54 protein-coding genes, 2 tRNA genes and 8 pseudogenes (1 of these 64 only partly in view) are annotated in these 54,159 nt (G+C 71.2%); 36 read left to right on the top strand and 28 right to left on the bottom strand.

What is annotated here, in order from left to right:
• From AB0N16_RS18870 to AB0N16_RS18850, 5 genes are all read left to right on the top strand, one after another.
• On the top strand, positions 1–669 hold the 3' portion of the coding sequence (locus tag AB0N16_RS18870; RefSeq protein ID WP_365798011.1) for a LysR family transcriptional regulator. It extends 234 nt beyond the left edge of the window; the window shows 669 of its 903 coding nt (coding positions 235–903); its start codon lies off the left edge, out of view; the stop codon is at positions 667–669.
• Positions 670–715: 46 nt separating this feature from the next.
• Positions 716–1,354: an XRE family transcriptional regulator gene (locus AB0N16_RS18865; protein WP_365798009.1), complete on the top strand. Its 639-nt coding sequence runs from the start codon at positions 716–718 to the stop codon at positions 1,352–1,354.
• A complete protein-coding gene (locus AB0N16_RS18860; RefSeq protein ID WP_365798007.1) occupies positions 1,351–1,887 on the top strand; it encodes a GNAT family N-acetyltransferase in 537 nt (178 codons plus the stop codon). Before AB0N16_RS18865 ends, AB0N16_RS18860 begins: the two co-directional genes overlap by 4 nt.
• Positions 1,888–1,917: 30 nt before the next feature.
• Positions 1,918–2,277, top strand: a complete 360-nt coding sequence (locus tag AB0N16_RS18855) for an MmcQ/YjbR family DNA-binding protein (RefSeq protein ID WP_365798005.1) — start codon at positions 1,918–1,920, stop codon at positions 2,275–2,277.
• A 141-nt stretch (positions 2,278–2,418) separates the two neighbouring features.
• Positions 2,419–2,492, top strand: a tRNA-Pro gene (locus tag AB0N16_RS18850).
• A gap of 254 nt (positions 2,493–2,746) precedes the next feature.
• Here AB0N16_RS18850 and AB0N16_RS18845 read toward each other — a convergent pair.
• On the bottom strand, positions 2,747–3,334 hold the full coding sequence (locus AB0N16_RS18845; protein ID WP_365798003.1) for a muconolactone Delta-isomerase family protein: 588 nt from the start codon (positions 3,332–3,334) through the stop codon (positions 2,747–2,749).
• Between the two features lie 154 nt (positions 3,335–3,488).
• Here AB0N16_RS18845 and AB0N16_RS18840 point away from each other — a divergent pair, with 154 nt between their 5' ends.
• From AB0N16_RS18840 to AB0N16_RS18830, 3 genes are all read left to right on the top strand, one after another.
• Positions 3,489–4,397: a TIGR01777 family oxidoreductase gene (locus AB0N16_RS18840; protein ID WP_365798001.1), complete on the top strand. Its 909-nt coding sequence runs from the start codon at positions 3,489–3,491 to the stop codon at positions 4,395–4,397.
• A gap of 65 nt (positions 4,398–4,462) precedes the next feature.
• Positions 4,463–5,563, top strand: a complete 1,101-nt coding sequence (locus AB0N16_RS18835; RefSeq protein ID WP_365797999.1) for a GAF domain-containing protein — start codon at positions 4,463–4,465, stop codon at positions 5,561–5,563.
• The gene (locus tag AB0N16_RS18830) at positions 5,564–6,613 is read left to right on the top strand and encodes an ATP-binding SpoIIE family protein phosphatase (protein WP_365797997.1); all 1,050 of its coding nucleotides are present in this window, start codon (positions 5,564–5,566) and stop codon (positions 6,611–6,613) included.
• A 127-nt stretch (positions 6,614–6,740) separates the two neighbouring features.
• Here AB0N16_RS18830 and AB0N16_RS18825 read toward each other — a convergent pair whose 3' ends face one another.
• Genes AB0N16_RS18825 through AB0N16_RS18815 form a run of 3 tightly spaced genes read right to left on the bottom strand, consistent with a single transcriptional unit; the run spans position 6,741 to position 9,856 of the window.
• Positions 6,741–7,268, bottom strand: a complete 528-nt coding sequence (locus AB0N16_RS18825; protein ID WP_365798550.1) for an NUDIX hydrolase family protein — start codon at positions 7,266–7,268, stop codon at positions 6,741–6,743.
• A 42-nt stretch (positions 7,269–7,310) separates the two neighbouring features.
• The gene (locus AB0N16_RS18820) at positions 7,311–8,453 is read right to left on the bottom strand and encodes an amidohydrolase family protein (RefSeq protein ID WP_365797995.1); all 1,143 of its coding nucleotides are present in this window, start codon (positions 8,451–8,453) and stop codon (positions 7,311–7,313) included.
• Positions 8,453–9,856 (bottom strand): glutamine synthetase family protein, encoded by a 1,404-nt coding sequence (locus AB0N16_RS18815; RefSeq protein ID WP_365797994.1) that lies wholly within the window; start codon positions 9,854–9,856, stop codon positions 8,453–8,455. Before AB0N16_RS18815 ends, AB0N16_RS18820 begins: the two co-directional genes overlap by 1 nt.
• Positions 9,857–10,248: 392 nt before the next feature.
• Here AB0N16_RS18815 and AB0N16_RS18810 point away from each other — a divergent pair, with 392 nt between their 5' ends.
• Positions 10,249–11,103 (top strand): Cof-type HAD-IIB family hydrolase, encoded by an 855-nt coding sequence (locus AB0N16_RS18810; protein WP_365797992.1) that lies wholly within the window; start codon positions 10,249–10,251, stop codon positions 11,101–11,103.
• Between the two features lie 305 nt (positions 11,104–11,408).
• Here the strand turns inward: AB0N16_RS18810 and AB0N16_RS18805 are convergent, their stop codons facing one another.
• Entirely contained in the window at positions 11,409–12,296 is an 888-nt protein-coding gene (locus tag AB0N16_RS18805) for an SDR family NAD(P)-dependent oxidoreductase (RefSeq protein WP_365797990.1), read from the bottom strand.
• A gap of 71 nt (positions 12,297–12,367) precedes the next feature.
• Between AB0N16_RS18805 and AB0N16_RS18800 the strand changes: the two genes are divergently transcribed.
• Positions 12,368–13,300 (top strand): LysR family transcriptional regulator, encoded by a 933-nt coding sequence (locus AB0N16_RS18800; RefSeq protein ID WP_365797988.1) that lies wholly within the window; start codon positions 12,368–12,370, stop codon positions 13,298–13,300.
• 13 nt (positions 13,301–13,313) lie between these two features.
• Here AB0N16_RS18800 and AB0N16_RS18795 read toward each other — a convergent pair whose 3' ends face one another.
• Positions 13,314–13,784, bottom strand: coding sequence for a DNA starvation/stationary phase protection protein (locus AB0N16_RS18795; protein WP_365797986.1), 471 nt, complete (start codon positions 13,782–13,784; stop codon positions 13,314–13,316).
• Positions 13,785–13,962: 178 nt separating this feature from the next.
• Between AB0N16_RS18795 and AB0N16_RS18790 the strand changes: the two genes are divergently transcribed.
• The 5 genes from AB0N16_RS18790 to AB0N16_RS18770 all read left to right on the top strand — a co-directional run bounded on the left by AB0N16_RS18790 (position 13,963) and on the right by AB0N16_RS18770 (position 16,330).
• Entirely contained in the window at positions 13,963–14,736 is a 774-nt protein-coding gene (locus AB0N16_RS18790; RefSeq protein ID WP_365797984.1) for a sulfite exporter TauE/SafE family protein, read from the top strand.
• 104 nt (positions 14,737–14,840) lie between these two features.
• Positions 14,841–15,005 carry a 50S ribosomal protein L33 gene (gene rpmG, locus AB0N16_RS18785; RefSeq protein ID WP_365797982.1) on the top strand — a complete coding sequence of 55 codons (165 nt, stop codon included), beginning with the start codon at positions 14,841–14,843 and terminating at the stop codon, positions 15,003–15,005.
• A 70-nt stretch (positions 15,006–15,075) separates the two neighbouring features.
• Positions 15,076–15,336 (top strand): type B 50S ribosomal protein L31, encoded by a 261-nt coding sequence (locus tag AB0N16_RS18780; protein WP_365797980.1) that lies wholly within the window; start codon positions 15,076–15,078, stop codon positions 15,334–15,336.
• Between the two features lie 35 nt (positions 15,337–15,371).
• On the top strand, positions 15,372–15,494 hold the full coding sequence (gene ykgO / locus AB0N16_RS18775; protein ID WP_046728129.1) for a type B 50S ribosomal protein L36: 123 nt from the start codon (positions 15,372–15,374) through the stop codon (positions 15,492–15,494).
• A gap of 89 nt (positions 15,495–15,583) precedes the next feature.
• Positions 15,584–16,330: a cobalt-precorrin-6A reductase gene (locus tag AB0N16_RS18770; RefSeq protein ID WP_365797978.1), complete on the top strand. Its 747-nt coding sequence runs from the start codon at positions 15,584–15,586 to the stop codon at positions 16,328–16,330.
• A gap of 154 nt (positions 16,331–16,484) precedes the next feature.
• Here the strand turns inward: AB0N16_RS18770 and cobF are convergent, their stop codons facing one another.
• Both cobF and AB0N16_RS18760 read right to left on the bottom strand, forming a co-directional pair.
• Positions 16,485–17,255 (bottom strand): precorrin-6A synthase (deacetylating), encoded by a 771-nt coding sequence (gene cobF, locus AB0N16_RS18765; protein WP_365797976.1) that lies wholly within the window; start codon positions 17,253–17,255, stop codon positions 16,485–16,487.
• 44 nt (positions 17,256–17,299) lie between these two features.
• Positions 17,300–17,809 carry a DUF309 domain-containing protein gene (locus AB0N16_RS18760; RefSeq protein WP_365798548.1) on the bottom strand — a complete coding sequence of 170 codons (510 nt, stop codon included), beginning with the start codon at positions 17,807–17,809 and terminating at the stop codon, positions 17,300–17,302.
• Positions 17,810–17,972: 163 nt separating this feature from the next.
• Between AB0N16_RS18760 and AB0N16_RS18755 the strand changes: the two genes are divergently transcribed.
• A tRNA-Pro gene (locus AB0N16_RS18755) sits at positions 17,973–18,046 on the top strand.
• A 99-nt stretch (positions 18,047–18,145) separates the two neighbouring features.
• On the opposite strand, the pseudogene AB0N16_RS18750 reads toward AB0N16_RS18755, so the two are convergent.
• Both AB0N16_RS18750 and AB0N16_RS18745 read right to left on the bottom strand, forming a co-directional pair.
• A pseudogene (locus tag AB0N16_RS18750) lies at positions 18,146–18,622 on the bottom strand (tyrosine-type recombinase/integrase); the annotation flags it as partial.
• A gap of 79 nt (positions 18,623–18,701) precedes the next feature.
• On the bottom strand, positions 18,702–19,382 hold the full coding sequence (locus AB0N16_RS18745) for an alpha/beta hydrolase (protein WP_365797974.1): 681 nt from the start codon (positions 19,380–19,382) through the stop codon (positions 18,702–18,704).
• A gap of 44 nt (positions 19,383–19,426) precedes the next feature.
• On the opposite strand from AB0N16_RS18745, the pseudogene AB0N16_RS18740 reads away from it, so the two are divergent.
• Positions 19,427–20,104, top strand: a pseudogene (locus AB0N16_RS18740) (M28 family peptidase); the annotation flags it as partial.
• 18 nt (positions 20,105–20,122) lie between these two features.
• Here AB0N16_RS18740 and AB0N16_RS18735 read toward each other — a convergent pair.
• Positions 20,123–20,593: an SsgA family sporulation/cell division regulator gene (locus tag AB0N16_RS18735; RefSeq protein ID WP_365797972.1), complete on the bottom strand. Its 471-nt coding sequence runs from the start codon at positions 20,591–20,593 to the stop codon at positions 20,123–20,125.
• Between the two features lie 331 nt (positions 20,594–20,924).
• Between AB0N16_RS18735 and AB0N16_RS18730 the strand changes: the two genes are divergently transcribed.
• On the top strand, positions 20,925–21,725 hold the full coding sequence (locus AB0N16_RS18730; RefSeq protein WP_365797970.1) for an alpha/beta fold hydrolase: 801 nt from the start codon (positions 20,925–20,927) through the stop codon (positions 21,723–21,725).
• An 18-nt stretch (positions 21,726–21,743) separates the two neighbouring features.
• On the opposite strand, the gene AB0N16_RS18725 is transcribed toward AB0N16_RS18730, so the two are convergent.
• On the bottom strand, positions 21,744–24,485 hold the full coding sequence (locus AB0N16_RS18725) for a LuxR family transcriptional regulator (protein ID WP_365797968.1): 2,742 nt from the start codon (positions 24,483–24,485) through the stop codon (positions 21,744–21,746).
• Between the two features lie 439 nt (positions 24,486–24,924).
• Between AB0N16_RS18725 and AB0N16_RS18720 the strand changes: the two are divergent.
• The 4 genes and pseudogenes from AB0N16_RS18720 (at position 24,925) to AB0N16_RS18705 (ending at position 26,709) form a co-directional block, all read left to right on the top strand.
• A pseudogene (locus tag AB0N16_RS18720) lies at positions 24,925–25,841 on the top strand (zinc-binding alcohol dehydrogenase).
• A gap of 168 nt (positions 25,842–26,009) precedes the next feature.
• Positions 26,010–26,198, top strand: a pseudogene (locus AB0N16_RS18715) (WhiB family transcriptional regulator); the annotation flags it as partial.
• Complete coding sequence (locus AB0N16_RS18710) at positions 26,194–26,442, top strand: hypothetical protein (RefSeq protein WP_365797967.1); 249 nt, start codon at positions 26,194–26,196, stop codon at positions 26,440–26,442. The pseudogene AB0N16_RS18715 and the gene AB0N16_RS18710, both read left to right, overlap by 5 nt.
• Before the next feature lie 108 nt (positions 26,443–26,550).
• A complete protein-coding gene (locus AB0N16_RS18705; protein ID WP_365797965.1) occupies positions 26,551–26,709 on the top strand; it encodes a hypothetical protein in 159 nt (52 codons plus the stop codon).
• 100 nt (positions 26,710–26,809) lie between these two features.
• Here AB0N16_RS18705 and AB0N16_RS18700 read toward each other — a convergent pair whose 3' ends face one another.
• On the bottom strand, positions 26,810–27,298 hold the full coding sequence (locus AB0N16_RS18700) for a TetR/AcrR family transcriptional regulator (protein WP_365798546.1): 489 nt from the start codon (positions 27,296–27,298) through the stop codon (positions 26,810–26,812).
• Positions 27,299–27,498: 200 nt separating this feature from the next.
• On the opposite strand from AB0N16_RS18700, the gene AB0N16_RS18695 reads away from it, so the two are divergent.
• Positions 27,499–29,031, top strand: a complete 1,533-nt coding sequence (locus AB0N16_RS18695; protein WP_365797963.1) for an MDR family MFS transporter — start codon at positions 27,499–27,501, stop codon at positions 29,029–29,031.
• 70 nt (positions 29,032–29,101) lie between these two features.
• Here the strand turns inward: AB0N16_RS18695 and AB0N16_RS18690 are convergent, their stop codons facing one another.
• The 3 genes from AB0N16_RS18690 to AB0N16_RS18680 form a co-directional block, all read right to left on the bottom strand.
• Complete coding sequence (locus AB0N16_RS18690; RefSeq protein ID WP_365797961.1) at positions 29,102–29,575, bottom strand: SRPBCC family protein; 474 nt, start codon at positions 29,573–29,575, stop codon at positions 29,102–29,104.
• Between the two features lie 184 nt (positions 29,576–29,759).
• Positions 29,760–32,558: an AAA family ATPase gene (locus AB0N16_RS18685; protein ID WP_365797959.1), complete on the bottom strand. Its 2,799-nt coding sequence runs from the start codon at positions 32,556–32,558 to the stop codon at positions 29,760–29,762.
• A gap of 207 nt (positions 32,559–32,765) precedes the next feature.
• A complete protein-coding gene (locus tag AB0N16_RS18680; RefSeq protein WP_365798544.1) occupies positions 32,766–33,530 on the bottom strand; it encodes a CHASE3 domain-containing protein in 765 nt (254 codons plus the stop codon).
• 179 nt (positions 33,531–33,709) lie between these two features.
• Between AB0N16_RS18680 and AB0N16_RS18675 the strand changes: the two genes are divergently transcribed.
• A complete protein-coding gene (locus AB0N16_RS18675; RefSeq protein ID WP_365797957.1) occupies positions 33,710–34,009 on the top strand; it encodes a hypothetical protein in 300 nt (99 codons plus the stop codon).
• Between the two features lie 318 nt (positions 34,010–34,327).
• The gene (locus AB0N16_RS18670; protein WP_365797955.1) at positions 34,328–34,756 is read left to right on the top strand and encodes an organic hydroperoxide resistance protein; all 429 of its coding nucleotides are present in this window, start codon (positions 34,328–34,330) and stop codon (positions 34,754–34,756) included.
• A 245-nt stretch (positions 34,757–35,001) separates the two neighbouring features.
• Here the strand turns inward: AB0N16_RS18670 and AB0N16_RS18665 are convergent, their stop codons facing one another.
• Complete coding sequence (locus tag AB0N16_RS18665) at positions 35,002–35,283, bottom strand: hypothetical protein (RefSeq protein ID WP_365797953.1); 282 nt, start codon at positions 35,281–35,283, stop codon at positions 35,002–35,004.
• On the opposite strand from AB0N16_RS18665, the gene AB0N16_RS18660 reads away from it, so the two are divergent.
• The 3 genes from AB0N16_RS18660 to AB0N16_RS18650 all read left to right on the top strand — a co-directional run bounded on the left by AB0N16_RS18660 (position 35,282) and on the right by AB0N16_RS18650 (position 37,836).
• The gene (locus tag AB0N16_RS18660) at positions 35,282–35,728 is read left to right on the top strand and encodes a VOC family protein (protein ID WP_365797951.1); all 447 of its coding nucleotides are present in this window, start codon (positions 35,282–35,284) and stop codon (positions 35,726–35,728) included. The genes AB0N16_RS18665 and AB0N16_RS18660 overlap by 2 nt on opposite strands.
• Before the next feature lie 72 nt (positions 35,729–35,800).
• A complete protein-coding gene (locus AB0N16_RS18655; protein WP_365797949.1) occupies positions 35,801–37,243 on the top strand; it encodes an NAD(P)/FAD-dependent oxidoreductase in 1,443 nt (480 codons plus the stop codon).
• Positions 37,240–37,836 carry a GPP34 family phosphoprotein gene (locus tag AB0N16_RS18650; RefSeq protein ID WP_365797948.1) on the top strand — a complete coding sequence of 199 codons (597 nt, stop codon included), beginning with the start codon at positions 37,240–37,242 and terminating at the stop codon, positions 37,834–37,836. Before AB0N16_RS18655 ends, AB0N16_RS18650 begins: the two co-directional genes overlap by 4 nt.
• Before the next feature lie 38 nt (positions 37,837–37,874).
• Here AB0N16_RS18650 and AB0N16_RS18645 read toward each other — a convergent pair whose 3' ends face one another.
• From AB0N16_RS18645 to AB0N16_RS18635, 3 genes and pseudogenes are all read right to left on the bottom strand, one after another.
• Positions 37,875–38,450: a hypothetical protein gene (locus AB0N16_RS18645; protein ID WP_365797946.1), complete on the bottom strand. Its 576-nt coding sequence runs from the start codon at positions 38,448–38,450 to the stop codon at positions 37,875–37,877.
• Positions 38,451–38,700: 250 nt separating this feature from the next.
• A complete protein-coding gene (locus tag AB0N16_RS18640) occupies positions 38,701–39,270 on the bottom strand; it encodes a hypothetical protein (RefSeq protein ID WP_365797944.1) in 570 nt (189 codons plus the stop codon).
• Positions 39,271–39,465: 195 nt separating this feature from the next.
• Positions 39,466–40,041 (bottom strand): annotated as a pseudogene (locus AB0N16_RS18635) (MBL fold metallo-hydrolase); the annotation flags it as partial.
• Between the two features lie 176 nt (positions 40,042–40,217).
• Between AB0N16_RS18635 and AB0N16_RS18630 the strand changes: the two are divergent.
• Positions 40,218–40,430 (top strand): hypothetical protein, encoded by a 213-nt coding sequence (locus AB0N16_RS18630; RefSeq protein ID WP_365797942.1) that lies wholly within the window; start codon positions 40,218–40,220, stop codon positions 40,428–40,430.
• A 25-nt stretch (positions 40,431–40,455) separates the two neighbouring features.
• Here AB0N16_RS18630 and AB0N16_RS18625 read toward each other — a convergent pair whose 3' ends face one another.
• The 3 genes from AB0N16_RS18625 to abc-f all read right to left on the bottom strand — a co-directional run bounded on the left by AB0N16_RS18625 (position 40,456) and on the right by abc-f (position 44,415).
• Positions 40,456–41,019, bottom strand: a complete 564-nt coding sequence (locus AB0N16_RS18625; protein ID WP_365797939.1) for a CGNR zinc finger domain-containing protein — start codon at positions 41,017–41,019, stop codon at positions 40,456–40,458.
• Positions 41,020–41,097: 78 nt separating this feature from the next.
• Positions 41,098–42,699, bottom strand: a complete 1,602-nt coding sequence (locus AB0N16_RS18620; protein WP_365797937.1) for an ABC-F family ATP-binding cassette domain-containing protein — start codon at positions 42,697–42,699, stop codon at positions 41,098–41,100.
• 81 nt (positions 42,700–42,780) lie between these two features.
• The gene (gene abc-f / locus AB0N16_RS18615; RefSeq protein ID WP_365797935.1) at positions 42,781–44,415 is read right to left on the bottom strand and encodes a ribosomal protection-like ABC-F family protein; all 1,635 of its coding nucleotides are present in this window, start codon (positions 44,413–44,415) and stop codon (positions 42,781–42,783) included.
• A gap of 335 nt (positions 44,416–44,750) precedes the next feature.
• Between abc-f and AB0N16_RS18610 the strand changes: the two genes are divergently transcribed.
• From AB0N16_RS18610 to AB0N16_RS18590, 5 genes are all read left to right on the top strand, one after another.
• Positions 44,751–45,467: a molybdopterin-dependent oxidoreductase gene (locus tag AB0N16_RS18610; RefSeq protein WP_365797933.1), complete on the top strand. Its 717-nt coding sequence runs from the start codon at positions 44,751–44,753 to the stop codon at positions 45,465–45,467.
• A complete protein-coding gene (locus AB0N16_RS18605; protein ID WP_365797931.1) occupies positions 45,421–46,071 on the top strand; it encodes a cytochrome b/b6 domain-containing protein in 651 nt (216 codons plus the stop codon). Before AB0N16_RS18610 ends, AB0N16_RS18605 begins: the two co-directional genes overlap by 47 nt.
• A gap of 96 nt (positions 46,072–46,167) precedes the next feature.
• Positions 46,168–47,748 (top strand): tannase/feruloyl esterase family alpha/beta hydrolase, encoded by a 1,581-nt coding sequence (locus tag AB0N16_RS18600; protein ID WP_365797929.1) that lies wholly within the window; start codon positions 46,168–46,170, stop codon positions 47,746–47,748.
• Positions 47,749–47,792: 44 nt separating this feature from the next.
• The gene (locus tag AB0N16_RS18595) at positions 47,793–48,374 is read left to right on the top strand and encodes a DUF308 domain-containing protein (protein WP_365797927.1); all 582 of its coding nucleotides are present in this window, start codon (positions 47,793–47,795) and stop codon (positions 48,372–48,374) included.
• Between the two features lie 94 nt (positions 48,375–48,468).
• The gene (locus AB0N16_RS18590) at positions 48,469–48,918 is read left to right on the top strand and encodes a nuclear transport factor 2 family protein (RefSeq protein ID WP_365797925.1); all 450 of its coding nucleotides are present in this window, start codon (positions 48,469–48,471) and stop codon (positions 48,916–48,918) included.
• Here the strand turns inward: AB0N16_RS18590 and AB0N16_RS18585 are convergent.
• The 4 genes and pseudogenes from AB0N16_RS18585 to AB0N16_RS18570 all read right to left on the bottom strand — a co-directional run.
• The gene (locus AB0N16_RS18585; protein ID WP_365797923.1) at positions 48,903–50,135 is read right to left on the bottom strand and encodes a cytochrome P450; all 1,233 of its coding nucleotides are present in this window, start codon (positions 50,133–50,135) and stop codon (positions 48,903–48,905) included. The two genes, AB0N16_RS18590 and AB0N16_RS18585, sit on opposite strands and share 16 nt — an antisense overlap.
• 143 nt (positions 50,136–50,278) lie before the next feature.
• The gene (locus tag AB0N16_RS18580; protein WP_365797921.1) at positions 50,279–51,133 is read right to left on the bottom strand and encodes a Bax inhibitor-1/YccA family protein; all 855 of its coding nucleotides are present in this window, start codon (positions 51,131–51,133) and stop codon (positions 50,279–50,281) included.
• Positions 51,134–51,276: 143 nt separating this feature from the next.
• Positions 51,277–51,624: pseudogene (locus tag AB0N16_RS18575) on the bottom strand (SsgA family sporulation/cell division regulator); the annotation flags it as partial.
• Between the two features lie 108 nt (positions 51,625–51,732).
• A pseudogene (locus AB0N16_RS18570) lies at positions 51,733–52,183 on the bottom strand (hypothetical protein); the annotation flags it as partial.
• Positions 52,184–52,328: 145 nt separating this feature from the next.
• On the opposite strand from AB0N16_RS18570, the gene AB0N16_RS18565 reads away from it, so the two are divergent.
• Positions 52,329–53,249 carry an alpha/beta hydrolase gene (locus AB0N16_RS18565; RefSeq protein WP_365797919.1) on the top strand — a complete coding sequence of 307 codons (921 nt, stop codon included), beginning with the start codon at positions 52,329–52,331 and terminating at the stop codon, positions 53,247–53,249.
• An 11-nt stretch (positions 53,250–53,260) separates the two neighbouring features.
• On the opposite strand, the gene AB0N16_RS18560 is transcribed toward AB0N16_RS18565, so the two are convergent.
• The gene (locus tag AB0N16_RS18560; protein WP_365797917.1) at positions 53,261–53,689 is read right to left on the bottom strand and encodes a hypothetical protein; all 429 of its coding nucleotides are present in this window, start codon (positions 53,687–53,689) and stop codon (positions 53,261–53,263) included.
• Positions 53,690–53,859: 170 nt separating this feature from the next.
• Here AB0N16_RS18560 and AB0N16_RS18555 point away from each other — a divergent pair.
• Positions 53,860–54,004: pseudogene (locus AB0N16_RS18555) on the top strand (CGNR zinc finger domain-containing protein); the annotation flags it as partial.
• Positions 54,005–54,159 lie beyond the last annotated feature (155 nt).

The raw sequence follows: 54,159 nt of genomic DNA, 5'->3' as shown, positions 1-54,159 counted from the left end.
GCCGAGGCCGAACTGGCCGCGTACGGCTCGGGCGAGGCCGGCACGGTCACCGTCGCCGCCTTCGCCACCGGCATCGCGCAAGTGGTCGCCCCGGCAGTGGCCCGCCTCGCCCGCACCGCCCCCGGCATACGCATCCGCGTCCAGGACGCCGAGGGCGACGCCAGCCTGCCGATGGTCCTGGACCGGCAGGTCGATGTCGCGGTCGCCGTCGAGTACCGAGGGGCGCCGTCCGCCGACGACCCCCGGCTCACCCATGTCTCCCTGTACGCCGAGCCCTTCGACGCGGTCGTCCCGCTCCACCACCGCCTGGCCGGGGCCGGTGAGGTGCCCCTCGCCGAGCTGGCCAAGGACCCGTGGATCGGTCCGTACCCCGGCAACCCCTGTCACGACGTGGTCGTCCTCTCCTGCGAGAGCGCCGGTTTCCAGCCCCGCCTCGAACACTCCTCCGACGACTTCCGGGCCGTGGTGGCCCTGGCCTCGGCCGACGCGGGCGTGGCCCTCGTCCCCCGCTCGGCGCTGCGCGGCATGGACCTGACCGGCGTCGTCGTACGTCCGGTCGACGGCGTCGCCCCGACCCGCCGCGTCTTCGCGGCCGTACGGCGCGGAGCCGAGGGCCATCCGCTGATCCGCCCGGTGCTGGAGGCGCTGGGCGAGGCGGCACGGCCGTGAGCCTTCCTTAACACCGGTGTTTCATATCAGGGATATCGTCCCGGATATGAAACACGATGAGCCGGAGACCGAGCGAGACGACACGGTCGCCCCCGATCCGGTCCCCGACCTCGCCCCCGCTGCCGACTCCGTCGATGCCCGCCTCGGCCGCCGCCTCGCCGAACTGCGGACCGAACACGGCTGGTCCCTGGGCGAGTTGGCGGAGCGCAGCGGAGTGAGCAAGTCGACCCTGTCCCGGGCCGAACGGGCCGAGACCAGCGCCACGGCCGCCCTCCTCAACCGGCTCTGCAACGTCTACGGGCGAACCATGTCCCAGCTGCTCAGCGAGGTCGAGGTCGAAGCCGCGCCCGCGCCGGTGCTGCGCGCGGCCGAACAGCAGGTCTGGGAGGACCGTGCCGCCGGTTTCGTACGGCGGTCCGTGTCGCCGCCGCACGGAGGCCTGCGCGGCGAACTCGTCGAGGGCCGGCTGACGGCGGGCGCGGACATCGCCTACGACCGTCCGCCCGTGCCCGGGCTGGAGCAGCACCTCTGGGTGCTCGACGGGAGGCTCGCGGTGACCGTGCAGGAGGTCGAGCATCTCCTGGACACCGGGGACTGTCTGCGGCTGCGGGTGTGGGGGCCGACGCGGTTCCGGTGCGCCGGGCCGGGGGAGGCGCGGTACGTCCTGGCGGTGGTGCGGCCATGATGGCACTGCGCCTCGGTGCGGATCAACTGACCCAGCGGGTGGGGGAGTTGGCCGAGCTGCTGACCGACACAGTGAACGGCGGGGCGTCCATCGGCTTCCTCGCGCCCTTCGAGCGGGAGCGGGCCGTCGCCTGGTGGCAGGGGCGGCTGGACGCCGTGGCCGGCGGTCGGCTCGCGGTCTGGGCGGCGCTGGACGGCCGTGACCGGGTCGTCGGCACGGTCAGCCTGGCCTTCCCCTTCCCCGACAAGCCGAACAGCCGGCACCGTGCCGAACTGGTGAAGCTGATGGTCCACCGCGAGGCCCGCGGCCAGGGCATCGGGAGGCGGCTGCTGACCGTAGCCGAGGAGGCGGCGACCGCCGCCGGCATCACCCTGCTCCACCTCGACACCGAGACGGACAGTCCCGCCGAGCACCTCTACCGCTCGGCCGGCTGGACCCGCGCCGGAGTCATCCCGGACTATGCGGCCGACCCCGGCGGGGTGCTGCGGCCGACGACCCTCTACTACAAGCACATCGGTACTCTGACCAGCTGACTGTCAGTGGCAGGCGTTACGGTTCCAGGCATGCCGGAAGCCGAAGACGTACGCCGTGTCGCGCTGTCCCTGCCGGACACCAGCGAGAAGATCGCCTGGAGCATGCCCACGTTCCGGGTCGCCGGGAAGATGTTCGCCACGCTGCCCGAGAACGAGACCTCGATCGCCGTGCGCTGCCCCAAGGAGGAGCGCGACGAGCTGGTGCTCGCCGAGCCGGACAAGTTCTGGATCGCCGATCACGAGGCCCAGTTCGCCTGGGTCCGGGTGCGGCTCGCCGCCCTGGAGGACGAGTCCGAGCTGCGCGACATCCTCGCCGACTCCTGGAGACAGGCGGCCCCGCCCCGACTCCTGGACTCCTATCCGGAGATGGGGCTGCCGGGCCCGGACTGACCCGCCGGCCGGCCCGTACCGCCGCGGCCCCCAGGACGAGCCGTCACCCCGCCCGGACAAAAGCCGTGCGCGACCACCGGTCCGAGTGCGGTATTGTTTCCCTGCGCGTTTCGACCAGGGAAATCCCAGGTCAGACGGCACCGGGACGTGGCGCAGCTTGGTAGCGCACTTGACTGGGGGTCAAGGGGTCGCAGGTTCAAATCCTGTCGTCCCGACTGGAGACAGTCGCAGGTCAGGGCCGGTTTCGGAAACATCCGAAACCGGCCTTTGGTCATTCTTGGGGATGAGTTGGGGACGGTTGGGGACCGGCGTCCGACGCCTACTGCCTGACCGCAGACCAGGTCACCACCCTGCGCCGGATCTACGCCGGCCCCGCCGACGAACACGGCCAGCTCCTCCACCCGGGCTACCAGCTGCGCGGCTCGAGCTGAACTGGGCCCGCCGCGAGAGCGTCGGAGACGGGAGCCGCTCATGTCACCTGTGCCGGGTCGCTGGGGTGGCGGGTCAGCGGCACCGTGTCGACCGGGCGCCAGCCGGCCATCGGGAGGGACCGCAGGATCTCGCGCAGCCGGCCGGCCCCGGGCGCCTGCCACAGGCCGATGGCACGGCCCCCGCCCGACAGCGTCCACAGGCGGATCAGATAACCCTCGGCGGCCATATCGCGTACGCGCTTCGACTCCGCCGGGCTCTCGGGCCGCGTTCCGGACGGCACGTCCACGGCGAACGTGACCAGGTACTCCTCGCTGTCCGCCGCGACCGGGACCCCGCCCGGGCCGGGATCGGCGGGGTGCCGGGCGAGCTCGGTGGGCACGTCGGTCCGCCAGACGCGCAACGGCATCGCGGCGAGCGTGCGCTCCAGCGCGTCCGGGCCCGCGTCGTCGAACAGGCCGATCGAGCGCCATTCGCCCGGCTCCAGTGGCGGACGCCACAGCCGCAGCAGGCGCCCCCGCGCGGCGAGTTCGCGGCTGTGCGCTGCCTCCCGCGCCCGGACCTCGGCCACCTCCCGCTCCGTCGTACCGTCCGGCACCCGGGTGGTCATCGTGACCAGGTACTCCATCTCAACCCTCCTCGGGGGTCGGCCTCAACCCTCCTCGGGGGTCGGCCCTTCCAGGATCGGCCCGGCCGGTTCCCCGCGCCCCTCCGCCGTCCGGCCGGAGTACTGTGGTGAGCGAGAGTTTGAACTCTCAAACATTCGCTCATCGGAGAACGTCATGCGCGTCGCGATCACCGGATCCACCGGACTCATCGGTTCCGCCCTCACCCGCTCCCTCCTCGCCGACGGCCACCGCGTACTGCGTCTGACCCGCGCCCGGACCGTGCCGCAGCCGGCCGACGGCAGCGAATCCGCCTCCTGGGAGCCCGGTGCCCGGCTGGACCCGGCTGTCCTGGACGGCGTCGACGCCGTGGTGCACCTGGCCGGAGCCGGGATCGGCGACCGGCGCTGGACCGAGACGTACAAGCAGGAGATCCGGCTCAGCCGCCTCCAGGGGACGCGCACCGTCGCCGAGGCCTGCGCCGAGGCCGCCGAGCCGCCCCGGGTGCTGGTCTCGGCCTCGGCCACCGGCTACTACGGCGACACCGGCGACCGCGTGGTCACGGAGGCCGACCCGGCCGGGAGCGACTTCCTGGCCTCCGTCTGTGTGGGCTGGGAGGCCGCCGCCGCGCCGGCCGAGCGGGCCGGTGTCCGGGTCGTCCACCCGCGTACCGGCCTCGTGGTCTCCGCCGACGGCGGCGCCTGGGGCAAGCTCTTCCCGCTCTTCCGGTTCGGTCTCGGCGGCAGGCTCGGTTCCGGCGACCAGTTCTGGCCCTTCATCTCCCTGCCCGACCACATCGCCGCGCTCCGCCACGCGATCGACCACGAGGACATCGCGGGACCGCTCAACTTCACGGCCCCCGAACCGCTGACGAACCGTGAGATCACCCGCGCGATGGGCCGGATCCTGCACCGGCCCACCCTCGCCGCGGTCCCCGCCTTCGCCCTGAGGGCCGTCCTCGGCGAGTTCTCCGTGGGGGTCACCGGCAGCTGCCGTGCCGTGCCCGCGGCCCTGCTGAAGACGGGCTTCGCCTTCCGGCAGCCCGGCATCGACGACGCCCTTCGCACGGCCCTGCGGAAGGGGTAGGCGACCTGCACGGTCCCGCTCGGCTCCCCGGTGGTCGCCGCGATCTCCCGGGTTAACCTGTCGTTATGTGCCCGAGCCGTCCGGAGGGGGCCGCATCCGAGCCGTCCCTCGCCGCGGGGGCGCGGGCGAGGACGCTCACGCTGGCTCTCCGGCAGGCGGCGGCGAGTGTCGGGGGAGTGGGAGCCCTGCTGCACCGGTGGGACCGGCGCACCGGAAGGCTGACCCTGCAAGCGGTGGACGGCGTCGCCGCCGAGGCCGTGCGGGACTGGGCGGAGCTGCGGGAGGAACAGGACGTGCCGCCGGCGTGTGCCCTGCGGCGCGGTGTCATGGTCGAGGCGGCCGGGGACGACCTCGGGACGGGCGCCTCCGGCATCGTGTCGCTGCCGCTCGTCGGTGCCGAGGGACCGATCGGCGCGCTCTCGGTGCTCACCGGGGGCGGCGACGGCGAGCCCGACGACATACAGCTGTCCTTTCTGCGCGCGGTGGCGGCGTGGACCGCCGAGCGCCTGCAGTCCGCCCCGGGACGACCGCCGCACCACGCTCCCGGTCCCGAGCACGTGCGGACGGCCAAGGCGGCCCGCCTGACCGCGGCCCTCGCCGAGGCCGTGACCGTCCAGGACGTCGTACAAGCCGTGGCGGACCACGTCCTGTCGCCGTTCGGCGCCGACGGGCTGGTCGTCTCCATGTTCGAGAACGGCCGGCTGACCAGGGTAGGCGAGGTCGGATACCCGCTGGAGTACCTGAAGCGGTTCGAGGGCCCGCTCACCGCCGGCATGCCCGTCACCGATGTGCTGCGGACCCACAAGCCGCTGTTCCTGGAGTCGCCCGCCGAGATCTACGAGCGCTATCCGGCCGTCAAGGACAGGATCCTGATGGGCACCTCGCCGAAGATGGCCTGGGCGTTCCTGCCCCTGGTCGCCTCCGGGCGCGCCATCGGCATCGCGGTCCTGTCCTACAACCGGCCGTGCTCCTTCGGCGAGGAGACGCGCACCCTGCTGACCACGCTCAGCGCCCTGGTCGGCCAGGGGCTGGAACGGGCCCGGCTGTACGACGTGGAGCACGCCCGCGCCCAGGAACTGCAGAACATCCTGCTGCCCCGAGCGCTGCCGCGGCTGCCCGCCGCCGTCGCGGCGGCGCGCTATCTGCCGGCGGGCCGGGGCGAGTAGGTGGGCGGCGACTGGTTCGACGTGATCCCGCTCTCCGCCGACCGGGTCGCCATGGTGATCGGCGACGTGATGGGCCACGGCATCGCCGAGGCGGCCACCATGGGCCGGCTGCGCACCGCCGTACGCACCCTCGCCGACCTCGACATGGCCCCCGACGAACTGCTGAGCCACCTCAACGACCTGGTCAGCGACCTGGGCGAGGATTTCTACGCCACCTGCCTGTACGCCGTCTACGACCCGGCCGGCCGCCGGTGCAGTTACTCCCTCGCCGGGCACCCGCCGCCGGTCTTCGTGTATCCCGACGGCACCGTGCACAGCCCCGTCACCAGTCCCGATCCGCCGCTCGGCGCCGCCACCCCGCCGTTCGCGGCGCACGGGCTGCCGCTGCCGGACGGGAGTCTGGTCGTCCTGTGCACCGACGGGCTGATCGAGTCGGCCGCGCAGGACGTCGAACAGGGGCTGGCCCGGCTGCTGCGCGTCCTGTCCGGCGCCGGCGCCGGACCCGCCCGCTTCACCGGCACCGACCAGGAGAAGGACGTCCAGGGCCTGGAGGAGCTGTGCGACACGGTCGTCTCGGAGCTGCTGCCCGACCGGGGGCGGACCACCGACGACGCGGCCCTGCTGATCGCCCACACGCGCGCCATGCCCGCCGCCGACATCGCCTCCTTCGGCCTGCCCGACGATCCCCGGGCCGCGGGCCAGGCCCGTCAGCTCGCTCGCGACCAGCTCACCCGGTGGGGCCTGGACGAGCTGACGACGACCACCGAACTCCTGGTGAGCGAGCTGGTCGGCAACGTCGTCCGGCACGCCAAGGGCCCCATGCGGCTACGGCTGCTCCGCAGCCGCATCCTGACCTGCGAGGTCTACGACGGCAGCCTCAGCACCCCGCGCGTCCGGCACGCCACCTACACCGACGAGGGCGGCCGCGGTCTCCAGCTGGTCGCCGCCCTGTCCCGCCGCTGGGGCGCCCGCTACCTCAGCGACTCCAAGTGCATCTGGGCCGAGCAGGACATCCCGAACGTCGCCGGCCGGGTCGGCGTCGCCTCCTGAGCGGGCCGAGATTCCATTACTGACATGTTGGAGGCGAGAGGTATTAGTTGACCTGTCAATGCGGAGTGACCGTGCCTGGCATGGGCCTTCACCACGCACTCCTCGGTCTCCGCGACCCCGGCCGTCCTCAACCCACGCACCCCACGTGCGCCAGGGCCTGCTTCAGGAGCACGCCGTGGCCGCCGGGCATCTCGCTCTGCACGGCCTCGGACATGGCGTCCCGCGGGCTGAACCACACCAGGTCCAGGGCGTCCTGGCGGGGCCGGCAGTCACCGGTCACCGGCACGACGTAGGCCAGCGACACCGCGTGCTGTCGCGGGTCGTGGTACGGCGTGACGCCCAGCGTCGGGAAGTACTCGGCCACCGTGAACGGCTGCAGGGAGGCCGGCACCCGGGGCAGTGCGACCGGGCCGAGATCCTTCTCCAGATGGCGCAACAGGGCGTCGCGGACCCGCTCGTGGTGCAGGACACGGCCGGAGACGAGGGTCCGGCTGACCGTTCCGTCCGGGCCGATGCGGAGCAGCAGTCCGATGCTGGTGACTTCGCCGCTGTCGTCCACACGTACGGGCACGGCCTCCACGTACAGGATCGGCATACGGGCGCGAGCCATCTCCAGCTCGTCGGAGGACAGCCAACCGGGCGTGGTATCGGTCATGTCAGACATTGCTTGATCATACTTTCCGGGTGGGGCACGCGCTCAGTCGCGGCCGGGGTCCGATGCGGGAAGTCCGTAGAGGCGACGGGCGTTGTCGCGTCCTGTCCAGGCGGCGATCCTCACTGCGTCGGCGGGGCTCAGTTCGTCGGCGTCCACCCGCTCCTGGAGCAGCCCGGCCAGCCCCTGCCGGAAGGACAGGGCGCCGAGATGGTGGAACTCGGACACACCATAAGCGTCCGAGCTGTACAGCAGTTTGCGGAACGGAGTGATCTCCATCGCCTCCGCCAGCACCGAACCCGCCCGGGCCGGGCCCACATAGTGCAGGGCGAGCCCGACGTCGAGGTGCACATGCTCGAACACCGTGGCCAGATAGGCGGCTTTGCGCTGGTACGGCCAGCAGTGCAGCAGCAGTACCGGGACGGTGCCGGCGGTCAGCCGCAGCCAGTCGGTGAGCAGGGCCGGGTCCGCCAGGTGCAGCCGCAGGTCCGAGTCCCCGAAACCGGCGTGGAGTTGGAGCGGCAGCCCGAGGGCGACTGCGGTCCACAGCAGATGGCGCATCAGCACCGGGTCCGTGAGCTTGCCGCCCCGCGCGAACCACAGCGCGGCCGCCCGGGTCACCTCGGAGTACGTCGGCCGCGCCGGATCCAGGTCGAAGCCGGTGCGATAGGCGGCGACCGACTTGACCGCGATCACCCCCGGCCGCCGAACCGCCTCCTCGGCCGCCGCCCGGAAGGCGGCCGCGTACTCGCCGGCGTCGATGCCCCGCGTGGCCACCTCCTCGGCGATGCTCTCCAGCCGGACCACCTCGTAGGCGGCCGCGCCGGCCGCGTCCGCGAGGTCGGCGGGCGAGGTGACCGGGTGCGGGGCGTAGCCGGTGTCCACGCAGAACGTCTCCGCGTGCGCGGCGGTGAGGAAACGGCGGTTGACCTCCTGCCAGCCCAGTTCGGCGCGGCGCGCCAGGTACTCGGCTGCCGGCGCGTGCCGGTCCAGGTCGAGCACGGGTGCGCAGTGCCGTCGTACGGCCACGCCGACCGGGCTGTCGAACGGTGACACGCCCGGCCAGGCCGCGCCCTCCGTCAGCAGTGACTCGAAGTCGGCCGGGTCGAGGTCGACGGTGACCGCGCCGTGGCAGTGGTGGTCGACGAGGGGGAGCGTGTCGAGGGCTTCCCGGACCGGTCCGGCCATCAGTACTTCCAGCGGTAGGCCGCCGCCACCCCGGTGTCGTCGAGCCCGGCGGCGGCCGCCGTCTCGCCTTCGCGTACGGCGACCACCGCGTCCGCGAGGACCGGACCGAGGGCCGTGCACACCACCTTGTCCTCGCGGAACGCGTCCACGGCCTGCGCCAGCGAGGTGGGCAGCCGTCGTACGCCCCGGGCCACCGCCTCATCCGGGATCAGCCGGGCCGGGTCGTCGACGACCTCCTCGGGGAGGGGCGCGCCCGAGGCGAGCCCGTCGAGTCCCGCGGCGATGACACAGCCGAGCGCGAGATACGGGTTGGCGGCCAGGTCGACCGGCTTGATCTCCAGGTTGGCGTCCTGGCTCTGGTGGCCGGTCGTGCCGGTGATGACCCGGACGCCGGTCTCCCGGGTCTCCCGGCCCCAGGCCGTGTACGCCCCCGCCCACTGGGAGGGCTTGAGCCGCAGATAGCTGGCCGGGCTCGGCGCGGTCACCGCCGTCAGCGCGGGCAGATGGGTCAGCAGCCCCGCCACGAAGGACTCGGCCTCGCCGGTCATGCCGTACCGGCCGTCGCCGCCGGCGTGCAGATTGACCCCGTGGCGCCAGACGGAGAGATGGAGGTGGCCGCCGTTGCCGACGCCCCGCTCGGTGACGGCCGGGGAGAAGGAGGCGCGCAGGCCGTGCCGCTGCGAGACCGCGCGGATGGTCTGCCGTACCAGCACGCTCTGGTCGGCCGCCGCCACCGGATCCAGGGCGTCGGTGGAGAGCTCGAACTGGCCGGGGGCGTACTCGGGGTGGAACTGGGCGACCGGCACCTGCTGCGCGTCCAGGGCCGCGAGCAGGTCGGCGGCGTAGTCGCTCAGCTCGATCTGCCGGGCGGCGCCGTACGCCGGTCCCTGGGTCGCCGGGGCGAACTCGTCGGCCGGGGCGGCGGCCCGGCCCAGCGCCCACTCGATCTCCACGCCCGCCTTGAAGGTGAGGCCGAGCCGGTCCTCGGCGTCGGCGACGGTCCGGCGCAGGAAGGTGCGGCTGCACCCCGGGTGCCGGTCGCCCTCCTGGGTGATCCGGTCGACGGGGGCCCAGGCCCAGCCGGGCTGCGCGGCCAGCACCACCAGCCGGTCCAGATCCGGGTAGAGGCGCAGATCGCCGTCGGGTGAGCCGAGGACGTCAGTGCGGACGATCGTGTCGTTCGCCAGGAAGGTGTCGAACACCGGGGACATGCCGACGCCCCACGCCACCGCCTGCTGGAGCCGCTGCCAGGGGACCGTCTTCACCCGGCAGATGCCGGCGGTGTCCACGTAGGCCAGCACGATCGCCCGCACACCCTGCGCGGACAGCTCATGGGCGAGGGCATGCGCCCGGGCGAGATCACCGGGGCGCCCGCCGGGCACGGGGTCGACAAGGGGTGGCATACGACGTCCTCCTCGACGGGCTCGGATGCACACGTCCCGGTCAGGGTTTCACGGCGACCGCGCCGAACTGCGGCACCGGCGCCGGGAAGTCGGCCCCGGCGCGCCACTGCGAGCAGGGCACCGGGCCCGGTGCCGACAGATCGAGTCCGTCGAGGACGCCGGCGATCCCGGCGCGGCTCCGGGCGGCGATCGGCGGGGTGGCATGGTCGTTCCGGAACCGTATCGCCGCGAATGTTGCCCTGGCCGCCCGCCTCGGCTCCGCGTCGGCCGTCGGCCGACATCGTGCCGCCCGGTGATCGCGCTGTCGCAGGAACCTCCATGGCCGTTTCCGGTCCCGTCGGCCCTATGGGGGACACTGGTGTACGAATGCCGTCCCCCACCGGAAGCAGGACATGCCCGCCTCGCCCGCCTCCCTCCTCGCCACGCCCGGCCTCCCCGCCGGTCCCGCCGACATCCGCCTCGTCGTCACCGACATGGACGGCACCCTCCTCGACGACGAGAAGCGCATCCCCGAGGGACTGTGGCCGATGCTGGCCGAACTGCGCCGCCGCGGTGTGCTGTTCAGCCCGGCGAGCGGCCGCCAGTACGCCACCCTGGCCCGGCAGTTCGCGGACGTCGCCGACGGCATGGTGTTCATCGCGGAGAACGGCACCTATGTGGTGCGCGACGGCGTCGAGCTCAGCTCGGACGTCCTGGACCCGGCCGTCGCCGGCGGTCTCGCCCGGACCGTACGGCGGCTGGTCGCCGACGGCGTCGACGTGGGTGCCGTGGTCTGCGGCAAGCGGTCCGCGTACGTGGAGCGCTCGGACGAGGCGTTCCTCGCCGAGGTCCGCCGCTACTACGTCGAACACCGGGTCGTCGACGACCTCACCGCCGTCGACGACGACGTGATCAAGGTCGCGCTCTTCGACTTCGGCCCGGCCGAGCGCACCACCGCCCCGGCGCTGGCCGGCTTCGCCGCGACCCACCAGGTCGTGGTCTCCGGCGAGCACTGGGTCGACGTGATGAACCGCACCGCGAACAAGGGCACCGCCCTGCGCGGCCTCCAGCGCGAACTGGGCATCACCCCCGCCCAGACCATGGTCTTCGGCGACTACCTCAACGACCTGGAGATGCTCGACGCCGCCGACTGGTCCTTCGCCATGGCCAACGCCCACCCGGACGTCATCCGCCGGGCCCGCCACCTCGCCCCGTCCAACAACGACAACGGCGTGTTGCGCACCGTCGCCCGGATCCTGGGCCTCTGAGCCGGCTCGGGAACGGGCTCCGGCTCGGGACCGGGCTCCGGCTCAGGTACGGGCGCTCCTTCCGCTGGGGAGTGACTGCGGGTCAGCCGGCGAGGGGTTCCTCCGACAGGTCCCACAGGCGGCGGCCGTTGTCCGGGTCGACGGCGTAGCGGGCGACGCCGGCGAGCCTGCCGGTACGACGGCCGGTACTTCGACGATCTCGCTCTCGTCGCAGTCGTCGAAGTACCGGCCGCCGACGCCTGCGTGCTGCCGGACGGTGCTGGCTCGACGGTCACGGTGCTGGCTCGACGGTCACGGTTCGACGCTCATGGCCTGACCAGGCGGTCCTGCTCCACCGGGGGCGTGCCGTCGTGCCAGGGCAGGGGCTTGCCGAAGCGGACCAGCTCGCCGTAGAGGGCGGGGTCGACGTGGTCGGCGAAGACCAGGTCGAGGACGGCGCGGGCGGCGTCGGCGGGGGACTGGGCCTGGCTGTAGTCGCTGAACCAGGGGCGGGAGGTGGCGGTGTCGACCATGCCGGGGCAGACCGAGGCGATCAGGGTGCCGGAGGCCAGGTCCTGTTCCCGGCGCTCGGCGGCGAGGGCGCGGACGGCGGCGACCTGGGCCACCTTCGAGGGCACGTTCAGCCAGACCGGCCAGCCCGCCTCGGCGGCGGTGTGCTGGTGGACGGCGCTGCGCCAGGACTCCACGGCGTACTCGACCTGGTCGAGGGTGGCGCCGTCGAACAGGTGGTGCAGCCGGGGGTCGAGATGGCCGAGCGTGCCGAGCGAGCTGGCGACCACCAGCAGCCGGCCGCCCGGGCGCAGGACGGGCCCGAAGGAGCGCAGGATCGCGTGGGTGGCGGTGTTGGAGACGTCGATGAACTCGTCGGCCCGCTCGGACTGCGACTCGTCGGGCAGTACCCGGGCGACCGCGTTGGACACGACGACGTCCACCCCGCCGTAGCGGGCGCGGAGTTCCTCGGCGAGGCGGACGACGGCGTCGGTGTCGGTGACGTCCAGGACCCGGCCCTCGACCCGGGCGCGGGTGCCGGGCGACCGGACGACCTCGACGGCGGCGTCCGTCACCCGCCGCTGGTCGCGACCGGTGAGCAGGACCAGGTCGTCCGTCGTCAGCCGGGCGGCCAGGCCTTCGACGAGGGCGCGGCCGAGTCCTTGGTTGGCGCCGGTCACCAGGGCGATACGGGGAGTCTTCATGCCCACCACGCTAGGAACGTCATGTCCATGAGTCCAACGAAAGTACGGCACAGGTGGTATGCGTAAACGTCATGGACTTCAACGACGTGTCGCTGACCGCGCTGCGGGTCTTCCGCGCCGTGGCCGACCAGGGCACCTTCACCGCGGCCGCCGCCACGCTGGGCTACACCCAGTCTGCGGTGTCCCGGCAGATCGCCGCGATCGAGCGGGCGGCGGGCGCCGAGCTGCTGGAACGGCGGCGCGACGGGGTGCGGCTCACCGCGGCCGGCCGCATCGTCATGCGGCGCGCGACCGTCGTCCTCGACGAGATCGAGGCGACGGCGCGGGAGCTTTCCGGCCTGCCCGAAGGGGCCGGGACGGTCCGGCTGGGCTGGTTCCCCACGGCGGGCGCCGTGCTGGTACCCCGGGCCCTGACCACGCTCCGCCGGACCGACCCCGCACTGCAGGTCACCGGCCGTGAGGGCACCACCCCGGCCCTGGTCCGTGCGCTGCGGGCCGGCAGCCTGGACCTCGCGCTGATCGCGTCGGCGCCGCCGTTCCGGGCGCCGGACGCGGAGTCACCGCCGCTGGCGCTCCAGACCCTCACCGAGCGCGCCCTGTGCCTCGCGCTGCCGTCCGCCCACCCCCTGGCCCGCAGCGGCTTCGTCGATGTGGCCGACCTGCGCGGACAGCGCTGGATCGCCGGCCCCGCGGCCGGCGAGGACCGGTTGATGGGGGTGTGGCCCGGGCTGGACGAGCGCCCCGAGATCGTCCACACCGCCCGGGACTGGCTCGCCAAGCTCCAACTCGTCGCTGCGGGCTGCGGGTTGACCACCGTACCGGCCGCCCTCGCCGCCGCCGCTCCGCCGGGGGTCCGGATCCTGCCCGTGCGCGGCGGACCTCAGGAACAGCGGCGCCAGCTGCTGGCCCGGCTGCCCCAGCCGCCGACGGAGGCGGTCACCCGCGTGGCGGCGGCCCTGCGGGCGGCGGCGCTCGAAACGGACGTACCGGAGGGATCCGAGTGAGCCTCCCCGGAACTCAGCTGTTCTCGGCCGCGAACATCCAGCGCTGCTTCTCCAGGTCGGCGGTGAGGGAGATCAGCAGGTCCTGGGTGACCGGGTCGGGCTCGTCGGTCGCGGCGATCCGCTCGCGCAGCCGTCCGATCGCCGCCTCCAGCGTCCGTACCATCAGGTCGACGACCTCGTCGTCCCGCAGCCAGCCGTCCTTGGCGCCGGGCAGCGAGAAGGCCGCGGCGATCGTCTCCGGGCGGCCGTCCGGAGACACGCCCAGCGCGGCGGCACGTTCCGCGACGGTGTCCGAGTAGGAGCGTGCGGCGGCGACCACCTCGTCGAGCTGCAGATGGATCGAACGGAACCGGGGCCCCACGATGTTCCAGTGCGCCTGCTTCCCGATCAGCGACAGCCCGAGCAGATCCACCAGGGTGTCCTGCAGAGCGGTCCCGGTGACCCGGAGCGCCTCGTCGGACAGCGTGCTCTTCACCACGGTCATGCGTGTGTTTCCCTTCTGTGCTGCGGTCGTCGATCGGGTGCCCGTGCCGAGCGGGTGCAAACGGGCGGACGTGCCCGCCGGACCGGGCCGCACCTCCCAGGAGGACGCCGTGCGCAGGGCCGATCGGCGAGACGGTACTTACCGGATCGGCTTGTCCGGACATAGCATCGGTCCCCGCATGAACACCATGACCCTCTGGCACATATCCGGCTGGGAGTTCGCCGCCCTGGCCCTCGCCGCGCTGCTCGTCGGCTTCTCCAAGACCGCCGTCAGCGGAGCCAACACCGTCAGCCTCGCCGTCTTCGCCGCGATCCTCCCGGCCCGCGCCTCCACCGGCGTCCTGCTCCCGATCCTGATCGCGGGCGACGTACTGGCCGTCGCCACCTACCGCAGGCACGCCCACTGGCCCACGCTGTGGCGGCTGTTCCCCGCGGTCGCGGCCGGTGTGGTGATCGGCACGCTGTTCCTGGTGTGGGCCGACGACCAGGTCGTACGGACCTCGATCGGCGCGATCCTGCTGCTGATGGCCGGTGTCACCCTGTGGCGCCGCCGCAAGGCCGGCGGCCCGGACGACCCGGACGCGGTCACCACCCGGGCGGGCCGGGTGAAGGCCCGTTCCTACGGGGTCCTCGGCGGCTTCACCACGATGGTCGCCAACGCGGGCGGCCCGGTGATGTCGCTCTACCTGCTGTCGGCCGGCTTCCGCAAGCTCGGCTTCCTGGGCACCTCGGCGTTCTTCTTCCTGATCGTGAACCTCTCCAAGGTCCCCTTCAGCGCCGGCCTGGGTCTGATCGACGGCGACTCACTGCTGCTCGACGCCGCGCTCGTGGTGTTCGTCGTGCCCGGCGCGCTCCTCGGCAAGTGGGCGGTGGAGCGGATCAACCAGCGGCTGTTCGAGCAGCTGGTCATCGCGGCGACGGTCGTCGGCGGTCTCCAGCTGCTCCTGCGCTAGCGGCTCCGGCAGCCCGGGAATGCGACCGGGGGAGGCGTTGTTACAGCCATCGTGATTGACATGCTCGGATCATTGATCTCGGGTGTGGGTGAAGGGAGAGGCTCATGGCACGCAGCACCTCGCGTCCCGTCGTCAGGCTGAAGTCGACGGCCGGGACCGGTGTCACCTATGTGACCCGCAAGAACCGCCGGAACGACCCCGACCGGCTGGTCCTGCGCAAGTACGACCCGGTGGCCGGCGCGCACGTGGATTTCCGCGAAGAGCGCTGAACCGCCCAGAACGACCGGGCCCGAACCCTCCGGAACCACCACCGGACCGAGGCCCCAGGAAGGAAACCCCATGAAGCCCCGCATCCATCCCGACTCCCGGCTCGTCGTCTTCCGCGACCGTGCCGCGGACGTAGCGTTCCTGACCCGCTCCACCGCCGACTCGTCCCGGACGGTCGAGTGGGAGGACGGCACCACGTACCCGGTGATCGACGTCGAGGTCTCGTCCGCGTCGCACCCCTTCTACACCGGCAGGTCGCGGGTCCTGGACAGTGCCGGCCGGGTGGAGCGTTTCGAACGCCGCTACGGCCGCACCGCCGCCGCCCGCAGCTGATCCGGCCCCGCGGCCGACCCGAGGAGAACAGAACGATGAAGGTACGCAAGTCCCTGCGCTCACTGAAGGCCAAGCCCGGCGCCCAGGTGGTCCGCCGACGCGGCGTGGTCTACGTGATCAACAAGAAGGACCCCCGCTTCAAGGCCCGCCAGGGCTGACGGGAGTCGCTTCCCACGACGGCCGCCCGGCTCCGCCGGGCGGCCGTCCCGCGTCCCGGGCCCGCTCAAGGGCGCCGTACGCTCGCCCCATGTCCCCGCACGTCCTGATCCTCGGCGGCACCACCGAGGCCCGCGAACTGGCCGCCGTGCTCGCCGCGCACCCCGGTGTCCGCGTCACGACCTCCTTGGCCGGGCGCGTCACCCGGCCGGGCGCGCTGGCAGGCGAGGTACGCGTCGGAGGCTTCGGCGGGGCGGAAGGCCTCGCCGACTGGCTGCGCGCACACCGCGTGGACGCCCTCGTGGACGCCACCCACCCCTTCGCGGAGACGATCACCGCGAACGCGGTCCTGGCCGCGGCACGGACCGGCGTCCCGGCCCTGGTGTTGCGCCGTCCGGGCTGGCGCCCCGGCGCCGGGGACCGCTGGCACCCGGTCGCGTCGCTGCCCGCCGCGGCGGACCTGCTGCCGCGCTTCGGCCCCAGGGTTCTCCTGACGACCGGACGTCTGGGCCTGTCCGCCTTCGCCCACCTGGCCGACCGGCACTTCGTCGTCCGCTCGGTGGATCCCCCCGCGCCCCCGCTGCCCCCGCACACCGAAGTGCTGCTGGCCCGCGGGCCGTTCACGGTGGCCGACGAGACCGCGCTGCTGCGCGAGAACCTGATCGACGTCCTGGTCACCAAGGACAGCGGGGGAGCGGCGACGGCCGCCAAGCTCACGGCGGCACGCGAACTGGGCGTGCCGGTGGTCGTCGTACGGCGGCCACCGCTGCCGGCGGGGGCGACGGCGGTGCCTGATGTGGCGGCCGTACTGGAACGACTGGCGCTCGGCCCGGCGTGACGGCCGGGGCCTGGGTCCGGCCGGGGCGTGACGGCCGGGGCCAGAGTCCGGCCGGGGGCGGGAACACACCGAGCCCGACCGGGGCCTTCGGGGCCCGCGGCCAGGCCGACAGCAGGTTGCCCGACCATGGCCGCCGAGGCCCACGCCCACTTGCTCACAACCCCGGGTGACGGCGCAGCAGATACGTGTCCATGATCCACCCCTTGCGCTGCCGGGCCTCGGCCCGCAGCCGCTCGATACGCGGACCGGCCTCGGCGAGCGGACCGGAGACCAGGATCTCGTCGGGGGTGCCGAGGTAGGCGCCCCAGTAGATGTCGATGTCCTGGTCCGCGTACTGACGGAAGGCCTGGTGGGCGTCCAGCATCACGACCACGTCGTCGACGCCGTCCGGGAGCCCCTCGGCGAGCCGCCGTCCGGTGGTGATCTGCACCGGCCGGGCCACCCGGTTCAGTCCTGTGCGATGGCGGGCCACCAGCGCCGAGACACTGCTGATCCCGGGCACCACGTCGTACTCGAAGGTCACCGCGCCGCGGGCCAGTACCTCTTCCAGGATCGCGAGCGTGCTGTCGTACAACGAGGGATCGCCCCACACCAGGAAGGCACCGGTCTGCTCCGCCCCGAGCTCCTCGCGGATCAGCCGCTCGTAGATGTCCGCGCGGGCGCTGCGCCAGTCCCCGACGGCCGGCGAGTACGCCCCGCCGCTCGCGGCCCGGTCGCGGTCCGGGTCCCGCGCCTCCACCAACCGGTAGCCGCCGTCGGGTATGTGCGTGTCGAGCATGTCCCGGCGCAGCTGGGTCAGATCGCTCTTGACCTCGCCCTTGTCGAGGAGGAAGAACACGTCCGTGCTCTGCAGCGCCCGGACGCCCTGGAGGGTGAGCTGGTCGGGGTCGCCCGCACCGATACCGATGACATGAATCTTTCGCACGCCCCCGAGTCTGCCGCATGCCACTGACAGCGGGTCCCCCGGTGCTACCGGGTGCCACGCAACCGCGGCGCCTCGGCCCCGGCCTCGACGCTCCCGGCACCGCTGTCCACCCGCCCGGCCAGCTCCCGCGCCCACTCGGCGAGTCCGTCGAGCTCCATGCCGTACGGCCGCCGGACCCCGCTGCCGGCCGCCCACTCCTCGATCGCGCCCGCGCCGCGCCGCAGCAGCCGCGTTCCGCCGGTCAGGTTCCCCCGGGCCGCGTGCGTGAGCCCCACGGCCAGCTGGGCCAGCCCCCGCCACAGCGTCTGTTCCTCCTCGGGCCCGGATTTCCAGGCGTCCTCGAACACCTCGTGCGCGTGGAAGGGCTTCCCGGCGTCCAGCAGCGCCTGCGCCTCGACGACGGTCTCCTGCGGAGTCCGTACGACGCCCTCGGCCTGCCGCTCCACGCCCGGCGCGCCGTACGGCAGCGGCCGCCCCAGCCCGTCCCGCGGCCGCGCGCTGCGCGCCCGCCCCTCGGCGTCCCGGTCCCGTGCCCCTGCCCCGGCGTTTCCCATACGGCCCATACGACCGATTGTCCCTCCCCTCCGCTCGCCCTCCCCTCCCCCTCCCCTCCCCTCGCCCTCCCCTCGTCCTCCCCTCGCCCTCTTTCGGGCCGCACGGGGACGTGGGGTAAAGTGCTGTTCGCGTGATCACGCGGGTCACCGCGAGTGAGCGCACCGGGACGTGGCGCAGCTTGGTAGCGCACTTGACTGGGGGTCAAGGGGTCGCAGGTTCAAATCCTGTCGTCCCGACTGGAGACAGTCGCAGGTCAGGGCCGGTTTCGGAGGCATCCGAAACCGGCCCTTGATCATTCTTGGGGACCAGTTGGGGACCGGCGCCCTTGACCCAGGTCAGCGGGTCACGACGATCGGGCTCGGCAGCGAGCGCGGTGCGCGCAGCACGCTGAGGTGCGCGGAGAGGGCCGCTCCAGCGGCCGTGATCTTGTGTACGTCCTAGTGCAGGTAGCGCTGGGTGGTGGTCAGGGAGCCGTGGCCGGCGATCCGGCGGAGGACGTGTACCTGGACTCCGGCGTCGGCGAACCAGGTCAGTCCGGTGTGCCGGAGGTCGTGGCGGCGCAGGTGCTCGTAGCCGAGCTTGGTGACCACGTCGTCCCAGTGTGTGGCGTCGCGCAGGACGTCGGTGGAGATGCGTCCGCCGCGCGGGCCGGTGAACAGGCGGGCATCGGGATTCGGGCCGGCGGACAGGACGCGCTGGGCGACGAGGGGACGGATCTTTTCGACGATGGGCACCTTGCGGGCCCGCTTGCCCTTGGTGCCGTTGTCGGTCAGCCCGCCGGGTGCGGGTGTGGTCTGGCGCCGCACGGTCCAGAAACGACGGACCGTCTCCCGTCCCAGGTTCACGGGCGTCGCCCTGAGCAGGCGGACGCCCGTGAACCTCCGTTGTGCCCTACCGCCCGGTCCGCAGGACGAAGTCACGGACCGCGTCCGCGAACAGCTCGGGCTCCTCGATGTGCCCCATGTGCCCGCTGTTCTCCAGCACGAGCAACTGCGAGTCGGGGATCAGCTCGTCCAGTTCGTACGCCCAGCGCGGCCCGCAGATCACGTCGTGCCGGCCGACGACGACCAGAGCCGGCGGCTCCAGCCCCTTCAGCGCGGCCCGGTCGTCGATGACCTCCGGTACGAGGTCCTCGTCCAGGCCCGAGATGTACGTGGCCCGGACCGCGTCCCGGAAGGGCGCCAACTGCTCCTCGTTGCCCCAGTAGTCGGCGAAGTAGCAGGGCAGCACACCGCGCGCGACCGCCACGGTCTGCTCGTCGCTGGAGATGTCGGCCATGGCACCGAACGCGGTCAGCAGTCCCGGCAGCCCGGGGTGGCCCGCGTGCTGGGCGACGTACGCCTCCACCATGCGGCTCGCCTCCGCGCCGTGTTCGGGCCCGGTGACGGGGGCGCCTTCGTACAGCACGACGCCCGACACCTGCTCGGGGCGGTGCAGTGCGTGATAGGCGGCCACGAACGCGCCGTGCGAGTGCCCGAGCAGATGCACCCGGGGCACCCCGAGCCGGTTGATCAGTACCTGAAGGAAGCGGCTGTACCGCTCGCGGGTGTATCCGTGCGGATGCGAGGGCATGAGGCCGTAGGCGCCGGAGGAGGCGTTGACGTCCGGGCGCCGACGACAACGCCCTCGGCGTGGCGGTCCTGCTGGAGACGGCCCGCCTGCTGGCCGAGGCGCCGGTGTCCGCGCGCGTCGTCCTGGCCGTGTTCGACATGGAGGAACCCGGACTGATCGGGGCCCGGCAGGCAGCCCGCGAACTGGGCCGGGACGGCGGGGTACGGGGAATGATCTGCCTGGAGTCCGTCGGCTACTTCGCGGACACCCCTGGTACCCAGAAACTGCCCGTCGGTTTCGAGCGCGTTTTCCCCGAAGCGTCCGCCGCGGTGCGGGCGGGCGGCCACCGAGGTGACTTCACCCTCGTGGTCCACCGCCGTTCCGCGACCGCGGCGGCCAGGACATGGCAGCGGGCCGCCGCGGTGGCCTCCCCGTCGCTCCCCGCCCTGCTGCTGCGGGACCCACGACCCGATGGCCTGCTCGGACTGCTCATCGGGTTGGCCGTCCCCCCCGGCCAACCATCTGGGGCGCAGCGACCATGCCCCGTTCTGGAACCGTGGGGTTCCCGCGCTGATGCTCACGGACACCGCGAACTTCCGCAATCCGCACTACACCGGTCGACGGATGTGCCGAGGACCCCCGACTACGACCGTCTGACCACGGTCACCGCGGTCACCGCCGCCACCGCCCTGACCGCCATGTCGTGGCCCGAGCCGGAGAGCACGGCACGCTCCCGGCGCTGAACCCGGGGCTGGACGCGGTCAGTCGCAGTGGGCCTGCGGCTCCTGGAGCAGATCCGCGGTCGCGGCATCCCAGTCGGTCTCGTCGAGCTCGGCCTCGGCGGGCACCACCTCGTAGGTGTCAGCCAGCCACTCCGCCAGCGGCGGGACGGGTAGCTCGAACAGAGCAGCGGTGTCCCGGGACGTCAGCTGCAGCCGTGCGGTGGCGCGGTCGGCGGGGTAGGACGGCCAGAGCTGGACGTCACCGAAACCGCTCACCGAGTAGAGCCCTTGGTGGAGAAGATCGCGGCTGATCCGCCACAGGACGCAGGGGCCGCCCTCGATGGCCAGCTCCACGGACACGACCCAGGGCGCGTCCGGGTCGAACCGGAATTCGGCGCGTACGGTCTGCCGGGTGGTGAGGTCCAGCACTCGCTCGATGTCCAGGACCAGCTCGGAGCGACCGTGCGATACCGCTTGGCAGGTCTGTCGATCTGATTGGTTGCCGATCATGACGAGTTGGTCCCTCTCTGTGGCGGAAGCTGGTCTCGTCCACTGTTGCCGCCACGAGAGCGACGTACATAAGTAACTTGACCGGCGAACTTCACCGACGTGGGCACCGAGCACAGTGCCGGGCAGCCCTCGGGCGCTGCTCCAGACGGACCCGTGTCCGCTTGCGGCGGCCTGGAAAGGGTGCCCGGCACGGGCTGTTCGGCGCGGTCAGCCACCACGGACCATGAACATTAAGTCATTCGACTGTCGCCCTTGACCTGCCCCTGAACGATGCTGAAACAGTCGCCCGCGTGCCGGTGCCGGGTGGTCGTCGTGCTCGGAGGAAGCAGCCGTGAACCGTACCCCCGTCGTCTTCATCCATGGTGCGTGGCTTCACGCGCTGTCATGGGAGTCGTGGGCGGAGCGTTTCGCCAGCCGGGGCTTTCTCGCTTTCACGCCGGGCTGGCCTGGGGAGCCGTTCACCGTGGGGGAGATGCGGAAGTCCGCCGACCGGCTCACCGATGTCGGCCTGGACCTGCTGACGGACCACTACGCCAAAATCGTAGACTCGTTTGATATTGCGCCGGTGCTCATCGGCCACTCGGTGGGCGGGCTGATCGTCCAGCACCTCATCGGCGCCAACATCGGTCAGGCCGGGGTGGCCATCGCCCCCGCTCCGGTCAACGACATCGCGCTGCCCGCCCCGCCGGCCGGGCTGTGGCACCCCGGCCAGACCGACGGCACTGATCCACTGGTCTCCCTGTCCTCGGATCAGTTCCATCGCCTCTTCGCGAACACGGTCACCGCTGAGGAGTCCGCCCGGCTGTACGAACGCTATGCCGTGCCGACGCCCCGCCGGCTGCTCGCCGACCTCGGCTGTGCCGACTCGGCGCGCAGCCCGCGCGCGGTGGCGGACGTCGGCAACGCGGGCCGCGGCCCGCTCCTGCTGATCTCGGGACAGGAGGATCTGCTGGTGCCCGACGCCGCCACGCGCGCGGCGTACAAGCAGTACGGCGACTCCCTGGCCGTGACCGACCTCAAGCAGTTCGCGGACCGCGCGCACTCACTGACCATCGACAACGGATGGAGGTTCGTCGCGGACTACGTGCTCGGCTGGCTCGAGGAACTCGGCCTGCGGGCCCACCCCTTGTAGGAACCCAGAAGGTCGCACTCACACGTTCTGGTCGTCGGGAATCCTGGCCAGTGCGTCGCGCAGGGCGGCGCGGGAGGTGATGCCGAGTTTGGGGAAGACCCGGTACAGGTGTGAGCTGACGGTGCGCGGAGAGAGGTGCATGCGTTCGCCGATCTCCTTGTTGGTCAGGCCGCTCGCGGCGAGGTCGGCGATCCGGCGTTCCTGCCAAGTCAGCTCGGCCAGTTGCGTGGTCGCGCGGGTGACGAGGCCGGAGACGCGGAGTTCGGCGTGGGCGCGTTCGGCCCAGGTGGCCGCGCCGAGGCGTTGGAAGGTCTGGGCGGCGAGGGTGAGTGAATGCCGGGCGGTTTTGGGTCCGTGGGTGTGGCGTTGGCGGATGCCGTGGGCGAGGTGGATGCGGGCGAGTTCGTAGGGGAAGTGGTGGGCGTGGGGGTGGGTTTGGGCTTGGTGGTAGTAGTGGTCGGCTTGGGTGGGGTCGGGGGTGGTCATCGCGAGGGCGCCGTAGGTGGTGAGGGCGAGGCGGGGGCTGATGTGGGCCAGGCCTGCGTGGTGTGCGGCTTGGGCGTGTTGGTGGGCTTGTTGGGTGCGTCCGGTGTGGAGGGCTGCTTCGACGAGGTCGAGGAGGGTGCGGGGGGCTTGGTGGGCGTAGGGGTGGAAGGTGCCGGGGGGTGTGATGCCGATGGCGTGGAGGTAGGCGGCTTCGTAGTCGCCTTCGGCGAGGGCGGCGGTGGTGCCGATGGTGTCGGTGATCTGGGTGAGGAAGCCGATGCCGCGGGGTCGGGCCCAGGCGTCGACGGTGGCCTGGAGTTTTCGGGCGTGCTCGACCTGGCCCCGCAACGCCGCCAACAACCCCAAGTAGGCATGCGTGTGGTGGACGAACAGCGCGTGCTTGTGTGTCGTCGTCAGCTCCAGGCATCGCTGCCCGGTCCGCTCTGCCTCGTCCCACTCACCCACCGCGATCTGGTCCAGCATGATCAGATGCAGCATGGTCATGGCGTCTGCCATGGCGCCCGTCTCGATCTCGCGGTCCACCATGCGCTGAAGATGCGGCCGGTACTGGCTGAGCGTGTCCACGTGATAGGCGGCGACAGCCAGCCGCGTGACATCCCACGGCTCCAGGTCCGCAAGGCGGGCGAACTCACGCTCCAGCCGTTCGTGCACCCCAGCCCCGCGCAGGACCACGTCACCCCAAGCGTCCTGGTAGATACGCGAGTGCGTGGGCACCGCGTCACCCAGGCTGTCCAGCAACTCGTGGACCCGCAGCCACCACGCCTCGTCACTGCCGTACTGACTGATGGCCAGCAGCAGGTCGATCAGCCGTGTGAGCACCTCGTCCGGCTCCTGGATCCCACGGTCGCGCAGACTCTCGATCGCCGTGAAGACCTGGTGCTGCGAGGACCGGATGTCCCCGTCCTCGAAGAAGGCGACATAGCCCGATGTGACCACGGAGTCCGGGGAGCCGCCGGTGTCAGCGCCGGCACCTGCGCGGACCAGCTGCCGTGCCTGGTCCAACCGGCCCGAGTGCCCGGCGACGTAGGCCGCGCTGCCCAGTCTGCGGGACCGCTCCTGGGGGGTTTCGCTCAGTTCGGCGGCGCGGGTCAGCCAGGCCACGGCGGCGACCGCGCCACCGCGCCGGGTGGCGGACTCGGCGGCCGCTTCCAGGGCCGCGGCGACCCCCTCGTCCGGGTCGACGGTCGATGCCGCCAGGTGCGTGGCCCGGCGTTCGATGTCGTCACGATGCACGTCCGCGAGTACGGCATGCGCCGCACGCCGCTCGTTCGGAGTCGCCGTCTGCACCACCGACGACCGCACCAGCGGATGCCGGAAGACGAAGTCACCGCTCAGCGGGTCGACCTCGAGCAGCCCGTATTCCGTGGCCTCGTCGGCGTCGACCATCCGGTACCGGCCACCCCTGGCCTGACCGGCCGCCGTACCGGCCCCGACACCGTCCAGGGCACCGCGCAGCAGTTCCGCGCGGACGGCGTCGCTCAGAGCCTTGATCCGGGCGCCGTAGACCTGTTGCAGGCGTTGCGGCAGGGGGATGCCGGTGTAGCCGAAGGGCTCCTCCTGCGTATGCCCCGTTCGGCTGCCGCGCACGTAAGGAGGCAGTTCCAGCAGGGCCAGCGGATTGCCCTGAGCCTCGGCCAGGACCAGGTGGCGCACGCGGGGGGCGAGCCCGGGGTGGTGTAGGTCCAGCATCTGCTCGGAGGCCTTCTCCGACAGCGTGGTCACCGCCAGTTCCGGCAGCGCGGCGGTGTCGAAGCCCGAGGGCACGCCTGCCCGCAGGACGACGACGAGCTTCACCGAGCTGCCGGTGAGCCGGCGCCCCACGAAACCGATCACCTCGGTGCTGGAGTCGTCCAGCCACTGCCCGTCGTCCAGAACCAGCAGCAGCGGATGCTGGGAGGCGGCCAGGGAGAGCAGATCGAGGACGGCGATGCCGAGGGTCATGACCGACGGGGGAGTGCCTTCGCTCCTGCCGAAGACGACGTCGAAGGCCTTGCGGTGGACCTCGTCCAGCCGGTCGATGTAGGCCAGCAGCGGATACAGGAACTGGTGCAGACCGGCGAACGGAAGCTCCGACTCCGCCTCCACTCCGGCCGCCCGGATCACCCGGTACTGCTCGGCCGCCGCGAGCTGCGACACATGTCCCAGCAGCGCGCTCTTGCCCACACCCGAGTCACCCCGCAGCACGAGCGCCCTGCCTCCGGGTGCCGTCACGAACGCGGAGAGCACCTCCTGCTCGCTGTCGCGTCCGATCATGGTCCCGACCACTGACTCCACCGTCCCCCACTCCCTTCCCCGATGAACCAGTCCGGCCCGAACACTCTCGCATCCAGGCGCATGGATCACGCCAAATCATTTGTGAGGGTACGTTGTTGTCCCTCCCTGCCGTGGTGACAGGTGTCCCCGCGGTCGGCCGCCCGGACTCGAGGGTGGTGCGTGCCCGCAACCGATCTCGGACGGCTGCGCAGGGGACAGCGCGCCTGGTGGACGGTCCGGCACTCCTCGGTGTGATCCCCGACGGCGAGCGGTCGTACCCGTGATACGTCCGACCGTCCGCCTCTTCACACCTCCCGCAGAAGATTAGAACGCACGGAAGAATCCGTCAGCCGCTGTGGCCGAAAAAGTTGTTGTTGTACGGCTGGCCCCCATGCGTAGAGGTGCTGTCTGTAGGGCTGGCTGGCCCTACGACCGGTGGATTCCGCACCGCACCAGGCACCTCACCGGAAGCGGGTGTGTACCTTCTGCCACGAGACATGTCTGTCGCGGAACCGGGACGCTGGTGTTCCGCGGCCGGGTGCCCCGCAGCCAGTGGGAGGTGATGCGGGCGCCGTTCCAGGACGGGGACTTCCCCGGCCCGGTGAAGTACGGCTACCTCAATGTCGGAGAGGTCGAGGGAGGCCCCGCGGCTCTTGTCGGGCGCACGGTGTTCTGTCTCTTCCCGCATCAGACGCGGTACGTCGTGCCGGCCGCCGGCGTCACCGTCGTACCGGACGCGGTGCCCGCCGAGCGCGCCGTCCTCGCCGGCACCGTCGAGACCGCGGTGAACGCCCTGTGGGATGCCGCGCCCTGGTCGGGGACCGGATCGCGGTGGTCGGCGGCGGCATGGTCGGCAGCTCGGTGGCGGCCCTGCCGGCCAGGTTCCCCGGTGTACGGGTGCAGTTGGTGGACGCCGACCCGGGCGGCCCAAGACCGCGAAGGCGCTCGGCGTCGACTTCGCCGCGCCGTCCCAGGCGCTGGGGGAGTGCGATCTCGTCATCCATGCCAGCGCCACCGAACAGGGCCTCGCCCGCTCCCTGGGAACTGCTCCGGGCCGAGGGCACCGTGGTCGACCTGAGCTGGTACGGCGACCGGCGCATCGCCCTTCCGCTCGGCGAGGGCTTCCACTCCCGCCGCCTCACCCTGCGCAGCAGCCAGGTCGGGACCGTCTCCCCGGCCCGCGCCGACCGCACCTACGCCGACCGGCCCGCCCTCGCCCTCGAACTGCTCGCCGACCCGGCGTTGGACGCCCTGATCACCGGCGAGAGCCGGTTCGAGGAGCTTCCCGAGGTGCTGCCCGGCCTGGCCTCGGGTGACATTCCTTCGTTGTGCCACCGCATCCGGTACGCGGACTGAACCGGCTCAACCCGCTGAACCGGCCGTAAGCAGCTCCCGATCTCCTGCCCGGCTCCCGCCCGAAGCGACGACTAAGACACATGTGAGGTAGGCTCACACGTATCTACCTGTGCGTGTGTACGGACGCACAGGCGGGCCCGAGAGGCGTCCGCTGGGGAGCGAGGTGACATGAACTGGGTCGACCGAGCGTTGTGCCGGACGCAGCCGGACCGGATGTTCGTCGTGGGAACCGCCCAGAAAGAGGCCAAGACCCTCTGCCTGGACTGCCCCGTGCGGCTCGACTGCCTCGCCCATGCCCTCGACCACCGTGAGGAGTACGGGGTTTGGGGCGCGATGGCCGAGCGGGAGCGTCGTGCAGGCCGACCGCGATCCCGCGGCCCTGCGCATGGCTCTGCGCGTCAACCCCGAGCTGACCGACACGAAGACCGACCCGGACCGGATGCCGGAGGCGGGCACTCTCACCCAGTACATCGACTACGCGTGTGCCGCCGCCGAGGCGGGCGTGCGCGAACTCTTCGTGGACGTCGGGCAGATACCCGCCACGCTCGCCGAACGCGTCGACCTGGCGGGCCGTTTCCTCGAAGGAGTACGGCAGGGCTGAGCAGGTGCGGAATGTGGCGGCCGTTTCTTTGGTTTCTCGGGGCACCCACTCTTCGCCCCGCGATCTTTTCGCCCCCGCGATCTCTTCGCGCCCCCGATGGGAGAAACCTTGAAGCGCTCCACCGCCGCGAACGAACAGCCCCGACTCCGCCGCGTCCAACTGCCCGGTACCGTGCCGTCGCCCTCCATGGCGGCTCCGCGCCCACGGGACGCGGAGGAGAAGCTGGAGGCCGCCGAGACGGACACGGCTCGGCAGGTCGTGGAATGAGATGGGCGGCGGCGGTGTCCCTGTGAACAGCGTCGCCGCCCGCGCTGAAGGCCCTCGGCAGACACCTGAAGGAAGGTGTCTGCCGAGGGCCTTCGGTGTGTCAGGAGGTCCCAAGACCGTTCAGCAGGGTGTCGACGACCACGTCCGCGGCCTGGCCCGGGCTCAGTTCGGGCAGTTGCCGGGCCACCAGGTGCATCAGCTGCGGCAGCAGCGCGCTCGCCCAGCCCTGAGGCAGGCCGGGGCGCAGCACGCCCTCGTCCGTGGCGCGCTGGAGGAAGGCGTCGACCTCGTGGATGGAGGCGTCGCGGCGTGCGTGGACGCTGTCGTCGGCGAGCATGCGGGTGAGGTCGACGGGCCAGGTCCGGTTGACGGTGATGATGTTCTCGACGTAGCGGTGCAGGGCGACGGCGACGGGGGCTTCGCGCAGGCGGGCGTCCTCGATGGCGTGCTCGATGGCTGTGAGGCGGGCTTCGTAGATGGCGGCGAGGAGGTCGTCGCGGTTGGCGAAGCGCCGGTAGACGGTCCGCCGGTCGACACCGGCCTCGGCGGCGATGCTCGCGATGCTGGCGCCGGGGTCGGCGGCGAGCATACGTGCCCCGGTGGTCAGGACGGCTTCCAGATTGCGTGCTGCGTCGGCTCTCACCGGCCCGAGTCTAGTGCCGGAATGTGATGCCTGAGACATCTAACGCCTCTCGGGAGTAGAACCCTGCCCAGTAAGTGCTACATTCGAGTGACAGATCGCAGAGGTTTCGTCATTCTGGTGTTCCACTTCTGGGAAAGGCATCTTCCATGTCGAAGGCAACCGAGTCCTCATCACCCAAGGCAGGCGGGGTCGCCGCCGCGATGAGCTCGCTGGTCCTGGCCGTCCTGCTCGCGGCCCTGGACCAGACGATCGTCTCCACCGCCCTGCCCCGGATAGCGGAGGACCTGAACGGGTTCGACGACATCGCGTGGGTCAGCGCCGCATACCTGCTCGCCTCGACCGCGGTCACCCCGCTGTGGGGCAAGCTCGGCGACATGTTCGGCCGCAAGCGGCTCTACCTGGCCTCCACCTCGATCTTCCTGATCGCCTCGGTCGCCTGCGGCCTGGCCCAGAACCTGCCCGAGCTCATCGGCGCCCGCGTCCTCCAGGGCGTCGGAGGCGGCGGCATGATCGTGCTGACCTTCGCTCTCGTCGGCGACATCGTCGCCCCGAGCGAACGCGGCCGCTACCAGGGCATGTTCGGCTCGGTCTACGGCGTCGCCAGCATCGTCGGCCCCCTGCTCGGCGGCGTCTTCACCGACCAGCTCTCCTGGCGGTGGGCCTTCCTGGTCAACCTGCCCGTCGGCATCGTCGCCCTGACCATCGCCGCCCGCGCCCTGCCCGCGGCCACCCGGAGCACCAAGGCCCGCATCGACTACCTCGGCGCGGCCCTGCTGGCCGCCATCGCCACCGGCCTGGTCCTGGTCACCTCCTTCGGTGAGCGCTGGGGCTGGGGCTCACCGGCCATCGTGGGCCTGATCGTCGCCACCGTGGCGCTGGCCATGCTCCTGGTGCCCGTCGAGCGCCGCGCCACCGCCCCCGTCCTGCCGCCGGCCATGCTCGGCTCCCGGACCGTGGTGTTCTCCTCGCTGATCGGCTTCTTCGCCAACGCCGCCATGTTCGCCGTACTGGTCTACCTGCCGACCTACCTGCAGATCGTCCACGGCGTATCCGCCACCCTGTCCGGCGTCTTCATGCTGCCGCTGGTCGCCGGACTGGTCATCAGCCAGTCCCTGGCCGGACGCTGGGCCGCACGCGTCGAGCTGCTGCGGAAGATCCTGCTGGGCGGCCTGGTCGCCAACCTCGCCGGACTGCTTCTGCTCGGCACCATCGGCGCCGCCACCAGCACCCTCGTGCTGAGCGTCTACTTCCTGATCACCGGCGTCGGCATCGGCATGGTGCCGATGGTCGTCCTGACCACCGTCCAGAACAGCGTGCCCGCCGCCGATCTCGGCTCCGCCAGCGCCGTGGTCACCTTCGCCCGCTCCATCGGCGCGGCCTTCGGAGTCGCCGTCTTCGGCACCCTCCTCAACACCGGTTTCGCCGTCCGCACCCACGCCCTGCCCACCGCCAGCGGCTTCGACGCCGCCCGCCCCGACACCATCGGGCAGCTGCCCGGCGCCCTGCGCGACACCGCCCTGGACGCCTTCGCCCACGCCACCGCCACCGGCTACCTCTGGATCGCCCCCACCGTCGCGGTCGGCATCCTGCTCGCCCTCTTCCTCAAGCCGGCCCGCAAGGGCGGCGAGGCCGCTTCCACTCCCACCGCCGTCGCCGAGGAAACTGTCACCACCGCCTGACCGCGACACCCCTCGCCCTTCGACCGGTCGACGCCCCCACCGGGTGCCGGCCGGCGGCGTAAGCGGATTCCTACGGGGTGCCCTCCGAGAGCCGCTTGAGCTGGGCGAGCCAAAGGGAGTTCAACCGCTTCACCCACACCGGGGACGACACCTGGAGCGACTTGGCGCCGGGGCCGCGGACCACGTTCTCCGTCACCACCCGGGTGCCGCCCTCGACCGCGATGAGCAGCCACGCCTGGTACAGCTGCACCCCGGCGCCGATGCCCGACCAGCCGAGCCGGTGATGCGGCACATGCTCGCCCACGAAGATCTCGAACCGGTGCTGGTGGAACCACACCTCGAAGGTCCTGGCGAGCGGCCCGGCCCGCACCTCGGTGATGCCCGGCACCCACTCCGGCCACCGCGCCACGTCGCTGAGCAACCCGAAGGCCCTGGCGGGCGGGGCGTGCACGACGGCCTGCGCCTGGCAGAAACCGTGCGCCTGATCGGGGGAGAAGCCCGAGGGCCAATGGATGTCCGGATGGCTCTCCGACGCGCCGGGCATCCTGTTCCCCTTTCGTGGTGCAGGTGGCCTCAGGAACGGCCACCGGTCGAGGGCGGACCGGAAGGACGCCCTCCCGCCCCACTCTGGTCGCTCGACGCGGGCCCGACATAGGTCAAATGACTTGGGGAAACGCCAAACGGCCTGGGGACACATCAAAGAGCCTTGGGGGACCGCGAGGTCCGTTTCACTGGCCGCCGTCGTGCGCGTCGAGCTGCGACAGCGCGTCCCGCAGCGCGGCCCGCGAGGCGATGCCCAGCTTCGGATAGATCTGGTACAGGTGCGTGCCGATGGTCCGGTGGGACAGGAACAGCCGCTCGGCGATCTGCTTGTTCGTCAGTCCGGTCGCCGCGAGCCTTGCGATCTGCAGCTCCTGCGCGGTCAGCGCCACCGGTCCCGGCCGGGCCGCGGCGGGCGTGGACTGGCCACTGGCCCGCAGCTCCGCCACCGTACGCGTCACCCAGGGCTTGGCACCCAGCCGCTGGAAGGCCTCCAACGCCTGGGCCAGTTGCTCCCGGGAATCCGCCGTGGCCCGCAGCCGCCGCAGGCGTTCGCCGTAGAAGAGCCGCACCCGTGCCACGTCGAAGGGCCAGCGTTCCGGATCGGGCAGCGACAGCGCCTGCTCGAAGAGCGCCAGTCCCGGCCGACCGGGCGTGGTCAGCGCCTCGCAGGCCAGCACCAGCATCTCCAGCCGTAGCGACAGCGCGGCCATCGATGACGCGCGCATCGCCGCCGCGTGCGCCGCGGCCTCCTGCTCCCGGCCGGTACGGATGGCCGCCTCGACCAGGTCCATCGTGCCCCACAGGGCGATCTGCACGTACGGGGCCACTGTCCCGGGCGGGCTGAGCGTGCAGGCGTGCTGGTAGGCGGTCTCGAAATCGCCGCTGCCGAGCGCGGCCAACGCCCGCGCGTGACAGGCGAAGAACCGGGCGCCGTACGTCCCGCGCGGCATCGCCCACCGGACGATCTCCTCGGTCAGCGCGGCACTGGTCTCCGCGTCCCCCTGCACCGCCGCCACCGCCGCCTGGATGTACTGGAAGTACCAGGCGAAGAACCGGTAGTCGTGGTTCTCGCACAGGGTCAGCCCCTCGGCCGCCAGCTGCGCGGCGTCGTCCCACCGGCCCAGATGGAAGTAGTCCAGGCCCAGGTGCATCAGCGCACCCAGGTGCCGGCGCACCGGTGCGGTGCCGGCCCGGCCCTGTTCCACCAGCCGGCGCGTGGCCCCCCGGAAGTCCCCGAGCCGGTCGGCGAAGACCGAGGCGGTGCCGACCCGGATCACCCGGGTCGGGTCGTCGCCGACCGTGGCGATCAGCTCCGTCAGCCGCGGCAGTGCCGCCGCACCGGTGCGGGCCGGGTCGCCGAAGGTCTGGGTGATCACCCGGAGCAACTCCGGCGGCTCGGGAGTGAGCCGGTCCATGAACGCGAACATCGGCTCCCACAGCTTCGGATCACCGCCGTACCAGCACAGCAAGATCAGCAGATGGAGCGCCTCGATGAGCCCCTCGTCGGAGGCGTCGTAATGGTGCTCGGGCTCCGCGGACTCGATCGCGCCGATCAGCAGCCGGTAGGCGGTGTCGATGTCGCCGTCCCGGTTGATCAGCAAGAACGCGGATGCCGTCGCCGCGTGCAGCGACTGATGGCCGACCGGATGGACGAGCCGGGACTCGGCCAGCAGCCGGGTGGCGTCCTCCAGCTCGCCGCCGGAGTCCACGCCCACATAGGCCGCCACCGCCAGCCGGCGGCTCTCGTCCGATGCCGCCGGACTGAGCCCCGCGGACCGGGTCAGCGCCGCCACCGCGCCCAACGCGTCCCCGCGGCGCAGCCGGCAGCGCGCAGCCTCCTCCAGCAGGGCCGCGACCGTCTCGTCCGGGCCCGTCGCCGCCTCGCCCAGATGCCAGGCACGCCGCTCCAACTGGCCGCTGAGGACGTCCGCGAGCGCCCGATGGGCTCGCCTGCGTTCCGTCGCGGTCGCCAGCTCCACCACCGCGGAACCGATCAGCGGATGCCGGAACGACAGCCGGCGGTTGCCCGCGGAGACCGTCACCAGCCGGGCCTGCTCGGCGGGAACGAGGTCATCGACTTCGGCCCGGCCGGACGCCGCCGCCTTGACGGACGCGAGGTCCCCCGTCCCGTCGAGGGCCGCGAGCAGCAGCAGCTCACGGCTGCGCGCCGGCAGCTCCGCCACCCGCGACGCGAACAGCGCCTGCAACCGCTCGCTCAGCGGCAGCACGGCCGGCACCATCGCCAGCGTCGCCCGCTGCTCTGCCGAGAGCGCCACCGGCAACTCCACCAGCGCCAGCGGGTTGCCGCGCGCCTCGGCCGCGATACGGCGTCGTACGGCGGGGGAGACGTCCGGGTGCGCGAGGGCGAGCAGCTCGGTCGACGAAGCGTCGTCCAACGGCTCAAGGCGGTGCTCGGTCAGACCGCTGGACTCGAAGAAGCTCTCGGAGCCCTCACGGGAGGCGGCGAGAAAGCCGATCGTGCTGCCGACCAGCCGCCGGGCCACGAAACCGAGCACGGCGTTGGTCGCCCGGTCCAGCCACGGCAGGTCGTCGACGACGAGCAGCAGCGGCGTACGGGCCGCCGTCATCCGGAGCAGCAGCAGGACTGCCGTGGAGGTCAGCAGCCGGTCCGGCGCCGGACCGCTGCCGATGCCGACGGCGACCCGCAGGGCGTCGCGGTGGACGGGGTCCAGGACGTCGAAGTCGTCGAAGAGCGGCACGAGAAGCTGGTTGAGCCCGGCGTAGCTGATGTCCGCCTCGAACTGCACACCGGCCGCGCGCAGCACCCGGACGCCGTTGTGCGCGGCCCCGGTCGCCACCGCGTCGAGCACGGCGGTCTTGCCCACCCCGGCCTCGCCCGACAACAGCAGCGCGGCACCGTGGACCTCGGAGTTGCTGAAGAAGGAGTGGATGAAGGCGAGGTCCTTGTCCCGTCCGACCAGCCGTGTCGAGGCCGGGCAGATGGTCGAGTCCGGGTTATTCATCGAGCGGCCTCCAACGGCTGACGGCTGGAGGCCCGGTGACATCCGCCGACCCGGCTGCGCTGCACCTGGCTCCGTGCGGTCATGCAATCACTGCAGTCTAAAGGGCATCCAGATCATGCCCGCGCCGATCAGACCGGTGGGAACGGACGGTGAGAGGTCCGCTGGGGTTCTCTTTGAGTCAGCGATCCACAAAGCGTAGGGCTCCCCCTATGGTCCGGTGGTGAGGGGGTTCGGCATGCTGAAGGCATGTCCATCAACATCGTCGTCGTCGACGACGCCCATGGGTTCCGCCGCATCGCCACGACGCTGTTGACGGCACGTGGCCTGCGTGTCGTGGCGGAGTCCCAGGACGGTGCCTCGGGCTGGCCGCGGTGCGGGCTCATCGCCCCGACGGACTGCTGCTCGATCTGCACCTGTCCGACACCGACGCACCGGCCGTACCACCGCACGGTGCTGGAGGATCGTGAAGACGGCCACGAGCGCGGTCGACGTGGCAAGCCCGATGGCCGCCGCGAGCACCGCCTGCCGGCTGTTCGTCCCGGCGGCGTCGGTGTGCGCCGCGAGCTGCGCGCGCTCGTCCGCCATGTACTGGGCGAACTGCGCCCGCAAGGTGTCGACGCGCTCCTTGCCCTCGGTGGTCGTCTTCAGGGAGGACGCGGCGGGATCACCCCGCCGGACCATGTCGACCAGCGGGCCCGAGTAGTCCTTCAGAAAGGAGTCGACGCCCCGGGCGGTCCGTTCCGCCGTGCGCCGCTGATCCGGGGAGGTGGCGCTCTCGGTGAACCGCCGCGCTGCCGCGGGGAGCTGGGAGCGTGCCTGCTGCCATGGCTGGAGGAAGGTTTCGTGCTTGGTGATCACGAAGCCTCGCTGCCCGGTCTCGAGATCGAGGAGCAGCCGTTCCATGGTCCCGGCTTCGACGAGCGCCGTACGGGAGGCCCGGCGAGCGGAGGTGGAGCTGTTCGCGTCGGAGATCGCTCACAGCAGGACCGCGAACGCCACCCCGATCAGCAGGGCGAGCAGGCCACTCGCCGCCACCGTGAGGCTCGTCAGCCCCAGTCGTCGCCTTCTGTACTCCTGCTGCGCACTCATGCCCCGCCCACCATGGGAATCCTAGACACCTGAAGTGTGCAATGTATCTCCAGGCCGAGGGTATGCGTATCGAACGCACACACACCTCCTCGACCTATGCGCGGCTCGGCTGGTCGGTCCGGTTCGGCACCGGCCTGACCACCGCCGCGCCCGGCTCGGCGCAGAACATGTACCTGTGTGTCCCCGACATCGTGGCCACCAGGGACCGGCTGAACGCGCTGGGCGTCGAGGTCGGCGACTACTACCACACGGGCGGGCCCGCGCCGCGGTCCGGACTGCACCTCGAACGGGAGAGCTACCGCTCACACTTCCCGTTCCATGACCCGGACGGCCCGGTGGTACGCCGAGTACCCCACGAGTGAGCAGTAGGGCGCGTCAGGCCGCTCGGGTCGCTGGGGTCGCTCAGACCTGTAGGGTCTCGCGCTTCGTGTCATAAGTCATCGCTCTGAACAGCGGGTTCGTCGGCTGTCTCAGGAGCTGTCCGGCGTTTCCGTCTCACGAGCTGTGTCACTTCCTCAACAAGCGACGGGCGACATGTGAACCGGCGAAGTCGACAGTCACCGCCTTGACGGGTGACGTGAACGGCTGCCATGATTACGTCACCGCCTCAACCGGTGACGCGATAAAGGTCCTGGTCGGCGACATGCACAGACCTTTCAACCCGATGGGGGAGCACAGTCATGGCAGTCAGCTACACCGCCGTCGTCAACGTCGACGGAGAGGGCCGCAATGGCGGTCACGTCCGCTCCTCCGATGGTCTGCTGGAGACCAGCCTCGCCCTCCCCAAGGAGCTCGGTGGCGCCGGTACCGCGACCAACCCCGAGCAGCTGCTGGCCGCAGGCTGGGCTGCCTGCTTCCTCGGCGCCCTGCGTCGCGCTGCCACCGGCCGTAAGATCCGGCTGACGAGCACCAGCATCACCGCCGACATCACCCTCACGCACGGCGACGACGGCGAGTTCTCCCTCTCCGCGGTCCTCAACCCCGTGCTCGGCGGCGTCGACGACGCCACCGCCCAGGAGCTCGCGAACGCCGCCCACCAGATCTGCCCGTACTCCAAGGCCCTGCGCGGCAACATCCCGGTCACCATCAACGCCAGCGCCGCCGCCTGAGAGCCCGCCATGGCCTCCCTGACGCACATTCGTGTGAGTGTTATCGAGAAACGTCGCGCACATGCCCGACGGGCCTCTGCTGAACATGTTTCCGATGAGCAGGTGTCTCGGGGTGGCCCGGCCGGGGCCGAGGGCGGCCATGACTGGCCCTCGGATGCGCAGGTGTGGGGCTGGGCGGAGAGCGCTGTGCTGTCGGGGTATGGCCCCGGGCCCGCGAGCCTTCTTTGACCGCGGGCCCGGAGACGTCAGTGAGGTCGGCTGTGACCTGCGAGAACACCCTCGACCGCGGTGGCCATCGCGCTCTCACCCGTGGCGTTGGGGTGCACCGGCGCCGCCGGGGTCTCGGGGGCGAAGGTCTCGCGTATCAGGCAGCCGTCGGGTGTGGTGGCCTCGGTAACGAATTGGTCGACGCACCCGTGATTCACCGTCAGTTGACTGAGGCGGCACATGTCGGCCGCGGCCGACACTGAGCGCACGGCGCCCGCCTGCGCAGGGCACCACACCACCGAAAGCGAGAACACAGCCATGGACATGAAGCTCGAAGTCGTCATCCTGCCCGTCGCCGACGTGGACCGGGCCAAGGGCTTTTACGTCGAGCGGCTCGGCTGGCGCCTCGACGCCGACTTCCCGATCAACGACGGCTACCGGATCGTGCAGGTCACCCCGCCCGGCTCCGAGTGCTCGATCATCTTCGGGGAGGGGCTCACCCAGCAGGAGCCCGGCACGCTCCACGGCCTTCAGCTGACCGTCACCGACATCCTCAAGGCCCAGGAGGAGTTGACCTCGTACGGCGTGGAGGTCTACGGCCCGTTCCGCGACGAGACGGGTGCCTTCCACCACGCCGGTGACACGCACCGGGTGCGGGGCCTGCATCCCGAGCGGGCCAGCTACGGCACCTTCGCCGCCTTCAAGGACCTGGACGGCAACGAGTGGTTCCTCCAGGAGGTCACCGAGCGCGCCCCCGGCCGCTGAGAGCCGCCTGACTCCGCCCAGCACCCATCCGCCCACCACCCATCCGCACGGCTCACAGCCAACGGAGGACACATGACGACCGAGAACAACCGCACATACGACGTCATCGTGATCGGCGCCGGCCCGGTCGGCGAGAACGTCGCGGACCGGACCACCGCCGCCGGTCTGAGCACCGTCATCGTCGAGAGCGAACTGGCCGGTGGCGAATGTTCGTACTGGGCCTGCGAACCCAGCAAGGCCCTGTTGCGACCGGCCCTGTTCCGGGCCGATGCCGCGCACATCCCGGGTCTCGACCCGGCCGTCAAGGGACCGCTGGACGTTGACGCCGTCCTCGCGCACCGCGATCGCATGTCCGCCCACTGGAAGGACGACGGCCAGGTCGAGTGGATCAAGTCGGTCGGTATCGATCTGCTGCGCGGCCACGGCCGGTTGGCGGGAGAACGCGAGGTGACGGTGGAGACGCCGGACGGCGACGTCGTCCGGCTGCGCGCCCGGCACGCCGTCGTTGTCTGCACGGGCAGCCGCGCGGCCCTGCCCTCGCTGCCCGGCATCGAGGAACTGCGGCCCTGGACCAGCCGGGAGGCCACCAGCGCCCGCCAGGTGCCGCAGCGCCTCGTCATCGTCGGCGCCGGTGTGGTGGGCGTCGAGATGGCCACCGCCTGGCAGGCCCTGGGCAGCAGGGTGACCCTGCTGGCCCGCGAGGACGGACTGCTGCCCCGGATGGAGCCCTTCGCCGGGGAGTTGGTCACCGAGCGGCTGCGGGAGGCCGGTGCGGACGTGCGGTTCGGCGTCTCCGTCGTGGACGCGAAGCGAGCGGACGGCGCGGGTGAGGTCAGGGTCTGGCTGTCGGACGGTTCCGAACTCACCGCTGACGAGATCCTGTTCGCCGCCGGCCGCGCCCCGCGGTCGCAGGACATCGGGCTCGACAGCGTGGGACTGACACCGGGGGACTGGCTCACCGTCGACGACAGCCTGACCGTCACCGCCGTCCCGGGGGAGTGGCTGTACGCCGTCGGCGACGTCAATCGGCGGGCTCTGTTCACGCACCAGGGCAAGTACCAGGCCCGCGTCGCCGGTGCGGTGATCGCCAACCGGGCACGGGGTGAGCAGCTGGACACGGGCCGTTGGGCGCGGCACAGCAGCACGGCCGACATCGAGGCCGTCCCTGGCGTCGTCTTCACCGATCCCACGGTCGCGAGTGTCGGCCTGACCGTGCGGGACGCCGAGCGTCTCGGCCGGGACGTCGAGGTCGTCGACTACGAGATCGGACACCTCGCGGGCGCCGTCCAGTACCGCCCCGACTACCGGGGCAGGGCCCGCGTCCTCGTCGACCGGGACCGGCAGGTCGTCATCGGCGCCACCTTCGTCGGGCCGGGCGTGGAGGAGCTGGTGTACTCGGCCACCGTCGCCATCGCCGGCGAGGTGCCGGTCGAACGCCTCTGGCACGCCGTACCCGCCTTCCCCACCATCAGCGAGGTGTGGCTGCGCCTGCTGGAGACCAGGAGGGACGCATGACCACCGCACGCGACCTCGTGCTCATCGCGCTGACCATGCCGCCCGGGGAACTCACGGGCCAGGGCGACCTGTCGCTCGCACTCGCCGGTGCCGAAGCGATCGACCTGCTGCGGAGTGGGGTACTGCGCCTGGATGGCGACCGTATGGTGCCCGGCCCGCAGACGGCGTCCGGGGACCCGCTGCTGGAACAGGCGAGTGTCTCACTCGTCCGGCAGGAGCCGTACGAGACCGTCGACGACTGGCTGTGGCGCCGCGCCGAGAACCTCGTGTCGGCATACGCCGACGCCCTGGAGCGGGCCGGCCTTGTCGTCCGTTCGCATGGCCACGGGCTCCGGCTGCTGTCCGGGAAGGCCGTACTGACCGATTCGCAGGAGCGCCGCGAGGCGGAGGAGCGCAGGGCCTCCGACGAGCCCGTCCTCGCCGGCCTGCTGGCGGCCTTGGGCCAGCCGTCCGATGCCGACGACGGCCTCCTCGACGACGCCGTCACGACCGTACTGGCCGCCGTGGGTGACGCGGCGATGCAGCTGGAGGCCGTACGACTGCAGCGGGATGTCGAGAATGCCGCGTTCGACAATGTATGGCGTGGTTGGTAGCCGCCGCCGTGCCCGGGCAGCGGCTGTCCGTCAACGCGTCACGTCGTAAACCCTGTTGGTGAAGGTCTCGACGGCGAGCCGCCGGTTGCGAGGGCCCACCTCGGTGCCGATCTCCTTGAGGGCATCCTGGCCGGGGTGATTGCCGAGCGCGTGCGGGCCGTTCTGTGACGGGGCCACCGGCAGACACAGGACGGATGAGGTGGAGGCGAAGGACCGGCCGATCGGGCCATGCCCTCGGCCAGATCGGGCCCGAAGTCCTGCCAGCTCACCCCGCCACCGTTGCGGTAGGCATTCGCCAGCGCCTCTTCGGCGCCACAGAGGTCCTTCAGCATGGTGAAGTCGCCGCCGACGTACGTGGGCAGGGAGGAGTCGGCGAGTACGGCCGCGTGCTCTCCCGGAAAGAGATACGTGTTCGTCTCGGGGGAGTGGATCACATAAGAGCCGGCGACCTGCCCGTCCAGCCACTCGCGGACATAGCGCTCGACGAGCCCTGTCCTCTTGGCCAGCTCGGTCGAAGTGAGCGGCCCGGCCCCTGCCATGGCCCGGTACAGGCCGAGGCGCACACCCAAAGAAGTCGACAGCCCGGCGAAGGCGGCGGCGTTGTCCGCTGCCACCCGCTCAAGGATTCCGTGACGCGATTGTCGTCCGAAATGTGATGAACTGTTCCTGCAGAGGTGGACGCTACTGGAGACGAGGTTTCTGGGAACAGAACCTCTCATCCCCAACGGGGTCTGGACCTCTCCTGGTTCACATGGTTCACACGGTCGGTTGAGACGTCTCGCCCGTCCCGCGAGGCGGGATGTGTCGCGCATGCTGTGCACTGCCGTCCGGCTGTGATCACCGCCCGCGGGACAAGCAGACGAGTCAGTCGGAGCTGTCGCTGTCTGCCGCACCCGACTTGACCAGGCTGTACATGACGGAGCGCTGCTGCTTGTGGCGCCGGATACGGCCCTTGGCGACCAGGGATTCGAGGGTGTTCCGCACCACCTGAGGTGTGGGATTGCGGTCCGGGTGCTTCTCGAGGAGCTCGTCGCGCAGTTCCTTCGCCAGACGCGGCTCCTTGTACCGGCCGAGCAGCTCCGCCAACAGGTCACCGAGCAGAGGCTGACGCGACGTCCCCTTCGCGCCGGCCTTCGCCGTCTTGGTCGGAGCGCTCTTGGCCGACGTCAAGCGTCGGGTGGCGGCTTCGGTGGACGTCTTCTTCGCCTTCGCGACGACGGGCTCGTCCTGCAACTGCTCAGGAAGCCGGGACGCATCGGCGAAACCCTCGTACCGCTCGGCGAGGTTGAGGATGTCCGCGAGGAGGGCTTCCTCCTGCTTCAATGCGGAGATCCTGTCCGCCAGCTCCTGCTGTCGCCGACGGTTCTCCTCCAAGTCCGATGCGGCTTGTGCTACGTACCGCGATCGGAGCGTGTCGGCTGATTGCCTGGTCACAACCGTTCACTCCCTCGATATGGATGACGTTGCGCATGGTACCCACGCCATGGGTCCCGTGTGGATAAGTGTCAACGCCAGATGGTTTCTCCGACATGCTCACTCTTCACGATAAGCGCTGATGTGGCCGTGCATAGAGGAAGTGTGGCTGCTCTTCGGTTTCCTCGAGCGTCGACGGTGTCACTCGCACGAGGTCAGCTGCGGACCGCTGATCCGCGACGTGGGGTGCGCGGCGACCAGGGCGTCGCCGGCGACCAGGGCGTCGCCGGTGATCAGGATGTCGCTTTCGGGCAGGTGATAGGCACAGTGGCCCTTGGTGTGTCCGGGGGTGTGCACGGGCACCGGTGCTCCCGGCAGGTCGAGGGCTCCCGGCGCCGGGAACGCCTGCGGCTCGCAGACCGGCACATACGTGGTGCTGCCTGCGCGCAGGGCGTGGATGGCCCACGGCAGTACGCCGGGCCGCCAGGCCTGCGCGAGCACCTGTCCCACGGACACCTGGGCGAGGGAGTCACGGCGGGCGTGCGGCACCTCCTCGTGGTGCATGAGGACCGGCACGTCGCAATGGGAGCGCAAATGCTCTGCCGCGCCGATATGGTCGTTGTGCGCGGGCGTGACCAGTACGGCGGCCACGTCACGCGGCCCCAGCCCCAGGGCCGCGAGCGAGCCCAGCACGGCGTCACGGTCGCCGGGGTAGCCGGCGTCGACCAGGGGGCAGCTGTCCCCGCCCCTGATGATCACCCAGTTGGTGTTGCCGCCGGTCACGGTGTACACGTGCTGTCGACACGGACGATGTCGTCCGGTCGTGGGGGTTGCGGCATGGCTCTTCCGATCCTCGTCCTTGTGTGAGGAGATCGTGACCATCCTCAGCTCGGGCGACACCTTCGCCTACCGCAGCCACCGGGCCATGTATCTCTGAGGTGTTTCGCCGACAGGGCGGTGGGCCGCACGTGTTGTGGTGGACCTTTCACGTCCGTCCGCACGTTCTCGGGGTCTGGCGCAGCGAGCCGCACCTGGCCTTCGGATTCCTGGAACACCCCGAGCCCGTTCCCGGCCGGGAACGGGTCTACTCGGGTTTTCCGCCGCCCGTGCGCTGGGCCAGGGCGGTGCTGATGAACCGGTTCCGCAGGACCCTCAAGGACAAGGATCTTGCGGCCGACTGACTCCGGCGACCAGGCGAGAGGGTGGTCAGTGTGCGGCCGTGGCGGGCCCGGACTTCTTGCGCGCCCGGTACGCGGCGGCCTTGATCTTGTTGCCGCAGGACTCCATGCCGCACCACTGGCGCCGCATGCCCCGGGAGCGGTCGATGTAGACGCGGGTGCACTCGGGGTTGCCGCACTCCTTCATCAGCGGCACGTCCGGGCCGCTGAGCAGCTCCACCGCCTGCCGGGCGACCGTCGCCAGCGCCTGCTCGGGCGTGGCCTCGGTGAGCCGCCCGGCCAGGGTGAGCTGAGGCGTGACGGGCGTCTTGCGCGCGGCCGCGTTGACGGCGTCGAGCGCCTCCGGGTCGAACTCCTCGCCCAGGCGGCGGTCGGTCACGAGCCGGTAGATGGCCTCGCGTACGGCCGTAGCCTCCCGTACGTCGTCGTCCTGGCCGTCGGCGATCGTGTCCACCAGGCCGGACTCCAGGTACCAGGCGTTGAGCCGCTCCGGCGTCACGAACATCTCGAACCGGGTCGACCGCCGGGCCCGGAGCGTGGCCGCGAAGTCGAGAGCCGGGTGCCCGCATACGAAGACATGGTCAAGATTCACATCACCATCTTGACAGGTGACTCCGCTCGGGCGCAAGAAGCGTCACTGTCCCAAGCGGTGTTCCCGGCCCCAGAAGCGTCAGGGTCCCAGACGGTGCTCCCGGCCCTGCCAGCGTCGGCGCAGCCAGCGATCGTGGCTGGCCACCACCATGGCGCCCGGGCCCGGACCGAGCGCCGTCTCCAGTTCGTCGCACAGGGTGGGGGAGAGGTGGTTTGTGGGCTCGTCGAGCAGGAGCAGCTGCGGTGGACGGGCCACCAGGAGGGCCAGCGCCAGGCGGCGGCGCTGGCCAACCGACAGCTGCCCGACCGGCTTGTCCAGGTCCGCCTCGTGCAGCAGGCCGAGCGAGCCCAGAGGCACCTTCTCCGCCCGCTGCGCGCCGAGCGTCTGCTCGTAGGTGGCGCGGACCGTGCGGTCGTACCGCTCGAAGGTCGTGTCCTGGGTGAGCAGGCCCACCGTGAGCCTGTGCCGCCGGACCAGCTCGCCCTCCGCCGGCAGCTGTCCGGCCAGTACGGCAAGCAGGGTCGACTTGCCCGTCCCGTTGCCGCCCGTGACCAGCAGCCGGTCGGTCGCCGACACCTCCAGGTCGGCCGGTGCGAGCCGGCCCGGCACCCGGACCTTGCTCAGCGACACCAGAGGCTGCGCGCCTTCCTCGCTGCGCGCCGCCAGTTCCCCGGCCGCGAACCGCAGCGGGCGGGGCGGCTCGGGCACCCGGGTGCGCTCCAGTTCCTCCAGGCGCCGGGTGGCGTTGCGGACCCGCCGGGAGATCTGGCTCTGCACCCGGCCCGCCCGGTGGCCGTACCCCATCTTCTCGTTGTCGGTACGGCCACGGTCCGGCGCGACCCGGTGCGCGGTCACCTCCGCGGACTCCTGCAACCCCTCCAACTCCTCCTGCTCCTCGGCGAACCGCCGCTCCCAGCGCTCGCGCTCGGCCCGCTTCTCCGCCAGATAGGCGGAGTAGTTGCCGCCGTAGCGGACCGGGCCGTCCACCGCCGGGTCGAGGTCGATCAGGTCGGTGCAGACGGCGTCGAGGAACGCCCGGTCATGGCTGGCGACGACCACCGTGCCGGGCAGGGCGCGGATCTGCTCCTCCAGGAAGGCGGCGGCGTTGTCGTCGAGGTGGTTGGTCGGCTCGTCGAGGAGCAGGGCGGAGGGGCGGCGTACGAGGAGGGCGGCCAGGGCGAGACGGCCGCGCTGGCCGCCGGAGAGCGAGCCGAGGGTGCGGTCGTGGGCGAACGTGCCCAGGCCCAGGCCGTCCAGGACCAGGGCCGCGCGGCGGTCGGCGTCCCAGGACTCCCGGTGCTGGGCCTGCTCCAGGCGCCTGCCGTAGGCATCGAGGAGGCCCTGATCCTCCGGGGCTCGGGCCAGCTCCTCGCCGAGGCGGTCCAGTTCGGCGAGGTCCTCGCGGGCCTCGCGCAGCGCCTCGTCCAGGACCGTGGCGATCGTGCGGTAGGCGTCGTACGGGATCTCCTGGTGGAGGAAGCCCAGGTCGGCGGGGCGCGTGATGCTTCCGGCGTCGGGGTCGTCCGTGCCCGCGAGGAGGCGCAGGAGGGTGGACTTGCCGACGCCGTTCTCCCCGATGAGGCCGATGCGGTGGCCGGGGGCGGCGGTCAGGGAGATGCCGTCGAGGATGCGGCGGCCGCCCAGTGTGCGGACGAGGTCGTGGGCGATCAGTGCGGACACAGGTGTTCCCCATGGGTGAGCGGTGGTCGGCCCGCCGGGCGCGGGGCGCCTCGGACACGGGCCAGGGCACACGTCACCGGCTCACACCTCGGGCGCCCCCGTCTCCTTGAGCGTGCCGTCCGCCAGGCGCAGCCAGCGGTTCACACCGATCTCGGCGAGGAACCGTTCGTCGTGGCTGACCACCATGAAGGCGCCCTGGTAGGAGTTGAGCGCGCTCTCCAGCTGGCCCGCGCTGACCAGGTCGAGGTTGTTGGTCGGCTCGTCGAGGAGGAGCAGGTGCGGGGCCGGTTCGGCGCACAGGACGCAGGCCAGGGTGGCGCGCAGGCGTTCGCCGCCGGACAGGACGCCGACCGGGAGGTGCGCGCGGGCGCCGCGGAAGAGGAAGCGGGCGAGGAGGTTCATGCGCTCCGCCTCGGGCCGCTCGGGGGCGAAGTCGGCGAAGTTCTCGGCGACCGTGCGATCCAGGTCGAGCAGGTCCAGGCGCTGGGAGAGGTAGGCGATCCGGCCGTCGTTGCGCTTGATCTCCCCGCCGTCCGGGGCGAGTTCGCCGGTGATCAGGCGCATCAGGGTGGTCTTTCCGGCGCCGTTGGGGCCGGTCAACGCGATGCGTTCGGGGCCGCGGACGGTCAGGTCGACGCCGCCCGGGGCGAACACCTCACGGTCGCCGAGGCGGACCTGCATGCCTTCGCCGAGGAAGAGGTTGCGGCCGGCGGGGACCTGAGTGTCGGGCAGTTCCAGGGTGAGGCGCTGCTCGTCGCGCAGGGCGCGTCCGGCCTCGTCGAGGCGGGCCTTGGCCTCGCTGACCCGGGAGGCGTGCATGGTGCCGGACTTGCCCGCGGCCTCCTGGGCGCCGCGCTTCATGTTGCCCGCGAAGATCTTGGGCAGCCCGGCGTTCTTGAGGTTCTTCGAGGCGTTGCTCATGCGGCGCTCGGCGCGTTCGCGGGCCTGCTGCATCTCCCGCTTCTCGCGCTTGAGCTCCTGCTCGGCGTTGCGGACGTTCTTCTCGGCGACCTCCTGCTCGGCGCGCACGGCCTCCTCGTACTCGGTGAAGTTGCCGCCGTACAGGCGTAGTTCGTCGCTGCCGAGTTCCGCGACGCGTTCCATGCGGTCGAGGAGGGCGCGGTCGTGGCTGACCAGGAGAAGGGTGCCGGTGAAGTCCGACAGCACGTCGTAGAGCTTGTGCCGGGCCTCGACGTCGAGGTTGTTGGTGGGCTCGTCGAGGAGGAGGACGTCGGGGCGCTTGAGGAGCTGGGCGGCGAGGCCGAGGGAGACGACCTGGCCGCCGCTGAGGGTGCTCAGGCTGCGGTCCAGGGTGAGGTCGGCCAGGCCCAGGCGGTCGAGCTGGGCGCGGGTGCGCTCCTCGATGTCCCAGTCGTCGCCGATGGTGGCGAAGTGCTCCTCGGCGACATCGCCGGACTCCACGGCGTCCAGGGCGCGGATCACGGCGGCGATGCCGAGGACCTCGGCGACCGTGAGGGTGCTGCTCAGGGGGAGGCTCTGTGGGAGGTAGCCGAGAGTGCCGGTGACGGTCACCGAGCCGGTGGCGGGCTTGAGCCCACCGGCGATCAGCTTGAGCAGGGTGGACTTGCCGGAGCCGTTGGGGGCGACCAGGCCGGTGCGGCCGGGGGGCACGGAGAACGACAGGTCCTGGAAGACAGCGGTGTCGTCGGGCCAGGCGAAGGAGAGGTTTGAGCAGACGATGGACGCGTCGGACATGGAATGACCTCGGGTGGATCGAGGGCAGAGATCAGACTTCTGCCCCGGTCAGATGTGGGAAAGGGGTACGACGAGACAGGCCACCTCGGCAGCGCTCCTGAGCGCCGGCCGGTGGCCGTCAGGTCCGGGTCTCACCCGGAGATGTCGTCTTCACCCACCACGTCTGTGACTCCTCGATACACGGTCAACGTCGCTTCCAGCCTAGCAGCCGTCGATTCATACGTTTGCGGTTGACAGCTCCGACACCCCCATGTCAGCATCGTCACCAGTTAAACCGGTGACGATGGCTTACGGGGCGTCGCCCGAGCTCACACGTGTCCGAAGGAGCACACACCATGGCAGAAAAGCCGAAGCCCAGGACCGGCGGCGCGCCCGTCGGCCGGCGGGCGATGCTGGGCATGCTCGGCGCGGGCGCGGCCGGTCTCGCTGCCGCGCCCTACCTCCAGCGCGGCTGGGAGGGGTTCCTCGCCAAGGCGTCCGAGGTGGACGCCACGGGCCTGACCGGACTGCTGCCCAACCCGGGCGGGTTCCGGTACTACAGCGTCGTCGGCTCGGTGCCGCACAAGGACGCGACGAACTACGTCCTGACGGTCGGCGGTCTGGTCGACAAGCCGAAGACCTACACACTCGACCAGCTGCACGCGATGCCGCAGACCCGGGTGGTCGGCGACGCAGTGTGCACCGACGGCTGGCGGGTGGACGACACGCCCTGGAGCGGTGTGAAGCTGGCGGACATCCTCGACGACGCCGGCGTGCGTTCCTCAGGCGCGGCGATCCGGTTCACCTGCTTCGACGGCGCCTACTCCGAGAGCCTCACGCTGGAACAGGCCCGCCGCTCGGACGTCCTGGTGGCGCTGAAGTTGCAGGACGAGCCCATCAGCCACGCGCACGGCGGTCCGGTCCGCCTCTATGTGGCGCCCATGTACTTCTACAAGTCGGCCAAGTGGCTGTCCGGTATCTCGGTCACCGACAAGGTCGTCCCCGGCTACTGGGAGGAGCGCGGATATGCGGTCGACGGCTGGCTCGACGGCGCCGACCGGCACGCTGCCTGAACGCGAGGGCCGCATCCGCCGCTTCACCACCGCCGAACGCCTGGTCCACCGGGCCACCGGCTACCTGATGCTGCTGTGCCTGGCCTCCGCCGCCTGTCTCTACTTCGGGCCGCTGGCCCTGCTCGTCGGCCGGCGGCACCTTATGGTCACGGTCCACGAGTGGTCCGGCGTCTCTCTGCCCCTGCCCTTCCTGCTGGGGCTCCTCTCACCCGCCTTCCGCGCCGACCTGCGCCGCCTGAACCGCTTCGCGGTGTACGACCGCCAGTGGCTGCGGGCCGTGCGCAGGCGCCGGAAGTCACCCGAGGCACGCCCGGCCGGCAAGTTCAACGCGGGCCAGAAGCTCTACGCGGGCTGGATCGCCGGAGCGGTGCTGGTGATGATGTTCACCGGCCTGCTGATGTGGTTCATGGGCCTGCTGCCCTTCATCTCCCGCACCAGCGCGATCTTCGTCCACGACATCCTGGCCTGGGCCATCACCTTCGTCCTGATCGGACACATACGCAGGGCCCTCGAGGACCCCGAGGCGCGCCTGGGGATGCGTACCGGATACGTAAGTCGGTCGTGGGCGGAGCGGTACCACGCGCGATGGCTGCGGGACGAGTGACAGACCGTCGAATGACTGTAGTCGAGCTGTGCGACACACACACAGAATGCACATGTGTCGCTGTCGGCGCACACCTACTTCTTGGATGGATGACCCATGAGACGAATCCTCACTGTTCTCGCGGCCGGTGTGCCGCTCGCCGCGGCGCTGTACCTGCCCACGGCCTCGGCGGAGCCCCAGACCACCTCCACCCCCTTCACCTGTGCGGCGCCCTCCGTGAAGGCCCCCACCGGCACCAAGGTGGAGTCCGTGACCGCGGTCAGCCAGGCCGGCGGCACCGTCAACGGCACCGGCGTCCTCCAGGGGACGGTCACCGATGTCCCGGCCTATTGCGAGGTCACCGTCACGCTCACTCACCCGGGCGCCGACGACCACGCCAGGGTGCGGACCTGGCTGCCCGTCAGCGGCTGGAACGGCCGCTTCCAGGGGCTCGGCGGCGCCGCCTACCTGGCCGGCGACAACAACCCGGGCCTGGCCACCTCCGTCAAGAACGGCTACGCCGCCGTCACCACGGACGCCGGGGTCGGCGACGCGCTCGACACCAGCTGGGCGCTGAACAGCCAGGGCCAGGTCAACACCGCGCTGCTGAAGAACTTCGCCTCCCGCTCCCAGCACGAGGCATCGGTCGTCGGCAAGGAGGTCGTTGACGCGGTCTACGGCAAGCGTCCGGCGTACTCCTACTTCATCGGCTGCTCCACCGGCGGCCGCCAGGGCTACATGGAGGCCCAGCGCTACCCCGACGACTACGACGGCATCCTCGCCAACGCGCCCGCCGTGAACTGGGACGAGTTCGAGGTCGCCACGCTGTGGCCGCAGGTGGTCATGAACATCGAGAAGACCCACCCGTCCTCGTGCGAGTTCAACGCCTTCACCGCCGCCGCTATCAAGGCCTGCGACAAGCTCGACGGCGTCAAGGACGGCTTGGTCAACGACCCGTCCCGGTGCACCTTCGACCCGCGCCGGCTGATCGGCACCAAGGTCGTGTGCGAGGGCAAGGAGCTCACCATCACGGCGGCCGACGCGGCCGTCGTACGCAAGATCTGGGACGGCCCGCGCACCTCGTCCGGCAAGAAGCTCTGGTACGGCGTCCCGGTCGGCGCCGACATCAGCGCGCTGGCCGGCGCCGACGCGTTCCCGGTGCCCGCGGCCTGGGTCAAGCTCTGGGTCGCCAAGGACCCCTCGCTCGACCTGTCGACGATCACCTACAGCCGCTTCACCGAGCTGTTCAAGCAGTCCCAGGCCGAGTACGACAAGGTCATCGGCACCGACGACCCGGACCTGTCGGCCTTCCGCGAGTCCGGCGGCAAGCTGCTGACCTGGCAGGGCGACGCCGACCAGTACATCCCCGCGCAGGGCACCGTGCAGTACCGCGAGCGGGTCGAGCGGGAGCTCGGCAGCGCCAAGAAGGTCGACGACTTCTACCGCCTCTTCCTCGCCCCGGGCACGGTCCACTGCGGCCTCAACAAGGGTGACGGCACGACCGACGACCTCGGCGCGCTGACCGCCTGGGTCGAGCACGGCAAGGCGCCCAAGACGCTGCCCGCGACGCTGATCAACGCCGACGGGCAGAGCGTCGCCCGCGACCTGTGCAGCTACCCGCGGGTGTCCCAGTACCGGGGCTACGGCGACACGGCCGACGCCTCCAGCTTCAAGTGCGTCCTCCCGTCCCGGCACTGACCGGGCCGACCCCGAACCCCTGACCTGAGAGAGGCCGAACCACCATGAGCACCAAGACATCGACGCCGACGGTCACAGGCGAACGCGACTCCCTGCTGCGGCTGTACCTCGGCCGCGGTGTCCTGGCCGTGGCATGGGCCCTGGCCTTCGCCAAAGCCCATGAGAACCTCGACGCCGTGGCGATCACGCTGCTCGTCGTCTACCCGCTGATCGACGCGGTGTCCTCCCTGATCGACTACCGGGCCACCGCGAACAACTCCGAGCGCCGGGTCACCGCGTTCAACGGCGTGCTCAGCACGCTGGCCGCTCTCGCGATCGGCATCGCCGGTGCCGGTGACGAGGCAGCGGTGCTCCATGTGTTCGGCGCCTGGGCCGTCGTCTCCGGCGCCGCCCAGGTGATCGTCGGAATGCGGCGCCGCGGCCCCGAGCTGGGCAAGCAGTGGCCGACACTGATCTCGGGCGGACTGTCGTTCCTCGTCGGCATCACCTACAACATCCAGGCCGCGGGCGACCACCCCTCCCTCGACGTCCTGTCGGTGTACGCCACCGGCGGCGGGGTGTGGTTCATCCTCCAGGCCCTGCTGCTGGGCTGGAAGTCCCGCCAGCTGCGCACCCGGACCGTGTGACCCGCTCACACCCCACCTTTCGACCCGCGGCCCGATCGGGCCGCGGGTCGAAACGTTGCCCGACCACGACCTACCAGACAGGTATTTTCCAGCCATGAGTGCGACTGCGGACATCACGCCCGTCACCAACCTGATCGCCGCATACGCGGAGCTGGTCGACACCGGAGACTTCGCCGGCGTCGGTGAACTGTTCGCCGACGCCGTGTTCATCGCCAGCGGCGCACCCGTCTCCGGCCGGCACGGTGGGGTGGAGAAGATGCTCAGGGACAGCGTGATCCTCTACGAGGACGGGACCCCCCGCACCCAGCACGTCACGACCAACATCGCCGTCGACATCGACGAGGAGACGGGCACCGCCGCCGCGCGTTCGTACGTCACGGTGTTCCAGGCCCTGCCCGACTTCCCGCTCCAGCCGGTGGCCGCAGGCCGCTACAACGATCGTTTCGAGCACTCGGACGGGCGCTGGCGGTTCACCGAGCGCCGGATCCTGATCCATCTGGTGGGTGATGTCAGCCGCCATCTGCGCGCTCAGCCGACGCGATAGCGCACCGGCAGGGACAGCACCCCGCGGATGATGCCGGAACCGATCCACTCCAACTTGTCGGCCGGTACGGCGAGTTCGATCTCGGGGAGGCGGGCGAGCAGGACACGCAGGGCGATGGTCGCCTCCAGGCGGGCCAGCGGGGCGCCCAGGCAGTAGTGGATGCCGTGGCCGAAGGCCAGGTGCCGGGCAGCCGGGCGGGTCACGTCGAGTACGGCGGGGTCGGCGTCCTCGGCCTGCGGGGCGTCGCGTCCGGCCGCGCCGAGGGCTACGACGACCATGCTGCCCCGGGGAATCGGCACCCCGGCGAGTTCGAGGTCCTCGGCCGCGTAGCGGCTGGTGGAGCGCTCGACGGAAGGGTCGTAGCGGAGGAACTCCTCCACCGCGCCGGGCATCAGCTCGGGGTGCTCGCGCAACTTCCGTAGTTGGTCTGGATGTTGGAGAAGGCTCAGGACGGCATTGCCGAGCAGGTTCACGGTGCTCTCGTGGCCGGCGACGACCAACATCAGGGCGGTGCCGACGAGTTCCTCCTCGGAGAGGCGGCCGTCCTCCTCGTCCCGTACGGCGACCAGGGCCGACAGCAGATCGTCCGCGCGGCTGCGGCGCTTGTCCGCGAGGAGGCCGGCCAGCAGACCGTGCAGGCCGGTCAGTGCCGCGCGGTGTTCGGGGGAGGCCACCCGGAGGGCCTGGGACGACCAGCGGCGGAAGTTCAGCCGGTGCTGGTCGGGGATGCCGAGGAGGTCGGCGATGACCGTGGCGGGGAGAGGGGCGTTGAAGGCTTCTACGAGGTCCACCTCGCCCGTGGGCGGCAGCGCGTCGATCAGGTCGTGGGCGATCTGCTCGATGCGCGGCGCCAGTTCGGCCGTACGACGCGGGGTGAACGCGGCCGAGGCCAGCCGCCGCAGCCGGGTGTGCTCGGGCGGGTCGGCCTCCATCATCTGCGCGCCGAGCCCCACGGAGGGCTTGTTGAGGACGTAACCGGCGGCGGCCAGGGCCTCGGCGGCGGGGGTGTGGTCCTTGAGCAGCGCGGGGTGCGTGAGTGCCTCGCGGGCCAGGTCGTAGCCGACGACCACCCAGCCCTTGAGGCCCAGATGGAACTCGGCCGGGTGGAGGGGGCCGAGCTCGCGCAGGCGGGCGTAGCGGGCGGGGGCGTCCGCCTTGAAAGCCGGGTCGATGACGACCCTGGCGGCCTGGTGGGGGCACTGTTCGTGGGGGCTCATACGGCGTCTCTCCCGGTGCGGCGGTCAGATCGTCACCAGGAGAACGAACGGGGTTCCGGGCGGGTTCAGCGCGTGCGCCCGCGCGCGGGCATGCCGAAGGGGCACGCGCCGCCGCGCGTGCCCCCTCTTTTCTGGTGGAGCATTCAGCTGTCGCTGTTGAACAGGGACAGCACGCGCAGCACCTCCAGATAGATCCACACCAGCGTCGTGGTGAGACCGAAGGCTGCCAGCCATGCCTCCTCGCGCGGGGCGCCGAAGGCGACGGCGTCCTCGACCTGCCTGAAGTCCAGGGCCAGGAAGGCCGCGCCGAGCACGATGCCCACGAGACCGAAGGCGATGCCGAGGCCGCCGCTGTGGAAGCCGAGGCCGTCACCGGCGCCGAAGGCGGAGAAGAGAAGGTCGGCGAAGAGCAGCAGGACGAAGCCGGTCGCGGCGGCGCCGACGAAGCCGGCGAACCGCTGGGTCACACGTATCCAGCGCATCCGGTACGCGACGAGCGCGCCCGCGGAGACCGCGAAGGTGCCGAGGACCGCCTGTACGACGACACCCGGTGCGATGTAGGTGGAGACCGTGCTGGACAGCACGCCGAGGAAGACGCCCTCGAATGCCGCGTATCCGAGGATCAGCGCCGGGGTCGGGGTGCGCTTGACGGACTGGATCATCGCCAGGACGAAGGCGATGAGGGCGGAGCCGACGGCGAGCCCATACGAGCGGCCGACGTTCGCCTCGTCGACGGGGAGCAGGAGCCAGGACAGGACGGCCGTCAGGACCACGGTGCCGAGCGTCGCCGCGGTGCGGACGACGACGTCGTCCATGGTGACGGCGGTCCCGCCGGTCCGCAGGGACGTGTCCGCGTCCGGGGCGTAGGGGTTGGTGGTGTAGTCGTCCGTCGGCCTGCCGCCGACCGTCGCGCCCACCGGTCGGCCCGTGCGTGCGGCTGTCCGACCGGCGTCACCGGCGCCGTCCCAGCGGGACAGGAAAGGGTTGCTGGTCCTCACTTCGGTCCTCCTCCTCCGCCGCACACGTGCGGCCCGTGGCACAGGTGTGTCGTCGACGGAAACTCTGTGCGTCACCACTCTGACAGGTGACGCGATGTAGGGCAAGTCATCCGTGTGTCATCCCGGTGTGGGCCCGGCCACGGTCACTCGGAGGCGGTTTCCGGGCCGTCGAGGCCGTCGAGCAGCTCCATGAGGAAGCCGTCCCAGTCCAGGCCGGCCATCTCCGTCTCGGCCGACACGATCCGGTACGTCGCGTCGAGCCAGTCCGCCAGGGGCGGGATGGGAACCTCGAACAGGGCCTCCACCTCGGTCGATTCGAGCAGCAGCCAGGCCGAAGGCCGCTCGCCGGGCGCCATCGGCCACATCCGGACGTCGCCGCAGCCGCTCATCGCCGTCAGACCGCGATGGAGCAGCCCACGGCCGATGCGCCAGACGAGTCCCGGGCCACGTTCCGCCACGAACTCGACCGCGATCACCGCCGGCATGTCCGGGTCGAACCGGAATCATCGAGGGGAAGGGCACCGGGAGCTGTCCCACGGACCGCGGGGAGTCTGACGTAAGTCACGGGAGACCTCCGCCCGCGGTCGCGGGGGCGCCGGTCAGACGAGGCCGGCGTCGGCCAGGGCCGAGCAGCAGGTGTCGACCATCAGCCGTGTGACGACGTACGGGTCGAAGGCGTCGGGGCGCCGGTCCTCGATGTATCCCACAGCTGGTCCGCGACGTCCAGCGGGGACAGCGGGCCGACCTGGAACTCCCACTGGCCGGGCATGACCTCGGCGTTGATGCCGGAGAGCGACAGGCTCGCCGTCAGACAGTTGGACAGGTGGGCCTCGACGACGTCACGGCCGAAGATCTCGTCGGCGCCGACACCGCAGTAGTAGCCGCCCTGCGGGCCGGGAAGACGCCGGCGGGGAAGCCGAGCGGGTAGCCGTCCTTGAAGAACGTGTACTCCTGCTCGATGCCCAACAGCGCTTCCTGCGCGGCGTACTTCTCCGCGACGGGGCGCAGCGCGGCGCGGGTGTTGGAGGGGTGCGGGGTGTCGTCCGGGTTTGGTTCAAGTGGAGCGCGTCACATGTGAGGGGGCAAGGTTCTTCCCAGGCAGAAACCTGTCTCTACCGGAGCCGGGCTGTGTGACGGAGTCTGGAGACACGTTCAGAAAGAACGGATTCCCCGCCTCCCAGATGGAGTTGTTCTCATGTCCAGGACCCGTGTCAGCTTCGACAGCGCCGGTATCGAGATCGCGGCGCACCTCTACCTCCCCGACACCGGGGCGTCGGCTCCGCGTCCGGCGCTGGTGGTCGGCCACCCAGGCACCGGGGTGAAGGAGCAGACGTCCGGCACCTACGCGCAGCTGATGGCCGACCGCGGATTCGTCACTCTCGCTTTCGACGCCGCCCACCAGGGCGAGTCGGGCGGTCTGCCGCGCGGCCTGGAGGACCCCGCCCAGCGCATCGAGGACTTCAAGGCCGCCGTGTCCTACCTGACCACCCGTGAGGAGGTCGACCCCGACCGTATCGGTCTGCTCGGCATCTGCGCCTCCGGCGGCTACTCGCTGGCCGCCACCGGTGGGGACCACCGCGTCAAGGCCGTGGCCGCCGTGAGCACCGCCGAACCGGCCCGCCAGTTCCGCTTCGGCGCCGACGGCTCCCAGGACCCGGCGGTCTTCCAGGCCCTCCTGGACGCCGCCGCCCAGGCCCGCTCCCGCGCCGCCCGCGGCGAGGACCCCGGGGTGCTGACGATGTTCCCCGAGACCGCCGAGGAGGCGGGCGCCCTGGGCGGTGAACACGGCATCGAGGGCTGGGAGTACTACTGCGGCGCCCGTGGCTATCACGAGCGCTCCGCGAAGTTCCTCACCTGGGACAGCGTCGACAAGATGGCCTCCAGCGACGTCTTCCGCTCGGTCCCGCTCATCGGCCCCCGCCCGATCCTGCAGATCATCGGCGAGCGGGCGGTGACCGCCTGGATGGCGACCGAGGCCCACCAGGCCGCCACCGGCCCCAAGGAGCTCCACCGCATCCCCGGCGCCAGCCACGTCGACCTCTACGACAAGCGCGAGTTCATCGACCCCGCCGTCGACAAGCTCGCCGACTTCTTCACCGCCAACCTGGCCAAGTGACCGACGGCGGGTCACTTCGCCTGCAAGGGCCCCGCGAAGGACTTGCGCAGGGACCCGGGGGCGGCGAGCGGCAGCAGGGCGGCGAGCATCTTGCCCTTGACCGTGCTGGGCTGCCGCGTCAGTTCGACGTCGACCCGGGTGCCCGCGCCCTCCGGGGTCATCCGGAAGACCCAGCCGCCGCCGGCGCCGAAGAGCTTGGAGTCGAGCGTGGTGATGGTGACGGTGTCACCGGCCGGCTCCCACTCGTAGCGGGCCCGCTCCCAGGCCGCGGCGGTCCCTTCGGTGACCTCGGCCCAGGTGTCGCCGAGGTCGTGGACCTCGAAGTGTGCGGCGTCGATCGTGGGCCATGCCTCGGCCCGTGCGGGGCTGAAGTCGGTGAGTACCTGGAGCACGTCCTTCGGGGCGAGCTGGGAGACGAGGTGGAAGCGTACGACTGCCATGGGATGTCCTCACTGAGAAGTGGACCGGGAAGGATGCGGACCGAGAAGTAACCGTTCTGGCCGGTGACGAGAGGTTCCCAAAGGCGTGCGTCACCTGTCAAGACGGTTACTCTCGAAATCCGTAACGCAGCCAGGTCCCAGCCAGGAAGGGCACGTGAGACATGTGTTTCCCGCTGTTGCGCGAGGGCGGGCGCCCCGACTGCGCCCACGTCTACCTCGACCGCTCCCGGGGCCGCATGCCGGGAATGGTGCGCGATGCGTTCCTGCGGGAACCGCGTCAAGGCAGCCGCCCTGCGGGCACGTAGGCGGGCGTGACACCTGTACGACGGAGCCGTCCCCGCCGTACAGGTGTCACGGCCCCCCCCCCCCCCCCCCCCCACCCCCCCCCCACCCCACCCCCCGGTTAAGGCGCGGTTGTAAGTAGGGGTTAAACACAGGGTATAGCCCACAATTTTTTTTAACCCCGGGTA

Origin of the sequence: Streptomyces sp. NPDC051105, from assembly GCF_040682795.1 — a bacterium.
GTDB lineage: Bacteria > Actinomycetota > Actinomycetes > Streptomycetales > Streptomycetaceae > Streptomyces.
Note: the sequence above shows the minus strand (reverse complement) of the source record. Positions and strands in the feature narration are given on the sequence as shown.

Coding starts and splice junctions, on each gene's coding strand:
- AB0N16_RS18670 (WP_365797955.1), top strand. CDS start 34,328: ATGGCAGTCAGCTACACCGCCGTCGTCAACGTCGACGGAGAGGGCCGC.
- AB0N16_RS18845 (WP_365798003.1), bottom strand. CDS start 3,334: ATGGAGTACCTGGTCACGATGACCACCCGGGTGCCGGACGGTACGACG.
- AB0N16_RS18790 (WP_365797984.1), top strand. CDS start 13,963: ATGAACACCATGACCCTCTGGCACATATCCGGCTGGGAGTTCGCCGCC.
- AB0N16_RS18695 (WP_365797963.1), top strand. CDS start 27,499: ATGTCGAAGGCAACCGAGTCCTCATCACCCAAGGCAGGCGGGGTCGCC.
- AB0N16_RS18820 (WP_365797995.1), bottom strand. CDS start 8,453: ATGGCCGGACCGGTCCGGGAAGCCCTCGACACGCTCCCCCTCGTCGAC.
- AB0N16_RS18795 (WP_365797986.1), bottom strand. CDS start 13,784: ATGACCGTGGTGAAGAGCACGCTGTCCGACGAGGCGCTCCGGGTCACC.
- AB0N16_RS18665 (WP_365797953.1), bottom strand. CDS start 35,283: ATGGCTGTGTTCTCGCTTTCGGTGGTGTGGTGCCCTGCGCAGGCGGGC.
- AB0N16_RS18600 (WP_365797929.1), top strand. CDS start 46,168: ATGAGACGAATCCTCACTGTTCTCGCGGCCGGTGTGCCGCTCGCCGCG.
- AB0N16_RS18825 (WP_365798550.1), bottom strand. CDS start 7,268: ATGACCGATACCACGCCCGGTTGGCTGTCCTCCGACGAGCTGGAGATG.
- rpmG (WP_365797982.1), top strand. CDS start 14,841: ATGGCACGCAGCACCTCGCGTCCCGTCGTCAGGCTGAAGTCGACGGCC.
- AB0N16_RS18685 (WP_365797959.1), bottom strand. CDS start 32,558: ATGAATAACCCGGACTCGACCATCTGCCCGGCCTCGACACGGCTGGTC.
- AB0N16_RS18745 (WP_365797974.1), bottom strand. CDS start 19,382: ATGCCCTCGCATCCGCACGGATACACCCGCGAGCGGTACAGCCGCTTC.
- AB0N16_RS18770 (WP_365797978.1), top strand. CDS start 15,584: ATGTCCCCGCACGTCCTGATCCTCGGCGGCACCACCGAGGCCCGCGAA.
- AB0N16_RS18690 (WP_365797961.1), bottom strand. CDS start 29,575: ATGCCCGGCGCGTCGGAGAGCCATCCGGACATCCATTGGCCCTCGGGC.
- AB0N16_RS18735 (WP_365797972.1), bottom strand. CDS start 20,593: ATGATCGGCAACCAATCAGATCGACAGACCTGCCAAGCGGTATCGCAC.
- AB0N16_RS18810 (WP_365797992.1), top strand. CDS start 10,249: ATGCCCGCCTCGCCCGCCTCCCTCCTCGCCACGCCCGGCCTCCCCGCC.
- AB0N16_RS18610 (WP_365797933.1), top strand. CDS start 44,751: ATGGCAGAAAAGCCGAAGCCCAGGACCGGCGGCGCGCCCGTCGGCCGG.
- AB0N16_RS18760 (WP_365798548.1), bottom strand. CDS start 17,809: ATGGGAAACGCCGGGGCAGGGGCACGGGACCGGGACGCCGAGGGGCGG.
- AB0N16_RS18800 (WP_365797988.1), top strand. CDS start 12,368: ATGGACTTCAACGACGTGTCGCTGACCGCGCTGCGGGTCTTCCGCGCC.
- AB0N16_RS18855 (WP_365798005.1), top strand. CDS start 1,918: ATGCCGGAAGCCGAAGACGTACGCCGTGTCGCGCTGTCCCTGCCGGAC.
- AB0N16_RS18590 (WP_365797925.1), top strand. CDS start 48,469: ATGAGTGCGACTGCGGACATCACGCCCGTCACCAACCTGATCGCCGCA.
- AB0N16_RS18650 (WP_365797948.1), top strand. CDS start 37,240: ATGACCACCGCACGCGACCTCGTGCTCATCGCGCTGACCATGCCGCCC.
- AB0N16_RS18700 (WP_365798546.1), bottom strand. CDS start 27,298: ATGCTCGCCGCCGACCCCGGCGCCAGCATCGCGAGCATCGCCGCCGAG.
- AB0N16_RS18865 (WP_365798009.1), top strand. CDS start 716: ATGAAACACGATGAGCCGGAGACCGAGCGAGACGACACGGTCGCCCCC.
- AB0N16_RS18840 (WP_365798001.1), top strand. CDS start 3,489: ATGCGCGTCGCGATCACCGGATCCACCGGACTCATCGGTTCCGCCCTC.
- AB0N16_RS18655 (WP_365797949.1), top strand. CDS start 35,801: ATGACGACCGAGAACAACCGCACATACGACGTCATCGTGATCGGCGCC.
- AB0N16_RS18660 (WP_365797951.1), top strand. CDS start 35,282: ATGGACATGAAGCTCGAAGTCGTCATCCTGCCCGTCGCCGACGTGGAC.
- AB0N16_RS18860 (WP_365798007.1), top strand. CDS start 1,351: ATGATGGCACTGCGCCTCGGTGCGGATCAACTGACCCAGCGGGTGGGG.
- AB0N16_RS18595 (WP_365797927.1), top strand. CDS start 47,793: ATGAGCACCAAGACATCGACGCCGACGGTCACAGGCGAACGCGACTCC.
- AB0N16_RS18780 (WP_365797980.1), top strand. CDS start 15,076: ATGAAGCCCCGCATCCATCCCGACTCCCGGCTCGTCGTCTTCCGCGAC.
- AB0N16_RS18835 (WP_365797999.1), top strand. CDS start 4,463: ATGTGCCCGAGCCGTCCGGAGGGGGCCGCATCCGAGCCGTCCCTCGCC.
- AB0N16_RS18565 (WP_365797919.1), top strand. CDS start 52,329: ATGTCCAGGACCCGTGTCAGCTTCGACAGCGCCGGTATCGAGATCGCG.
- ykgO (WP_046728129.1), top strand. CDS start 15,372: ATGAAGGTACGCAAGTCCCTGCGCTCACTGAAGGCCAAGCCCGGCGCC.
- AB0N16_RS18725 (WP_365797968.1), bottom strand. CDS start 24,485: ATGATCGGACGCGACAGCGAGCAGGAGGTGCTCTCCGCGTTCGTGACG.
- AB0N16_RS18560 (WP_365797917.1), bottom strand. CDS start 53,689: ATGGCAGTCGTACGCTTCCACCTCGTCTCCCAGCTCGCCCCGAAGGAC.
- AB0N16_RS18605 (WP_365797931.1), top strand. CDS start 45,421: ATGCGGTCGACGGCTGGCTCGACGGCGCCGACCGGCACGCTGCCTGAA.
- AB0N16_RS18675 (WP_365797957.1), top strand. CDS start 33,710: ATGCGTATCGAACGCACACACACCTCCTCGACCTATGCGCGGCTCGGC.
- AB0N16_RS18805 (WP_365797990.1), bottom strand. CDS start 12,296: ATGAAGACTCCCCGTATCGCCCTGGTGACCGGCGCCAACCAAGGACTC.
- abc-f (WP_365797935.1), bottom strand. CDS start 44,415: ATGTCCGACGCGTCCATCGTCTGCTCAAACCTCTCCTTCGCCTGGCCC.
- AB0N16_RS18585 (WP_365797923.1), bottom strand. CDS start 50,135: ATGAGCCCCCACGAACAGTGCCCCCACCAGGCCGCCAGGGTCGTCATC.
- AB0N16_RS18815 (WP_365797994.1), bottom strand. CDS start 9,856: ATGCCACCCCTTGTCGACCCCGTGCCCGGCGGGCGCCCCGGTGATCTC.